At 75.2% G+C, this 57,099-nt stretch carries 53 protein-coding genes and 1 tRNA gene (1 of these 54 only partly in view); 22 read left to right on the top strand and 32 right to left on the bottom strand.

The genetic code is table 11. From position 1 onward, the window contains the following. On the top strand, positions 1-336 hold the 3' portion of the coding sequence (locus ACI79I_RS00270; protein WP_456989875.1) for a hypothetical protein. The gene continues 267 nt to the left of window position 1, outside the view; only the last 336 of its 603 coding nucleotides appear in the window; its start codon lies beyond the left edge, outside the window; its stop codon occupies positions 334-336. Here ACI79I_RS00270 and ACI79I_RS00265 read toward each other — a convergent pair. The 4 genes from ACI79I_RS00265 to ACI79I_RS00250 form a co-directional block, all read right to left on the bottom strand. After that, entirely contained in the window at positions 320-1,096 is a 777-nt protein-coding gene (locus ACI79I_RS00265) for a response regulator transcription factor (RefSeq protein ID WP_456989873.1), read from the bottom strand. The two genes, ACI79I_RS00270 and ACI79I_RS00265, sit on opposite strands and share 17 nt — an antisense overlap. Positions 1,097-1,233: 137 nt before the next feature. Beyond that, positions 1,234-1,773 (bottom strand): SAM-dependent methyltransferase, encoded by a 540-nt coding sequence (locus ACI79I_RS00260; RefSeq protein ID WP_456989871.1) that lies wholly within the window; start codon positions 1,771-1,773, stop codon positions 1,234-1,236. A gap of 5 nt (positions 1,774-1,778) precedes the next feature. Beyond that, positions 1,779-2,561 (bottom strand): isocitrate lyase/PEP mutase family protein, encoded by a 783-nt coding sequence (locus tag ACI79I_RS00255; protein ID WP_456989869.1) that lies wholly within the window; start codon positions 2,559-2,561, stop codon positions 1,779-1,781. A 142-nt stretch (positions 2,562-2,703) separates the two neighbouring features. Continuing rightward, positions 2,704-4,272 carry a DUF222 domain-containing protein gene (locus ACI79I_RS00250; RefSeq protein WP_456989867.1) on the bottom strand — a complete coding sequence of 523 codons (1,569 nt, stop codon included), beginning with the start codon at positions 4,270-4,272 and terminating at the stop codon, positions 2,704-2,706. Positions 4,273-4,894: 622 nt separating this feature from the next. Here ACI79I_RS00250 and ACI79I_RS00245 point away from each other — a divergent pair. Both ACI79I_RS00245 and ACI79I_RS00240 read left to right on the top strand, forming a co-directional pair. Continuing rightward, positions 4,895-5,188 carry a flagellar FlbD family protein gene (locus tag ACI79I_RS00245; RefSeq protein WP_456989865.1) on the top strand — a complete coding sequence of 98 codons (294 nt, stop codon included), beginning with the start codon at positions 4,895-4,897 and terminating at the stop codon, positions 5,186-5,188. 204 nt (positions 5,189-5,392) lie between these two features. Further along, positions 5,393-7,603 (top strand): SpoIIE family protein phosphatase, encoded by a 2,211-nt coding sequence (locus ACI79I_RS00240; RefSeq protein ID WP_456989863.1) that lies wholly within the window; start codon positions 5,393-5,395, stop codon positions 7,601-7,603. Positions 7,604-7,615: 12 nt separating this feature from the next. Here the strand turns inward: ACI79I_RS00240 and ACI79I_RS00235 are convergent, their stop codons facing one another. The 6 genes from ACI79I_RS00235 to ACI79I_RS00210 all read right to left on the bottom strand — a co-directional run bounded on the left by ACI79I_RS00235 (position 7,616) and on the right by ACI79I_RS00210 (position 11,004). Beyond that, complete coding sequence (locus ACI79I_RS00235) at positions 7,616-7,828, bottom strand: hypothetical protein (protein ID WP_456989861.1); 213 nt, start codon at positions 7,826-7,828, stop codon at positions 7,616-7,618. 384 nt (positions 7,829-8,212) lie between these two features. Further along, positions 8,213-8,950, bottom strand: coding sequence for a YcnI family copper-binding membrane protein (locus tag ACI79I_RS00230; protein WP_456989859.1), 738 nt, complete (start codon positions 8,948-8,950; stop codon positions 8,213-8,215). Positions 8,951-9,221: 271 nt separating this feature from the next. Further along, positions 9,222-9,294: transfer RNA gene (locus ACI79I_RS00225), tRNA-Ala, on the bottom strand. Between the two features lie 83 nt (positions 9,295-9,377). Beyond that, positions 9,378-9,791: a VOC family protein gene (locus ACI79I_RS00220; RefSeq protein WP_456989857.1), complete on the bottom strand. Its 414-nt coding sequence runs from the start codon at positions 9,789-9,791 to the stop codon at positions 9,378-9,380. 20 nt (positions 9,792-9,811) lie between these two features. After that, positions 9,812-10,219: a helix-turn-helix domain-containing protein gene (locus tag ACI79I_RS00215; protein WP_456989855.1), complete on the bottom strand. Its 408-nt coding sequence runs from the start codon at positions 10,217-10,219 to the stop codon at positions 9,812-9,814. A gap of 29 nt (positions 10,220-10,248) precedes the next feature. Then, positions 10,249-11,004, bottom strand: a complete 756-nt coding sequence (locus ACI79I_RS00210; RefSeq protein WP_456989853.1) for a M23 family metallopeptidase — start codon at positions 11,002-11,004, stop codon at positions 10,249-10,251. Positions 11,005-11,540: 536 nt separating this feature from the next. On the opposite strand from ACI79I_RS00210, the gene ACI79I_RS00205 reads away from it, so the two are divergent. The 4 genes from ACI79I_RS00205 to ACI79I_RS00190 are packed head-to-tail and all read left to right on the top strand — an operon-like array spanning position 11,541 to position 15,766. After that, complete coding sequence (locus ACI79I_RS00205; RefSeq protein ID WP_456989851.1) at positions 11,541-13,037, top strand: mannitol dehydrogenase family protein; 1,497 nt, start codon at positions 11,541-11,543, stop codon at positions 13,035-13,037. Between the two features lie 20 nt (positions 13,038-13,057). Then, positions 13,058-13,843 (top strand): HAD family hydrolase, encoded by a 786-nt coding sequence (locus ACI79I_RS00200; RefSeq protein ID WP_456989849.1) that lies wholly within the window; start codon positions 13,058-13,060, stop codon positions 13,841-13,843. Beyond that, positions 13,840-14,964 (top strand): CDP-glycerol glycerophosphotransferase family protein, encoded by a 1,125-nt coding sequence (locus ACI79I_RS00195; RefSeq protein ID WP_456989847.1) that lies wholly within the window; start codon positions 13,840-13,842, stop codon positions 14,962-14,964. Before ACI79I_RS00200 ends, ACI79I_RS00195 begins: the two co-directional genes overlap by 4 nt. Next, positions 14,954-15,766, top strand: a complete 813-nt coding sequence (locus tag ACI79I_RS00190; RefSeq protein ID WP_456989845.1) for a phosphocholine cytidylyltransferase family protein — start codon at positions 14,954-14,956, stop codon at positions 15,764-15,766. Before ACI79I_RS00195 ends, ACI79I_RS00190 begins: the two co-directional genes overlap by 11 nt. Positions 15,767-15,794: 28 nt before the next feature. Here the strand turns inward: ACI79I_RS00190 and ACI79I_RS00185 are convergent, their stop codons facing one another. The 5 genes from ACI79I_RS00185 to ACI79I_RS00165 are packed head-to-tail and all read right to left on the bottom strand — an operon-like array spanning position 15,795 to position 20,772. Further along, a complete protein-coding gene (locus tag ACI79I_RS00185) occupies positions 15,795-16,871 on the bottom strand; it encodes a hypothetical protein (protein ID WP_456989843.1) in 1,077 nt (358 codons plus the stop codon). Then, positions 16,868-17,524: an SCO family protein gene (locus tag ACI79I_RS00180; RefSeq protein ID WP_456989841.1), complete on the bottom strand. Its 657-nt coding sequence runs from the start codon at positions 17,522-17,524 to the stop codon at positions 16,868-16,870. Before ACI79I_RS00180 ends, ACI79I_RS00185 begins: the two co-directional genes overlap by 4 nt. Beyond that, positions 17,521-18,300: a YcnI family protein gene (locus tag ACI79I_RS00175; protein WP_456989839.1), complete on the bottom strand. Its 780-nt coding sequence runs from the start codon at positions 18,298-18,300 to the stop codon at positions 17,521-17,523. Before ACI79I_RS00175 ends, ACI79I_RS00180 begins: the two co-directional genes overlap by 4 nt. A 31-nt stretch (positions 18,301-18,331) precedes the next feature. Continuing rightward, positions 18,332-20,125: a copper resistance CopC/CopD family protein gene (locus ACI79I_RS00170; protein ID WP_456989837.1), complete on the bottom strand. Its 1,794-nt coding sequence runs from the start codon at positions 20,123-20,125 to the stop codon at positions 18,332-18,334. Further along, complete coding sequence (locus ACI79I_RS00165) at positions 20,122-20,772, bottom strand: zf-HC2 domain-containing protein (RefSeq protein WP_456989835.1); 651 nt, start codon at positions 20,770-20,772, stop codon at positions 20,122-20,124. The genes ACI79I_RS00170 and ACI79I_RS00165 overlap by 4 nt, the downstream gene beginning before the upstream one ends. 88 nt (positions 20,773-20,860) lie before the next feature. On the opposite strand from ACI79I_RS00165, the gene ACI79I_RS00160 reads away from it, so the two are divergent. The 5 genes from ACI79I_RS00160 to ACI79I_RS00140 all read left to right on the top strand — a co-directional run bounded on the left by ACI79I_RS00160 (position 20,861) and on the right by ACI79I_RS00140 (position 25,653). Next, the gene (locus tag ACI79I_RS00160; protein WP_456989833.1) at positions 20,861-21,409 is read left to right on the top strand and encodes a sigma-70 family RNA polymerase sigma factor; all 549 of its coding nucleotides are present in this window, start codon (positions 20,861-20,863) and stop codon (positions 21,407-21,409) included. Positions 21,410-21,514: 105 nt separating this feature from the next. Beyond that, positions 21,515-22,132 carry a DUF47 domain-containing protein gene (locus tag ACI79I_RS00155; protein ID WP_456946696.1) on the top strand — a complete coding sequence of 206 codons (618 nt, stop codon included), beginning with the start codon at positions 21,515-21,517 and terminating at the stop codon, positions 22,130-22,132. A 6-nt stretch (positions 22,133-22,138) separates the two neighbouring features. Then, complete coding sequence (locus tag ACI79I_RS00150) at positions 22,139-23,140, top strand: anion permease (protein ID WP_456989830.1); 1,002 nt, start codon at positions 22,139-22,141, stop codon at positions 23,138-23,140. 326 nt (positions 23,141-23,466) lie between these two features. After that, a complete protein-coding gene (locus tag ACI79I_RS00145; protein ID WP_456989828.1) occupies positions 23,467-24,468 on the top strand; it encodes a sulfite exporter TauE/SafE family protein in 1,002 nt (333 codons plus the stop codon). A 258-nt stretch (positions 24,469-24,726) separates the two neighbouring features. Then, positions 24,727-25,653, top strand: a complete 927-nt coding sequence (locus ACI79I_RS00140) for a sulfite exporter TauE/SafE family protein (RefSeq protein ID WP_456989826.1) — start codon at positions 24,727-24,729, stop codon at positions 25,651-25,653. A 21-nt stretch (positions 25,654-25,674) separates the two neighbouring features. Here the strand turns inward: ACI79I_RS00140 and ACI79I_RS00135 are convergent, their stop codons facing one another. From ACI79I_RS00135 to ACI79I_RS00105, 7 genes are all read right to left on the bottom strand, one after another. Beyond that, positions 25,675-26,667 carry an NAD-dependent epimerase/dehydratase family protein gene (locus tag ACI79I_RS00135; protein ID WP_456989824.1) on the bottom strand — a complete coding sequence of 331 codons (993 nt, stop codon included), beginning with the start codon at positions 26,665-26,667 and terminating at the stop codon, positions 25,675-25,677. 84 nt (positions 26,668-26,751) lie between these two features. Then, positions 26,752-27,249, bottom strand: coding sequence for a DUF5994 family protein (locus ACI79I_RS00130; protein WP_456989822.1), 498 nt, complete (start codon positions 27,247-27,249; stop codon positions 26,752-26,754). 202 nt (positions 27,250-27,451) lie between these two features. Further along, positions 27,452-28,600: an aldose epimerase family protein gene (locus ACI79I_RS00125; RefSeq protein ID WP_456989820.1), complete on the bottom strand. Its 1,149-nt coding sequence runs from the start codon at positions 28,598-28,600 to the stop codon at positions 27,452-27,454. Between the two features lie 411 nt (positions 28,601-29,011). Beyond that, a complete protein-coding gene (gene typA / locus ACI79I_RS00120; protein WP_456989818.1) occupies positions 29,012-30,901 on the bottom strand; it encodes a translational GTPase TypA in 1,890 nt (629 codons plus the stop codon). A 164-nt stretch (positions 30,902-31,065) separates the two neighbouring features. Beyond that, entirely contained in the window at positions 31,066-31,398 is a 333-nt protein-coding gene (locus ACI79I_RS00115) for a hypothetical protein (RefSeq protein WP_456989816.1), read from the bottom strand. A 390-nt stretch (positions 31,399-31,788) separates the two neighbouring features. Continuing rightward, the gene (locus ACI79I_RS00110) at positions 31,789-33,141 is read right to left on the bottom strand and encodes a DUF4232 domain-containing protein (RefSeq protein ID WP_456989814.1); all 1,353 of its coding nucleotides are present in this window, start codon (positions 33,139-33,141) and stop codon (positions 31,789-31,791) included. 122 nt (positions 33,142-33,263) lie between these two features. After that, a complete protein-coding gene (locus ACI79I_RS00105; RefSeq protein WP_456989812.1) occupies positions 33,264-33,824 on the bottom strand; it encodes a YceI family protein in 561 nt (186 codons plus the stop codon). Between the two features lie 91 nt (positions 33,825-33,915). Between ACI79I_RS00105 and ACI79I_RS00100 the strand changes: the two genes are divergently transcribed. The 3 genes from ACI79I_RS00100 (at position 33,916) to ACI79I_RS00090 (ending at position 36,429) form a co-directional block, all read left to right on the top strand. After that, the gene (locus ACI79I_RS00100) at positions 33,916-34,419 is read left to right on the top strand and encodes a MarR family winged helix-turn-helix transcriptional regulator (RefSeq protein ID WP_456989810.1); all 504 of its coding nucleotides are present in this window, start codon (positions 33,916-33,918) and stop codon (positions 34,417-34,419) included. Between the two features lie 79 nt (positions 34,420-34,498). Then, a complete protein-coding gene (locus tag ACI79I_RS00095; protein WP_456989808.1) occupies positions 34,499-35,686 on the top strand; it encodes a sensor histidine kinase in 1,188 nt (395 codons plus the stop codon). Next, the gene (locus ACI79I_RS00090) at positions 35,683-36,429 is read left to right on the top strand and encodes a response regulator (RefSeq protein WP_456989806.1); all 747 of its coding nucleotides are present in this window, start codon (positions 35,683-35,685) and stop codon (positions 36,427-36,429) included. The genes ACI79I_RS00095 and ACI79I_RS00090 overlap by 4 nt, the downstream gene beginning before the upstream one ends. Positions 36,430-36,433: 4 nt before the next feature. Here the strand turns inward: ACI79I_RS00090 and ACI79I_RS00085 are convergent, their stop codons facing one another. Continuing rightward, positions 36,434-37,228, bottom strand: a complete 795-nt coding sequence (locus tag ACI79I_RS00085; RefSeq protein WP_456989804.1) for an ArsR/SmtB family transcription factor — start codon at positions 37,226-37,228, stop codon at positions 36,434-36,436. A gap of 197 nt (positions 37,229-37,425) precedes the next feature. On the opposite strand from ACI79I_RS00085, the gene ACI79I_RS00080 reads away from it, so the two are divergent. Both ACI79I_RS00080 and ACI79I_RS00075 read left to right on the top strand, forming a co-directional pair. Continuing rightward, entirely contained in the window at positions 37,426-38,199 is a 774-nt protein-coding gene (locus ACI79I_RS00080) for an ABC transporter ATP-binding protein (RefSeq protein ID WP_456989802.1), read from the top strand. A 10-nt stretch (positions 38,200-38,209) separates the two neighbouring features. After that, the gene (locus ACI79I_RS00075) at positions 38,210-40,663 is read left to right on the top strand and encodes an FtsX-like permease family protein (protein WP_456989800.1); all 2,454 of its coding nucleotides are present in this window, start codon (positions 38,210-38,212) and stop codon (positions 40,661-40,663) included. A 47-nt stretch (positions 40,664-40,710) separates the two neighbouring features. Here ACI79I_RS00075 and ACI79I_RS00070 read toward each other — a convergent pair whose 3' ends face one another. The 3 genes from ACI79I_RS00070 to ACI79I_RS00060 are packed head-to-tail and all read right to left on the bottom strand — an operon-like array spanning position 40,711 to position 43,798. Beyond that, positions 40,711-41,595, bottom strand: coding sequence for an enoyl-CoA hydratase-related protein (locus tag ACI79I_RS00070; protein ID WP_456989798.1), 885 nt, complete (start codon positions 41,593-41,595; stop codon positions 40,711-40,713). Further along, positions 41,592-42,581 carry an acyl-CoA dehydrogenase family protein gene (locus ACI79I_RS00065; protein ID WP_456989796.1) on the bottom strand — a complete coding sequence of 330 codons (990 nt, stop codon included), beginning with the start codon at positions 42,579-42,581 and terminating at the stop codon, positions 41,592-41,594. The genes ACI79I_RS00070 and ACI79I_RS00065 overlap by 4 nt, the downstream gene beginning before the upstream one ends. After that, positions 42,578-43,798: an acyl-CoA dehydrogenase family protein gene (locus ACI79I_RS00060; protein ID WP_456989794.1), complete on the bottom strand. Its 1,221-nt coding sequence runs from the start codon at positions 43,796-43,798 to the stop codon at positions 42,578-42,580. The genes ACI79I_RS00065 and ACI79I_RS00060 overlap by 4 nt, the downstream gene beginning before the upstream one ends. A 112-nt stretch (positions 43,799-43,910) precedes the next feature. On the opposite strand from ACI79I_RS00060, the gene ACI79I_RS00055 reads away from it, so the two are divergent. Both ACI79I_RS00055 and ACI79I_RS00050 read left to right on the top strand, forming a co-directional pair. Then, entirely contained in the window at positions 43,911-44,540 is a 630-nt protein-coding gene (locus ACI79I_RS00055) for a TetR/AcrR family transcriptional regulator (RefSeq protein ID WP_456989792.1), read from the top strand. A gap of 81 nt (positions 44,541-44,621) precedes the next feature. After that, positions 44,622-46,193, top strand: coding sequence for a long-chain-fatty-acid--CoA ligase (locus ACI79I_RS00050; RefSeq protein ID WP_456989790.1), 1,572 nt, complete (start codon positions 44,622-44,624; stop codon positions 46,191-46,193). Between the two features lie 67 nt (positions 46,194-46,260). On the opposite strand, the gene ACI79I_RS00045 is transcribed toward ACI79I_RS00050, so the two are convergent. Beyond that, on the bottom strand, positions 46,261-47,112 hold the full coding sequence (locus ACI79I_RS00045) for a patatin-like phospholipase family protein (RefSeq protein WP_456989788.1): 852 nt from the start codon (positions 47,110-47,112) through the stop codon (positions 46,261-46,263). Between the two features lie 83 nt (positions 47,113-47,195). Here ACI79I_RS00045 and ACI79I_RS00040 point away from each other — a divergent pair, with 83 nt between their 5' ends. After that, the gene (locus ACI79I_RS00040) at positions 47,196-48,941 is read left to right on the top strand and encodes a class I adenylate-forming enzyme family protein (protein ID WP_456989786.1); all 1,746 of its coding nucleotides are present in this window, start codon (positions 47,196-47,198) and stop codon (positions 48,939-48,941) included. Positions 48,942-49,041: 100 nt separating this feature from the next. Beyond that, positions 49,042-50,109, top strand: a complete 1,068-nt coding sequence (locus tag ACI79I_RS00035; RefSeq protein ID WP_456990387.1) for a potassium channel family protein — start codon at positions 49,042-49,044, stop codon at positions 50,107-50,109. Positions 50,110-50,156: 47 nt separating this feature from the next. Here ACI79I_RS00035 and ACI79I_RS00030 read toward each other — a convergent pair whose 3' ends face one another. Both ACI79I_RS00030 and ACI79I_RS00025 read right to left on the bottom strand, forming a co-directional pair. Beyond that, positions 50,157-51,668, bottom strand: a complete 1,512-nt coding sequence (locus ACI79I_RS00030) for an adenylate/guanylate cyclase domain-containing protein (protein ID WP_456989784.1) — start codon at positions 51,666-51,668, stop codon at positions 50,157-50,159. 22 nt (positions 51,669-51,690) lie between these two features. Further along, positions 51,691-52,314, bottom strand: coding sequence for a PadR family transcriptional regulator (locus tag ACI79I_RS00025; RefSeq protein ID WP_456989781.1), 624 nt, complete (start codon positions 52,312-52,314; stop codon positions 51,691-51,693). Positions 52,315-52,387: 73 nt separating this feature from the next. Here ACI79I_RS00025 and ACI79I_RS00020 point away from each other — a divergent pair, with 73 nt between their 5' ends. Continuing rightward, positions 52,388-53,248: a class I SAM-dependent methyltransferase gene (locus tag ACI79I_RS00020; protein WP_456989779.1), complete on the top strand. Its 861-nt coding sequence runs from the start codon at positions 52,388-52,390 to the stop codon at positions 53,246-53,248. Positions 53,249-53,266: 18 nt separating this feature from the next. On the opposite strand, the gene ACI79I_RS00015 is transcribed toward ACI79I_RS00020, so the two are convergent. The 3 genes from ACI79I_RS00015 to ACI79I_RS00005 all read right to left on the bottom strand — a co-directional run bounded on the left by ACI79I_RS00015 (position 53,267) and on the right by ACI79I_RS00005 (position 56,964). Further along, on the bottom strand, positions 53,267-54,790 hold the full coding sequence (locus ACI79I_RS00015; protein ID WP_456989777.1) for a sugar ABC transporter ATP-binding protein: 1,524 nt from the start codon (positions 54,788-54,790) through the stop codon (positions 53,267-53,269). 2 nt (positions 54,791-54,792) lie between these two features. Continuing rightward, positions 54,793-55,911, bottom strand: a complete 1,119-nt coding sequence (locus ACI79I_RS00010) for a sugar ABC transporter substrate-binding protein (protein ID WP_456989775.1) — start codon at positions 55,909-55,911, stop codon at positions 54,793-54,795. 117 nt (positions 55,912-56,028) lie between these two features. Next, complete coding sequence (locus tag ACI79I_RS00005) at positions 56,029-56,964, bottom strand: ABC transporter permease (protein WP_456989773.1); 936 nt, start codon at positions 56,962-56,964, stop codon at positions 56,029-56,031. Positions 56,965-57,099 lie beyond the last annotated feature (135 nt).

Genomic DNA, 57,099 nt, shown 5'->3' with positions numbered 1-57,099 from the left:
GTCAAGTCGCCGGCCAACGGCACCTCCACGACGACGCTGGACGAGTACCGCCTCGGGGACGGGAGCACGGTCACCGTCACGCGGACCACCGTCCAGCGCACGACGATCGCGGGCAGTGCCACCTGGACCGCCGTCCCGACCCGGAACTTCAGCGGGTACACCCTGACCGTGCCGGGCCCGGACCCCATCAACGCCAACGTCGGCAGCGCCACCCGGTACGACTACGGCCCGGTGTGGATCGACAGGGACTACGACTCGCTGCCGGTCACGGTCGTGACCAGGACCTCCCACGGTTGGACGGCCTCCGCGGTGGTCTGGGTCAAGCCCTGCAAGTAGGGCCGCCAGGCACAGCGGGCCCGGACCTCGATCGAGGTCCGGGCCCCCCGCCCGTGTGGGGGTACGCCACCAGGCGGTAGCCGACGCCGCGCACCGTCTTGATCTCCGGGGAGCTCAGCCCGGCGGCCTGCAGCTTGCGGCGGAGGTTGGACATGTGCGCCTCGACGAGGCGGACGCTGCCCTCCCAGTCGGTCTGCCAGACCTCGCGCAGCAGCGTCTCGCGCTGCAGCACGCGGCCCGGCCGGGAGGCGAGGGCGGCCAGGAGGTCGAACTCGGTGCGGGTCAGGTCGACGACGACGCCGTCCACCCGGACCTCGCGGCTGTCCTCGTCGACCTCGAGGTCGGCGAGGCGGAGGACGGACTCCTCGACCGGTGCCGGGCGGGGGGCGGGCACGCGCGGACGGCGCAGCATCGCCTGCACGCGGGCGACGAGCTCGCGGGGCGAGAACGGCTTGGCCATGTACCCGTCCGCGCCGACGGCCAGCCCGATGAGCAGGTCGACCTCCTCGGCACGCGCGGTCAGCATGAGGACGTAGCACTCGCTCTCGGCGCGGATCTGCCGGCACACCTCGGTGCCGTCGGCGTCGGGGAGGCCGAGGTCGAGGACGACGACGTCGGGGACCGCGCGCCGGACCTCGGCCAGCGCCTCGGCTCCGGAGGGGACCGCACGGACGTCCATCCCCGCCTTGCGCAGGACCGTGCAGACCAGTTCCCGGATCTCCTCGGTGTCCTCCACGACGAGCACGGACTGCTCGGCCACGACCTCTCCTCCATCCGCTCCGGCGGGACTGGGGCGACGGTGTCCCGTCACCTGAGCGGGTGATCGGCGCCGCCTCCGGCCGCCTTGAGCAGTACGGCCGGGGCTCCCCCGAAGGGGTGAGGAGTGGTCGAGCCGCGTCAGCGCCCGGGGACCTCGTCGGGACGGGCGCGGTGCAGGGCGACCGCGGCCGATCCGATCGGCGTGCCCGGGCGCCGGGACAGTCCCCCGAGCCCGAGGCCGTGGCGCGCGGCGTGCGCGGCGACCGAATCGACGACGGCGGCCTCGGTGTCCGGTCGCATGACCGAGAAGGCCACGACGACCCGCCCGCCGGGAGCCAGCACGCGATCGACGACGGTCCAGGTCGCCGCGGCGCCGGAGTCCCAGAAGGCCCGGACGTCGAACGCGACCACGACGTCGAAGGACGCTGCGTCGAGGTCGGCGTCGCGCAGGGCCACCGCCTGCAGGTGCACCCGGCCGGCCTCGACGGCGGTGCGGTTGCGGCGGGTGGCCGCGTCGACCTGGGCCGACGAGCGGTCGACCCCAACCACCTCCGCCCCGCGCTCGGCGAGCAGCGCGACGAGGGCACCGGGACCGCAGCCCACCTCGAGCACCCGCTCCCCCGGGGCGGGTGCGACCACCTCCGCGGCCCAGGCCATCCGCTCCGACGCTGCGGCCACGGTGCTCAGCTCAACCGGCGGGTGCCCGGGGGCAGGACGCCTCCGCCGACCAGGTGGGTGACGGCGTCCTGCAGGGCGGTGAGCGCCACCCGCTGCGGGAAGGGTCCGGTGGACACCCGGGCGACGCCGAGGTCCTGCAGGTCGCGGACCGACGGTGAGGCCCCGGGCACGGCGAGGACCGAGAGCCGGTTCGGACCCAACCCCTCGACCAGCACGGCGATCTCCTCGCGGTCGACCACACCCGGCACGAAGACGACCGGCGCCCCGGCCTCGAGGTAGGCGCGGCCGCGTCGGACCGCCTCCGCCAGCAACCGTCCGCGGTCGGCGCCGGGCTCGGCGTGCAGCACGACGTCGGTGCGGGCGTTGAGGACGAAGTCGATGCCGGCGGCGCGGCCCGCGGCGAGCACGGCCGCGACCGCGGCGACGGACTCCTCCAGCGGCCGGCCCTGGTCCTCCAGGTTGCCGCCGACCACCCCGCGCTCGATCGCCCGGCGGGTGGTCTCGCCGGGGTCGCCGTACCCGGCCTCCATGTCCATCGTCACCGGCAGGTCCACCGCCCCGGTGATGCGCTCCACCATGTCCAGGTGCAGGTCGAGCGGGATGTGCTCGCCGTCCTCGTACCCGAAGGTGGCCGCGATCGAGTGGCTGGCGGTGGCCAGCGCGGTGACCCCGGGGGTCGCGGCCACGACCCGCGCCGAGACGACGTCCCACACGTTGGCCAGCACCAGGATCTCCGGAGCGGTGTGCAGGTCCAGCAGCGTGCGGGCGCGGGAGGCCAGATCGGTCATGCCGCCGAACCTAGGGCAGCAGGTGCGGCCGGTCCCCGGGCTTCCCTGTGGGCCGTCGGGGTGGGCGGAACGCGTCGGGGCCGAGCCCCCAGCAGGGACGGGCCACCACGTTCCCGCGGGAACGCCGCAGCGGCTCGGCCCGTCATGCCGCCTCGGCTGCGAGCCGGCGCACGAAGTCCCGGTGGCCCATGAGGACGCTGACGACGTAGGCGAGGTCGATGCGTTCACCGTTGACGTCCATGGCGTCGGGCAGACCGGGCGCCCCTCCGGGGAAGAGCAGGTCGGTGACGGTCGCAGCCCCTCCGGCCGTCGGCGCGACCGACCGCTCCGCGCTCACCGGGCCCGGCTCCACGCCGGCCGACCGCCCGGTCGGCACTCCCCGCACCGGGCCGGGCCCGTCCGGGCCGTCGAAGGGAGGTGCGGCACCCGGCCGGCGACCGACCTGCTGGTCGATGGGATGGACCCCGACGAACCGGTCGGTGAGGCCCTCGGGGTGCGAGGGTGCCGCTGCGGCCACGCTCGACACGCCGCCGGTGAACGCGTCGTCGGCGGCCCCCCACACCCGACGGCCGTCGGGTGCGGTGACGACCAGCCGGCCGTCGCGACGGCTCATCACCAGGTCCAGGTCGTGCACCAGCCCGTGGTCGCTGTCGCAGAGCAGCACCATGTTGGCGACGTCGGTCGCCCCACCGAACAGCCAGTGCCGCATGTGGTGGGCGTGCAGCCGTTCGATGCGGGTCTCGGGACACCCGGGGCGGGCGCAGCCGCCGTCGCGGCGGTGCAGCGCGCGACGCTGGGTGCGGGTGGCCAGCCGTCGGGCGCGGCCCAGGGCCAGCGGCTCCCTGCCGGCCGCGAGCATCGAGACGACCGTGGCCTCGCACAGCATGCGACGGACGTCCGCGGGGTGCAGTGCAGGGCCACCGTCGAGGTAGGCGCGACCCGCGGCGGAGTCGTCGGCGAGGACGGCGACATCGGCGTGCACGACCACCTCCCGCCGAGGCGGGTCCCCGGCCCGGCGGTCGGCCTCGGCGGCAGCGTCGGCCAGGTGGGCGAGCGCGGCGCAGCGACGGGCGGTGGTCCGTTCACGCGCCAGGGCGACCTCGTCGGCCGTGTCTCCACGGCCCGGCGAACAGGTGTCGATCCTCGTGCCGATGCCCTCGGCGGCGCCCGACAGCTCCGCCGGACCCCGTGCACCGCCGGCCGACCCTCCAGTGGACGCGGCCCGCTCGACCCGGGCGCGATCGCGCCGGGCGGCGCGCTCGGCCAGCGAGTCGACCCCGGCCAGGAAGCGAGCTCCCTCCTCGGCGTCGAGACGGAGGTGGACGGTCAGCATGCCGTCGTCGTCCCACCAGTACTCGAACTGCCGCCGGGCGGTGACCCGTTCCCGATGTGCGGCGTCGGCCCGCCGCCACTGACGCACCACCCGCTCAGTCTGGGACGCGGTGGCCTCCAGCGCGAAGGTCAGCAACTCGGCCTCGGTGGCCGGCTCGGCAACGCGGGTCAGGGCGCGGACCTCGGAGTACGACAGCCGCCCGGCCGCGAACGCCGCGCTGACCTGCGGGAGGTTGACCAGCGCCCGCGCGACCCGGACGTGCTCACGCGCCGTGCCCGGGGACATGCCGCACTGCCAGGCGAGCCAGTGGGCACACGAGCGGATGCCGTACGCGCCCCATCCCCCCGCCGGTCGAACTCCGCGACCAGCGTCAGCCACGCCGCGGTGGCCGCGGCCAGCCGGACCGCACCAGAGGTGATCCGCCGGGCCAGCTCCGCCACGTCCACCGCCTCCGTGCCGGCCGGCCCGTCCACCACGGCCACTCCACCAGCCACCCGATCATCCGAACCCACGTTCGAACGGTAGGGCTCGGTGGTGACAGTTCCCGCAGGTCCGACCGCTGAGGCGTTCCCGCGGGAACGCCTGCGGCGGAGGTCGTCCCGGCGGGGACCCGGCAGCCGGCCGGTGCCGACGCCGCGCCCTGCTCGGCCGGTCGCGGCGGCCGGGCTCGGTCCGATCCGGGCGCGCGGGCCCACCCCGGCTCAGGCTCCGGCGTTCCCGCGGGAACGCCCGCCCGCCGGGACAGCCGGTCGCCTGGGTCTGCGTGACGCGACGCAGCCACCGGCTGAGGGTCCGGCCGCGGCTCCGGCGCCCGGGCCGCTCCGGGGCTTCATTGTGCGCGGACCGCGACCGCTGAGGTGTTCCCGCGGGGAACGCTCACCCGATGGGGGCGGACACCGTCGCCGGGCTCAAGGGCGACCGCGCGGCCGCCGAAGGAGTGGCTGCCCGAACCGAGGGGCCGCCGCCGGGGCCCGATGCCCCGCCGAGCAGGAGGACCGCCATGATCGGTCTCATTCGCCGCAGCGGCGACTACTGCTGCCTTGATCCCGACACGATCGAGCGCGTCGAGACCGTGCCGGACACCGTGGTCTTCCTGACCGACGGCGCGAAGTACTGCGTCGTCGAGACGATCGACGAGATCATCGAGAAGATCCGCGACGACCGCGCCGGCGTCATCGCCGCCTGCTACGTCCTCGACCGCGGCGAGGACCCCGACCCGATGGGGCTGGGTCACTCCCCCACGGCACCCGAGGCCCACGCACCGGGCCCGGTGGTCCCGGTCCGGGTCCCGTAGCGCCCGTCCGGGCCGGTGTCACCGGCAAGCACCGACCCGGCCGGCACGGACCCGGCACGGGAGCGTGCCGGTCCGTCGAGCGCCCCTGAGCGACCGGCGGCGGCGCCGCGCGGCAGGGGTGACGGCGATCGCGGGGCGGGCCATGATGTGCCGGTCACGAGACCCCGTGACGACGTTGCGAGGCCTCGATGCGCGGAGCGCCGGATGACCGGTCCCCACCGCTCGCCTCCCGTGCCGGCATGGCGGCTCGTCCTCACCGTGGGGACTGCCTACGCCGCCGGCGCGGCCGTCTCGTTCGCGCTGTTCGAGGCCTCGGCCATCGGCGCGGTCCTCTTCCCGCCCGCAGGGGTCACGTTCGCCGCGCTGGTCCTCACCGGGCCCCGCCGGTGGCCGTGGGTCCTCGGCACCGTGGCCGTCGTCGAGGTCGCCGTCGACCTGTGGTTCGGACTGCCCCTCTCGTCGGTGGTCGGCTTCGCGCTGGCCAACACCGTCGAGCCGCTGGTGGGTGCCCTCCTGCTGCGCCGCTTCGTGCCGCGGATCGACCTCCGGCGCCGTCGCGACCTCGGTGCGTTCATCGGTTGCGGCGTGCTGGCCGGCCCCTTCGTCGGCGCGCTGATCGGCGCGACCACCAACGACCTGGCGATGGCCCGCGTCTGGCTGGACGCCTTCTTCCCGTTCTGGGCGGGCGACGGCCTCGGCGTCCTCACCGTGGCGGGCACGGTGCTCACCTGGCGGGACGGCGGCACCTGGCCCTCCCTCGGGACGACGCTCCGGCGGGCGCTGCTGGTCGCCGTGGCGGCCGCGGTCACCGTGCTGGCGTTCTGGCCCACGACGGTGCCGCTGTCCTACACCGCCCTCGCGCTGCTCGTGGTGTACGCCTTCCGCTCCGGCGTCCCGCTGGTCACCGCCGCCGGGCTGGCCGTCGCCCTCACCGCCAACGTCATGACGGCGGCCGGCCGGGGGCCGTGGGCGGCCCTGGCCGGCGTCCCGAACCTGGAGATCGCCAGCCTGCAGCTGTTCCTCGCCGTCGCCGTCCTCACCGCCTGGCTGCTGGCGGTCGAGATCGGCGAGCGGCAGGAGGCCCGGAGCGTCTCGGCGCGGGAGACGGCGCTGCGCCGGCGGGTCGAGGCGCTGCAGGAGGTGACGGCAGGGCTGGCCACCGCGGCCACGTCCGAGGCGATCGCGCAGGTGATCGTGCGCCGTGGCATCGGCCTGGTCGCCGACCAGGGCGCGGTGGGCGTCCTCACCCCCGACGGCGCCCGGTTGCGTACCTGGGCCACGGTTCCGGAGGACTCCCCACCGGTGGAACGCGAGCTCCCGCTCGACGCCGCCGCCCTCCTCTCCGTCGCCGTCCGCGGCGGTGGGGAGGTCCGCGCGCAGCCGCCGGCGCCGCTGCGCGAGACCTTCCCCGCGGGCCTGGCCGGCGAGCCCGACACCGACACCCGCAGCGCCCTGGCGGTGCCGGCCCGGATCGGCGAGGTCACCGTCGGCGCCCTCGGCTTCGGCTTCGGCTCGGACGCCGCGGTCGACGACCTGGCCCCCGTCGCCACCACCCTCTCCGAGCTCATGGCCCAGGCGCTGCTGCGCGCCCGGCTCTACGAGCGTGAGCACGAGGCCGCCCACCAGCTGCAGCAGGCGTTCCTGCCGGCGCTGCCCGACCGCCTTCCGGGGGTCGACGTCGCCGGCTGCTATCGGCCGGCCGACGAGGAGCACGACATCGGGGGCGACTGGTACGACGTCTTCCCCCTGGCCGACGGCCGGACGGGTCTGGTCGTCGGCGACATCGTGGGGCACGACCTCCCCGCGGCGGCCGCGATGGGCCGGGTGCACGCCGCCCTGCGGGTCATCGCCGGTGGGCGGCACGCCGGGCCACGGCAGGTCCTCGAGGCACTCGACGCGGCGTGCCCGGACATCCCCGGGGCGGCGTTCGCCACGCTCGGCTACGGCGAGTACGACCCGCGGACGGGTCTGCTCTGCTACGCCTGCGCCGGTCACCCGCCCCCGCTGCTCGTCACCGACCACCGCGCCCGGTACCTGCAGGGCGGCCGCTCCACCCCGCTCGCGGTGGCCGCCGGCGCGCGCACCGAGGCGGAGGCCACGATCCCGCCCGGCTCGGTGCTCGTCTGGTACTCCGACGGTCTGGTCGAACGCCGCGGCAGCGACCTCGACGCCGGGATGGAGCTGCTCGCGGCCGTCGCCGCGGAGATCGACGACGACGACCCGGCGGTCTGGCGGGACGTCGTCACCACCCGGCTGATCGGCGACCGCCGCCTGCAGGACGACGTCGTGCTGCTGTGCCTGCGCCTGGGCCGGACCCGCTCGGCGGACGGCGAGGACCCCACGGCGCGGGAGCCGCTGCGCCGTCCACCGGTCCGGACCGGGCTGCCCCTGGTGACCCCGGACCCGGCCGGCTGACCGGCGGTCCGCTCACGAGCCGGTGTCGCCCAGCCAGTGCGCCAGCCGGCCGCTGCGGTGCACGGCGAGGATGCGCCTCTCGGTGGCGTGCCGATCGGCTGGGTCGGCGAACACCAGGAGCACGTCGTCGGTCTGCAGGCGGGTGTGCGGCGCGACGGCGAAGGTGGCGCCGTCCCGGGCCAGCAGCCCCGGGGTCGCGCCCCGGGGCAGCCGGAGCTCGTTCACGTAGCCCCCCGAAGGCACCGTGCACCGGACCGCTCGTCGCCGTGTCCCCGTCAGCACCCTGTCTCCCGCCTGCTCGTCGGCCGCCGCCCTCAGTGAGGACCAACCTGTTGCCCATGACCTGCAGCGAGCGCCCGGGGGTCTCGGCCGTCGGTGCGGACGGTCCCGCCCACGTCGCCCAGCAGGCCGCCGAGCGGGGAGCTCTGGCGGTCCGGACGACTGTCCCCGCGAGGCCGCGTCCTCGGGGAGCCGGTCGAGGATGGCCACGGAGGTGGTGGCGCACCTCGGCCGGCCGTCGTCGGCCCGGCCCGGAGCCCCGGCGCCCCCGCTCTCGCGGCGAGGGGGCCGGGGCCGTCCCCGGGGGCCCGGGGCTCGTGTCCGCGCCGGTCAGACCGTCGTCCTCTGGCGCCGGGCAGCGAGGCCGAGGGCGAGCCCGGCCAGCCCGGCGACCAGACCTGCCGCGCCCAGCACGACGGCGGTGATCGTCCAGCCCGAGCTCCCCGCATCGGCGGAGGTCTCGCTGGCGGTCGCCACCTCGGTGGCCTCCGGGGTCTCGGTGGCGGCGCCGTGGGCGTCGGTGCTCCCGCTCTCGGCCAGCGTCAGCACGGGAGCCGGGCTCTCCGGCTCCTCCTGCCCCTCGACGGTGGGCTCGATCCACGCCTGCTCGGTGCCGTCGTCGTAGACCTGGACGGCCGGGAAGGAGATCGACTCGGCCTCGGGGAACGGGCCGCCGCTGATGGAGAACGTCTGGTACTCGCCCGGGGCGATGCCCGCGCCCGGGTCGGCGGTCCATGTGATCTCGGTGACCGCCTCGCTGACCGGGGTGCCGTGCACGTCGACCGGCGGGTCGATGGGGCCGGTCGTCGTGGTCGCCGTCCAGCCCGGCACCGGCTTGGTCGCCACCGAGGCCAGCGGGGTCTCGCTCGGGATCTGCACCCGGAGCACGGTGGTGCTGGCGGTGTCGCTCTCGTTCGGCACCCGGAACGTCAGCTCACCGAACCCGCCGGGCGCAGCATCGGACGAGCTGACCCGGACGTGTGCGGAGGCCGTGCCCACGCCGGCCGCGAGCACGGTGACGACGGTGGCGGCCAGGACTGTCGCCACGCGGGCGGGACGAGATCTCACGCGCACTTCTCCTCATCGGTGTCGGTCCGATCCGATGCCGGACCAGGCAGTGGGGTTGTCGCTCCGCGACGCCGTCCAGTTCCCACCGGGGTCCCGTGTGACGAGGTCCCACACCCAGGTGCGCACGACGATGGACGACGCCGGCCACGTCGCGCCTGCCCTCGCCTTGGCGGCCGCGCGGGCGCCGTCCCGCTCCTGACGCCCACGTCGACTGCCACCACAGACGACTCAGGCCGCCCTCCCTGTGGGAGGACGGCCTGGTCGATCGGGGTGGAGCTGAGGGGACTCGAACCCCTGACCCCCACACTGCCAGTGTGGTGCGCTACCAGCTGCGCCACAGCCCCGTACCTCGCCCGGTCGGTGTCCCCGAGCCGTCGACAACTGTACAGGGCCGCGTCGGCGCTCCGACGCAGGGGGTCCGGGAGGGTCAGCCCTGCTTCATCTGGGCGATGCGGATGTGGTTGCCGAAGGGGTCCCGCAGCCCGAAGTCGATCCCGTAGGGCTGGTCGACCGGCTCCTCGGTGATCTCCACGCCCTTGGCCTTCAGCTCGGCGTGGGTCTTGTGGGCGTCGTCGCAGGCGAAGAAGAGGTGCCCGCCGGCGACGCCCTTGCTGATGGCGTCGCGCACCTGCGCGGCGGTCTCCTCGCTCATCGACGGCGGCCCGGGCCGCTCCAGGAGGACGGCACGGTCGGGCTGGCCGGGCAGGTTCACGGTGAGCCAGCGCATGGGCCCGAAGTCCATGTCGGACTGGACCTCGAAGCCGAGCTTGCCGACGTAGAAGTCGAGGGCGGCGTCCTGGTCGGGGACGTAGATCTGGGTGATGGTGATCGCGGTCAGCATGGGAGCGACGCTAGAGACGATCACTCCCCGCGCGCTTCTCCGAAACTGCTCGGCCGCGACCACGCCATCGCGAAGCAGGAGGGCACCGGCGGCAGCGGTCCCCGCCGCCGGTACTGCGACGGCGGCTCACCGACGACGTCCCGGAACACCCGGCTGAAGGTGCCCAGGCTCGAGAAGCCGACGTCCATGCAGATGTCGGTGACGCTCCGGTCGGTGGAGCGCAGGAGGAACATCGCCCGCTCCACGCGGCGCCGCTGCAGGTAGCGGTTGGGCGTCTCGCCGAACGTGGCCCGGAAGGTGCGGATGAAGTGTGCCTCGGACACGTGCGCGATCCGCGCCAGGGTCGGGATGTCGAGGGGCTGGGCGTAGGCACCGTCCATCGCGTCCCGGGCCCGCAGCAGTCGGCGGATGGCGTCCTCGGCACCCACGCCGCGCATCCCACCACGGACGCCGGCGGTCACACCTCGACGCCGCGCGCCTCCAGCCACGGGATGGGGTCGATCCGCTTGCCGTCGATGCCGCCCTGGTGCACCTCGAAGTGCAGGTGCGGGCCGGTGGACTGACCGCGGTTGCCGAGCAGGGCGATGGTCTCCCCCGCCTCCACGTACTGACCGGGCTCGACGAGGATCTCGTCCATGTGGCCGTAGACGGTCACGTCGCCGTTGTCGTGGAGGACGTAGACGGCCAGGCCGAACCCGCTGGCCGCCCCGGCCCGCAGCACGACGCCGTCCACGGCGGCGTACTCCGGGGTGTGCATCGGCGCGGCCAGGTCGATGCCGTAGTGGAAGGTGCCCCAGCGGGCGGCGAAGGTGCTGGTCAGGCGGGCGCCGTCGACGGGCAGGACGGCCTTGGGCCGGGCCGCCTCGCGTGCCGCCTCGGCCGCAGCCGCCTCGGCCGCCGCGCGCGCCGCCCGGGACGCGGCCACCTCCGCCAGCCGGGCCTCGGCCTCGGCGACGGAGATCGACGCCTGCGGGAGCAGCTCGAGGTCGTCGTCGACGGTGAGCAGCTGCTGCTGCGCCTCGAGGACCGACGTCGGCTCGGCCGCGGCGTCGGGCGCGCCCGTGACCCCGGTGACACCGGCGATCAGCCCGCCCGCGACCAGCGCGGCCAGCAGCAGCGGCCCCCGCCGGGGTCCGGCTGCGGAGCCGACGACTCCGGAGCTGCGGGCGACCGAGCGGTCGCCGGGAGTCGTCGCGCGACGTCGACCGGCCATGCACCTACCCGTCTCGAGGGGGGAGATCGCCCGTTCCCGGGCCGGAGGGGTTGCCTCGATACAAACACGCCGTGACCGATCCGTGACCCTCTGCTGGGCGCGTCGTCTGCGACACGCCGAGTGCCGTGCCTCACAGATCCCTCGCGTCATGCGTCCGTGTGACGCGCGTCCGGTTTGGACCCCCCGGCAACGGGCATGTCACTCCACCCGGCGTGAAAACACCGCGCCTCGGCGTCAGGTCGACTGCTGCGGTGCCCGCCGCACGGGGATGCCCCCGATTGGCCACGGACGGCTCCGCCCGTGTACTGATGGTCGATGCTGCAGCCCCCGTTGCCCTTGCCTGCCCTGCATTGGCGGGCGACGGACCAGGAACCGGCGCGAGGGGGCGACCGCACCACACGCACGAGAGAGGCCGATGCCGCATGACGAGGCCAGAGCGCTCCCCCGGAGCCGCACTGCCCCAGTCGGCACCCTGCACGACCTCCACCGCACTGCCCTCCACCGCACTGCCCACGGCGCCGCCCGACGTGCGTCCGGTGATCCGCCAGCTGAGCCAGGACACCCTGCACAGCCACGGCGCGCGGCTGACCGTGCCCACCTACGACCGGTCCGCCCTCACCCCGTCCGTGGTGCACCTGAGCGTCGGCGGCTTCTCCCGCGCCCACCAGCTCATCTACTTCGACGAGCTGGCCGAGCGGCGGATCTCCGACGAGTGGGGCGTCGTGGGCGTGGGCCTGCGCCACCGGCACATGCAGGAGGCCCTCGCCCCGCAGGACCACCTGTACACCGTCGTCGAGCGCAGCCCCGACGGTGAGCGCGCCCGCGTCGTCGGGGTGATGGTCGACTACCTGTTCGCCCCCGACGCGCCTGCCGCCGTCCTCGACCGGCTGACCGACCCGCGGACCCGGATGGTGACCCTCACCATCACCGGCGCGGGCTACCCGCTCGACCCGCACACCGGCGAGTTCGCGACCGAGGACGCCGACGTCCGGCGCGACGCGGCCCGGCCGCACGAGCCCACCACCGTCTTCGGCTACCTCGTCGAGGCCCTGGACCGCCGCCGGCGGGCGGGGCTGACCCCCTTCACCGTCGTGTCCTGCGACAACATCCACCGCAACGGCGACGCCACGCGCACCGCGGTCGTCGGCCTGGCCCGGCTCCGCGACGAGGTGCTCGCCCGCTGGATCACCGACCGGGTCGCCTTCCCCAGCAGCATGGTCGACCGGATCACCCCGCAGACCGCGCCCGAGGAGCGCGCGGCGGTCGCCGAGCGCTACGGGGTGGACGACCGCTGGCCGGTCATCACCGAGCCGTTCTCGCAGTGGTTCATCGAGGACGCGTTCAGCAACGGCCGCCCGCCGCTGGACCAGGTCGGCGTCCGGTTCGTCCCCGACGTCGGCGACTACGAGCTGATGAAGACCCGGCTGCTCAACGCCGGCCACTCCGCGCTGGGCTACCTGGGGTCCCTGGCCGGCCACCGCCGCATGGACGAGCTGATGGCCGACCCGGTCTTCGCCGAGTACGTCGCCCGTCTGATGGACGACGAGGTCACCCCCCTGCTCCCCCGCCCCGACGGCGTGGACCTCGACGAGTACAAGCGCACCCTGCTCCAGCGCTTCGCCAACCCGGCGATCGCCGACGGCCTGCCCCGGCTGTGCCGGCGCGGCTCGACCAAGGTGCCCCACCACCTGCTGCCCTCCCTGCGGCAGGCACTGGACGAGGACCGGCCGGCGACCCTGCTCACGCTCGCCGTCGCCGGCTGGTGCCGCTACCTGCGGGGCACCGATGCCGCCGGCCGCCCGGTGCCCCTCGACGACCCGCACGCCGAGGAGCTGCAGGCGCTGGCCCTCGCGGGGGGCACCGACCCGCGCCCGCTGCTCTCGCTGCGCTCGGTGTTCGGCGACCTCGGCGAGCGCCCCGGCCTCGTCGCCGCGCTGGGGCGGGCCATGGAGCGCATCGACCGGCTCGGCGCCCGCGTGACGGTCGCCGCCGCCCTCGCCGACGTCGGCCCGACCCTCTCCCTGCCCCGATGACCCCCGGGAGGACCTCCCCCATGCCCGCCCTCCCCGAGACGCTCACCGCGCGCCTCGAGGCCCTGCTCTGCGACGCCGACGGCAACCTGTTCCCCTCCGAGGAACCGGCCTTCGTCGCCTCCGCGGACGTCACCAACCGCTTCCTCGGCGCCCTCGGGGTGGACCTGCGCTTCACCGCCGAGGAGCTGCGGCGGGCCACCACCGGCATGAACTTCCGGACGACGTCGCGCCGGCTGGCCGACGAGGCCGGGCACCCGGCCGTCGACGTCGAGCCGTGGGTCGCCGAGGAGAAGCGGGCGGTCACCGCGCACCTGGGCGCCACGCTGACCCCCCACCGGGAGACGACCGACGCGCTGACCGCCCTGGCGGCCCACCTCCGGCTCGCCGCGGTCAGCTCGAGCGCACTGACCCGGCTGGCGGCCTGCTTCACCGCGACCGGCCTCGACGAGCTGATCCCGCCGGCGGTCCGGTTCAGCGCCGAGGACTCGCTGCCGGTGCCCACCAGCAAGCCCGACCCCGCGGTGTACCTGTACGCCTGCGAGCAGCTGGGCATCGCGCCGGAGGCCGGCCTGGCCGTCGAGGACTCCGTGCCCGGGGTGCTGTCGGCCGTCCGCGCCGGCTGCCCCACCGTGGGCAACCTGCTCTTCGTGCCCGAGGCCGAGCGGGCCGACCGCGCGGCCGCCCTGACCGACGCCGGCGCGGCGACCATCGTCGACTCCTGGCAGCAGCTGGCCGACCTGCTGCTGCCCGTCCTCAGCCGCCGGTCCGCGCCCGGCGACCTGCTCACCACGGGAGGTGACCGGTGAACATCGTCTACGTGGCCTTCCGGGGCCACTTCTCCGACAGTCCACGAGCGCTCTACGAGGCGCTGCAGACCCGCGGGCTCGACGCGACCCACACCTGGCTGTCCGCGCCGCACACCCAGGCCACCTTCCCCGACGACGTCGCGACGGTGACCTTCGGCAGCCCGGAGTCGATCGCCGCGCTGGAGGGCGCGGACCTGGTCATCTCCAACGACCACATCCCGCTGGACTGGGAGAAGCGCGAGGGCACCACCTACCTGCAGACCTGGCACGGCACGCCGCTCAAGCGGATCCACAACGACGTCCGCTGGGCGCCGGAGGGCCGGCTGGCCTACCTCGAGCACGACATCGCCCGGTGGGACCTGCTGCTGTCCCCCAACTCCGCCAGCACCGAGCGGCTGCGGCGCGCGTTCGGCTACCGCGGGCCGATCCACGAGACCGGCTACCCGCGCAACGACCTGCTCAGCAGCCCCGAGCGGGACCAGGTGCGGGCCGCCGTCCGGGCCGACCTCGGCATCTCCGACGAGCAGACCGTCGTCCTCTACACCCCGACCTGGCGCGACGACCTGGTCTTCCAGAAGACCGGCCCGCAGGACTTCGAGTTCCCCCTGGACATCGACGACTTCACCGCGCGGCTCGGGCGGGACCACGTGCTCCTGCTGCGTCTGCACAACATGGTCATGGACCGGCTGGAGATCGTCGACGGCTCACCGATCCGCGACGTCTGCAGCCACCCTGACATCCGTGACCTCTACCTGACCGCCGACGCCATGGTCACCGACTACTCGTCGACCATGTTCGACTTCGCCATCACCGGCAAGCCGATGCTCTTCTACACCTACGACCTCGAGTACTTCCGCGACGAGCTGCGCGGCTTCTACTTCGACCTGGAGGACGTCGCGCCGGGGCCGCTGCTGTCGACCAGCAAGGACGTGGTCGAGGCGATCGCGGACCTGGACGCGGTGGCCGCCCGGCACGCGGAGCGCTACGCCTCCTTCCGGGAGACCTTCTGCCACCTGGAGGACGGGCACGCCGCCGAGCGCGTCCTCGACCTGCTCTTCCCGCCGGACCCGCCCGCCGGGACCACCACCACGACCCGAGGAGGGGACGACAGTGCTCGCTGACCGCGCCACGACCGCACACCTGGGCCTGACCGGCACACTGCCCACGGCCCCGGCCCCCGGGCCCCTGCCCGCACCGGTCCAGGTCGTGATCCTCGCCGCCGGCATGGGGACCCGGCTCGGCCGGCCCTGGCCCAAGCCGCTCACCCCGCTGCACGACGGGCGCAGCATCATGCAGCGCCAGCTCGACGGCCTGCGCACCGTCCTCGGCCCGTCGGTGGACGTGACCGTCGTCGTCGGGTTCAAGGCCAAGCGGGTCATGCAGGCGGTACCGGACGTGCGGTTCGCCTACAACCCCGACTTCGCCGTCACCAACACCTCGCAGAGCCTGCTGCGCGCGCTGCGTGCCACCCGCGACGGCGGCGTCCTGTGGCTCAACGGGGACGTCGTCTTCGACCCCGCGGTCCTCGACGCGGCGCTGCCGGCGCTGCGGGCCGACGAGAGCTTCGTCTGCGTCGACACCTCCAGCGTGGCCGACGAGGAGGTCAAGTACACCCTCGACGCCGACGGGTGCATCGCCGAGCTGTCCAAGACCGTCGTCGGGGGCCTCGGCGAGGCTGTGGGCATCAACTACGTGTCGTCGGCGGACAAGCCCGTGCTCGTCGAGCACCTGTCCGCCTGCGCCCCGCAGGACTACTTCGAGCGCGGCATCGAGACGGCGATCCTCGACGAGGGGCTGCGCTTCCGGCCGCTGGACATCTCCCGGTTCTCCGCCGTCGAGGTCGACTTCGAGGCAGACCTCGAGCGGGCCAACGAGATGTTCGCCGCCCGGGGACACCTGCACCCGGTGGGCGACAGCCTGTAGGCGGGGACCCCGAGGCCCGAGGAGCCGCTCAGCCGACCGGCAGCGGCTCCTCGGCCGGCGGGCGGGCAGGCCGGCCACCGGGCTCCCGGAACCGGCGGGTCGCGGCGATGCCACCGACGACGCAGCCCGCGCCGAGGGCCACGAGCACCGCCACTGCCAGCCGGGCGGGGAGCGCCGGGCCGGCGGAGAGCACGTGCGCGGTCCACAGGACGTCGACGTCGGGCAGCCCCTGCACCAGCAGCAGCCAGCCGAGGACGACGGCGAGCAGGCCGGTCATCGCGCCGCGCCCGCGCCGGGCGGCGACGAACCCGAGCAGCGCGACCGCGGCGGCGGTGAGTGCGGGCAGCAGCGCCGAGACGACCGCCCCCGCGTGGGAGGAGACACTCACCGCGGGCTCCGGGGTGGTCGCGGCGTGCCACAGCGCTGCTGCCCCGCCGACCAGCAGCAGCCCCCCGAGCGGCCGGGGCCCGCGAGCCAGCACCCCGGCGGCCGCGGCGGCCAGGGCCAGCGCGGCGTAGAGGGGCCACACCACCCACGGCGAGGGCGGCGGGCTCCAGGTGAGCTCGCCGCGCACCTGGACGCCGGTACCGCCGTGGGACAGCGGCACGACCCACTCGGCGACCACGTGCTCGCGGGTCGGGTCGGCCGCCACCGCCGGCGGCAGCAGCCCCTCGCTCATCCAGTGCGTGCGGTGGTCGTGCCAGACGTACTGCGGCTGGGTGGACACCTGCACCCAGTCCGGCGGGGCGGCCGGGTCGGCGTGCGCGGGCAGCGTCGTCCGGCCGTACCGGTCGAGGTTGATGTAGGTGGCCGGGCTGTTGGCGTTGCGCCAGACGCCGTCCGGGCCGATCCGCAGGTAGGGCTCGTCGGAGTAGCCGGGGACCTCGACGTCGGTGGCGGTCGTGTTGACGACCTCGAACTCGTCGCCGAAGGACAGCACCCGCACCGAGACCCCGGGCACCGGCGGCTCGACGGCCAGCACGCGCCCGTCGAAGTCGCTGCCGGCGGCACCGCCGCCGACGTGCGCCTGCGCCGGACCGGCCACCAGCAGCGCGGCCAGCACGCCGAGGACGACGACCAGCAGGCGGGTTGCCGCGCGCGTCACGTCCCCGCCACGAGCGCCAGGTCACCGGCGATGTCGCGGGACGTGTTGCCCGTGTCGAAGGCCACGTGCGCCAGGTCGTCCTCGCCGTAGAGCAGCAGCAGCGAGGAGTGCAGCCGTCCCTGCTCCTCGGCCAGCGGCACGCCCGTGGCCAGCTGCGCCCGGTCGACGGCGGCCTGGTCGCCGGTCAGGCCGACGAAGCGGTTGGGCAGGTCGGCGTCGAACCGGCCCAGGTACTCGGCCAGCACCTCGGGGGTGTCGAACGCCGGGTCGGTGGTGACGAAGACCACCTGCACCCCCTCGGTCAGGGCCGGGTCCACGCCCCGCAGGGCGACGGCGACGTCGGCCATCGTCGTCGGGCAGACGTCGGGGCAGTTGGTGTAGCCGAAGAACAGCAGCGTCGGCGTGCCCGCGGTGGCGGCGGCGAAGTCGTAGGGCTGACCGGCGGTGTCGGTGAGCGTGAACGACGGCCGCTGGTAGGGATCGGGCAGGTCGAGGCCGGCGTAGCGGTCCTCCGGCCCCTCGACCACGGCGACGCCGCCGGAGTGGTCGTGCCCCTCGCCCTCCTCGGCGGCGGCGCCTCCGCCGCAGCCGGCCAGCACGAGCCCGGCCGTGAGGGCCAGGGCGGCCAGGCGGCTGCGGTGGTACGAGGTCACGAGGACACGGTACGACGACCCGCCCGCCAGCCCAGGACGACGCCGCCGAGTCCGGTCAGCAGCGCGAGGATCGCCACGAACAGCGCCAGCCCGCCGGGCCCGGAGTCCCCGTGGGTCGCGGCGGCCTCGGTCGAGGCCGCGGTGCCGGTGGCCGTGTCGCCGGAGGCGGGCTCGGCCGTGCCGTCGCCGGCCGGCTCCTCGGCGGGGGAACCCGTGGAGCCCCCGGCCAGGGACAGCACCGGAGCCGGCTTCTCCGGCTCGGCCTGCCCGTCGACCGTGGGCTCGATCCAGGCGGCCTCGGTGCCGTCGCTGTAGGTCTGCACCGCCGGGAAGACCAGCTGGTCGCTGTCGGGGAGCGGCCCGCCCGACAGCGAGAACTCCTGGAACTCGCCGGGCCGGATCCCGCCGCCGTCCGCGGCGCGGAACTCCACGACCGACACGTAGCTGGTCACCTGCTCGCCGTGGCTCTCCAGCGGCGTCTGCAGGTCCGAGGTGGTCAGCGTGACCGTCCAGCCGGGCACCGGCTGGGTGCGCAGCGAGGCCATCGCCGACTCCTCCGGGATGGAGATGCGCAGTGCCACGGTGCTGGCGGTGTCGCTCTCGTTCGGCACCCGGAAGGTGAGCTTGCCGAACCCGCCGGGCGCGGCGTCGGCCGACGACACGGTCACGTGCGCCGACGCGACGCCGGCTCCGGCGACGGCGGCGGCGAGCGCGGCGAGCAGGGCGAGGACGACGACGCCCAGCCGAGCCAGCGGCCGAGGGGGCGATGAGGACATGGTTCTCCAGTCGACGGGGGTGCAGCGGGGGTCAGCGCACCGAGAGGGTGGTGCTGGCCGTGCTGGCGGTGAACTCGTCGAGCCGGACGGTGACCGCGAGGGTCCAGGTGCCCGCGCCGGGGATGGCCATCCCATCACCGACGTAGTGGCCCGGCCCGGCCGGCTCCAGGGCCACCTCGAGCGGGCCGATCTCCTGCGCCGGCTCGGTGAGGGTCACCCGGATGTCGACCGGCTGGGCCAGCTGCCCGGCCTGGTCGAAGAGGTAGACGTGCAGGGTGTTGGGGCCACTGGTGGCCGGGTCGACGGAGACCTGGACGCTGCCGTCGGTCCCGGCGGCGGTCTGCAGCGGCAGGGTCACGTCGACCGGCTGGGTGGCCTCCGCACGCGCCGGCGGGGTGCCGACCAGCACCGACGACAGCGCCAGGACGGCGACGGCGATCCCCAGCTCGGCCAGCACCGACCGGCGCAGGACGGGGCGCTCGACGGCGGCGGCCTGCGCCTGGACCTCGGCCCGCGCGTCGGCGGCCGACGCGACCGCGGGGTGGGCGTCGGGGTCGGCGCTCGCGGCGAAGGCGTGCGCGGTCACCCGGCGGCGTCCGGCCGGCCGGTGGCGGGTGACCCCCAGGTGCTGCTGCACCCACACCCGCGAGATGCCGGCCGCGGCGAGCAGCAGGAGCACCAGGCCGAGCTTGGCCAGCAGCAGCCAGCCGTAGGTCGTCGTCACGAGGGCCGCCGGTGAGCCGACCTCGCGGACCGACTGGACGACGCCGGTGACGACCAACGCGGTCACCGAGCCGGCGGCCAGCCGGGAGAACGGCGGGAGCGCGCGGGCCAGGTCGACCGCGGGGGCGTCCTCGCGCAGGACCCCGGCGAGCAGGCCGACCAGACCGCCCAGCCAGACGGCCATCGCGGCCACGTGCACGGTCGCGGCGGCCACGGCCAGCACCGGCCAGCTGCCGGCGACCGGGTGCCCGACGGCGGCGGTGGCGAGCACCACGCCTGCCGCGAGCACGCCCGAGACGGCCAGCGGGCCGCGGGCGGGGGCCCGCCCGGCACGCAGGGCCGGCCACAGCACGAGCAGCAGCGCGACGGCCAGCGCCGCCCGGACCAGCAGGGTGATGCCGTTCCCCGACGACGCGGTCGCGCCCAGGAGCGCCGGGTCGGCCACCGACGCCGGCCCGCTGCCCGCGGCGTAGGGCCCCTGGAGCAGGAAGGCGAGGACGGCTCCTCCCGCCACCGCGGCCAGCCCGCCGGTCACCAGGCGGCGCAGCCGCGGCGACGCCCAGCCGGCGGGCCAGCCGGCCAGCAGCAGCACCAGCACGCCGATCCCGAGCGCCAGGCCGGCGTAGCCCAGCCACCGGGACACCGGCAGCAGGGCGGCGACGACCGGGTCGCTGCCGGCCGCACCGGCCGAGGTGCCCGCCGGCACGAGCTCGCCGTCGCCGACCACGAACGAGAACGCCCCCGAGATCGGGTGCGAGTCGGCCGACACGACGCGGTAGGTGACCAGGTAACCGTCGTCGGGCAGGCCGCTGCGCAGCGGCACGGTGAGCGTCCCGCCGTCCACCCCCGGGCTGCCGGTGTCGGCGCGCTCGCCGCCGGAGGTCAGCACGCGGGCGTAGCCCGCGCCCAGCGAGACCCCCTCACTGAACCGGAGGGTCACCTCCGCCGGCACCTCGGCGAGCCGGGCGCCCTCCCCCGGGTCGGTGGAGACCAGCTCGGCGTGGGCGGCGGCGGGCGGCGCCGCCGCCACGCCCGCGCCGAGCCAGACCCCGACGAGGGCCAGCAGGAGGAGCAGCGCCGCGGCCGGGGAGCGCCGGGTCACGCGGGCACCCGCTCGCGGCCGACCGCGGGGACCGGCTGCCGCCTCCGGCGGCGGCCGCGCCAGGCGACGGTGCCGACCAGGGCGACGCCGGCCAGCACCAGCAGGTGGGCGACGGCGCGGTCGGCGTGCACGTGACCGGCCTGCAGGTCGGCGACGGTGAGGACGACGAGCAGCACCGTGGAGGTGGCGAGGAACGGCAGCGCCCCGGCGGCCAGGCGGGGGACGGCGGCCACGGCGACGAAGGCCGCCGCGATGCCGAGGTTCCAGGCGCCCGACTCGTGGGCCATGTGCACCGGCGCGCTCATCGCGGCCGCGCCCGAGGCGAGGGACGGCCAGGCGAACCCCGCCTGCGCCACCCCGACGGCCAGCAGGGCCAGCCGCAGCGCCGCGGTGGCCAGCCGCGCGCGAGCGGCCGCGCCGGTACCCGGGAGCTCCCGCGGGAGCGCGGCGAGGACGGCGACGGTGAGATCGGGCACAGCGGGCGCCGGGGCCAGCCGGGCCCGCCGGGTGACCAGCTCGGCCCGCCGCGCCCAGGCCGTGCAGTCGGCGCACGCGGCCAGGTGCTCGTCGAGCTCCGCGGCCGGCAGACCGGGGGACTCGCCGTCGAGCCGCGCCGAGAGCGCCTCGCGGTAGGGGGTGCACTGCATGATGGGATGGTCGTCTGGCGAGGCCGGTTGGTTCCCCCTCGTTTTCGGGAGCAGCCCGGACGGCGCTGCCTCGGGGAGGATGCAGGGCGTGGACGAACTGGAGCGGCTGGCCTCCGCCGCCGTCGACGGCGACCCCCTCGCCGCGGCGGCGCTGGTGCGGGCCACCCAGTCCGACGTCTGGCGGCTGTGCTCCGCGCTCGGCGACCGGCAGTCCGCCGACGACCTGACCCAGGAGACCTACCTGCGGGCCTTCGGCGCCCTGCACCGGTTCGAGGGCCGGTCCTCGCTGCGCACCTGGCTGCTCGCCATCGCCCGCCGGGTCTGCGCCGACGCGGTCCGCTCCCGCCGGCGGCGCCGACTCACCCTGGTCCGGGACGACGCCGACCTCGAGGCCCTCGACGTCGCCGACGGCGCCGACCACGTGGGTGAGGGCGCCGTCGTCACCGACCTGCTGGCCCGCCTGGCACCCGATCGGCGGGAGGCCTTCGTGCTGACCCAGCTGCTGGGCCTGCCCTACGCCGAGGCCGCCGAGGTCGCCGGCTGCCCGATCGGCACCATCCGGTCGCGGGTCGCCCGGGCCCGGGCCGACCTGGTCGACGCACTGGGCGGGGAGGACGCCGACGTGGCGCAGGCATGACGCCTGCGTGAACGGCCGGTGGACGGGCACCTATGCTGCCCGACGGCCGTGCGACCGCCAGGCAGGCGGGTGGACGGTCCCCTAGCCGATCGGGAGCCCCACGCCGTGCCCTTCAGCCTGACCCCCAAGGACTCGAGCTTCTACCCGCTGTTCACCGCCTCCGCGGAGAACCTGGTCGCGGCCACCGCCGTCCTCAGCGAGTTCATCAACGACCACGCCCGGCGCGGCGAACTGGCCGACAAGCTGCGCGAGCTCGAGCACGTCGGCGACCAGTCCACCCACGCGATCTTCCGGCAGCTGAACTCCAGCTTCGTCACGCCGTTCGACCGCGAGGACATCTACAACCTGGCCAGCGACCTCGACGACGTCATGGACTTCGTCGAGGCCGCCGCCGACCTGGTGATCCTCACCGGCCTGGGCACCCTCCCCGCGGAGATGAACCAGCAGGCTGCCCTGCTGCAGCGGGCCGCCCAGACGACCGCCGAGGCGATGCCGCGGCTGCGCACGCTCAAGGACCTCTCCGACTACTGGATCGAGGTCAACCGCATCGAGAACGAGGCGGACAAGCTGTACCGGCGGCTGCTCTCCCGCCTCTACAGCGGCGAGTTCGACGCGCTGGAGATCCTCAAGCTCAAGGAGGTGGCCGACCAGCTCGAGGAGGCCGCGGACGCCTTCGAGCACGTGGCGAACGTCGTCGAGACGATCACCGTCAAGGAGTCCTGACCCGGTATGGACGCGGCCTTCGTCGCGCTGGTCCTCATCATCCTGGTGGCCCTGGCCTTCGACTACACCAACGGCTTCCACGACGCGGCCAACGCCATCGCCGTGGCGGTCTCCACGAAGGCGCTCACCCCCCGGGTCGCGCTGGCACTGGCCGCGGTCATGAACCTGGTCGGCGCCCTGCTGTCCACGGAGGTCGCCAAGACCGTCGGCGAGGGCATCATCGGCCCACCCCAGGGCAGCGACGGGCTGAAGATCGTCTTCGCGGCCCTGATCGGCGCGATCGCCTGGAACCTCATCACCTGGTGGTTCGGGCTGCCCTCGTCGTCCTCGCACGCCCTCATCGGCGGCCTGGTCGGCGCCGCGGTCGCCGCGGCCCACACCGTGCAGTGGATGGGCGTGTTCGAGAAGGTCATCGTGCCGATGGTGGTCTCGCCCCTGGTCGGGTTCGGCCTGGGCTACCTGTTCATGCTGGCGATCCTGTGGGCCTTCCGCAGCGCCAACGTCAGCCGGGCCAACCGCGGCTTCCGGTACGCACAGATCGTCAGCTCCGCCACCATGGCGCTGGGCCACGGGCTGCAGGACGCGCAGAAGACCATGGGCGTCATCACCCTGGCCCTGTTCACCGCCGGCGAGATCGACGACTTCACCGTTCCGCTCTGGGTCGTCCTCGCCGCCGCCCTCGCCCTGAGCGCCGGCACCTACGCCGGCGGCTTCCGCATCATGCGCACCCTGGGCCGGCGGATCATCCAGCTCACCCCGGCCGGCGGCTTCTCCTCGCAGACCGTGGCGTCGAGCGTCATGGTGACCACCGCGACCGTGTTCGCGGTCCCCGTGTCGACGACCCACATCACGACGACGTCGATCATGGGCGTCGGTGCCACCCGGCGGCTGTCGGCGGTCCGCTGGGGCGTGGCCGGCAACATCGTCGTCGCCTGGGTCGTGACGCTGCCGGCCGCCGGCGCGGTGGCCGCGGTCGCCTACTTCCTCACCCACAACATCATCGGCTGACGGCCGCGACGACCTCCCGTGCACGGGGCCGGCGGGCCTTCCCGCCGGGCCCCGTCGCGTTCCCCCGGGGGGAGGACGGCGTCCCGCACGGTGGAACGCCTCTTGGCACATATCCCGATCGATCTGGTAGACATATCGCCGTGGCGGCGACGACGGTGCTCCTGGTGGGGCGGATCCACGTCGACCTGCTGCGCGTCTGCACCGCCCGCTGTCCGGGCTGCTGACGTCCGCGCGCTGCTGCGCGCCCCCTCCCCCGTTCGTCCCGCGGTGAGCCGCGCCCTGACGCGCGCCCGCGACCCCCCTCCCCGGATCCGGAGTCCAGCCTCGTGAAGACCCTCACCCTGCTCGCCCTGGTCGGCCTGGGCGCGCAGCTCGTGGACGGCAGCCTCGGCATGGCCTATGGCGTCACGTCCACCACCCTGCTGCTCGCCATCGGCACCAACCCCGCCGCCGCCTCGGCGACCATCCACCTGTCCGAGATCGGCACGACGCTGGCCTCGGGGCTGTCGCACTGGAAGTTCGGCAACGTCGACTGGCGGGTGGTGGCCAAGGTCGGCGTCCCGGGCGCGGTGGGCGCGTTCCTCGGCGCGAGCGTGCTGTCGAACCTCTCGACCGAGGTCGCCGCCCCGGCCATGTCGCTGATCCTGCTGGGGCTCGGTGTCTACCTGCTGGTCCGCTTCACCCTCCGCGGCGTGGACCGCAGGCACCTGGGCAAGCCGGTCCGCAAGCGCTTCCTCGGCCCGCTCGGCCTGGTGGCCGGCTTCGTCGACGCCACCGGTGGCGGCGGGTGGGGGCCGGTCGGGACCCCCGCGCTGCTGGCCAGCGGCCGCATGGAGCCGCGCAAGGTGATCGGCTCGATCGACACCTCCGAGTTCCTCGTGGCGCTGGCCGCCAGCCTCGGGTTCCTCGTGGCGCTCGGCTCGCAGGGCATCGACTTCGCCTGGGTGCTGGCGCTGCTGATCGGTGGACTGGTCGCCGCCCCGATCGCCGCCTGGCTGGTCCGGCACGTCCCGCCGCGCATGCTGGGCTCGCTCGTCGGCGGGATCATCGTGATCACCAACACGCGGACCCTGCTGCGCAGCGACTGGATCGACGCCTCCGACCCGGTCCGCTACGCCGTCTACGCCGTCCTGTACCTCCTCTGGGCCGCGGCCGTCGTCCACTCCTTCCGCGAGTACCGCAAGGACCGCGCCCTGGAGTCGGCCGACGCTCTCGCCGCCGAGGCGGCACGCGTGCACGACGAGATCGACCTGCCGGCCGATGGCGCCGACGCGGCCGACCTCGGCCGCAACCTGACCGCGGGCCGGCCCAGCGCGCCGCAGGACTGACGGAGGACCCTGCCCCCCCACTGCTCGCAGGCTCGCGGTGAGCCCCTGCAGGGGGCCGGATGAGCGACATCGAGGCCCCGCCCGGCACCCGCCGGGCGGGGCCTCTCGTCGTCGTCGAGGTGGCGCACCCCCAGGTTGCGGCGTCCGCATCCCCCCGGTTGAGGCGTTCACCCGGACCGCACGGGTCCGTACACATGATCACGTGGCACAGGTGACGGCGTCCCCGCGGGGACGCGGCGCGCGTCGGGGCACGCGCCGGTGAGGACCCTGACCCTGCTCGCGCTCGTCGGCCTGGGCGCGCAGCTCGTGGACGGCAGCCTCGGCATGGCCTACGGCGTCACGTCCACCACGCTGCTCCTGGCGATCGGCACCAACCCCGCCGCCGCCTCGGCGACCATCCACCTGTCCGAGATCGGCACGACGCTGGCCTCGGGCCTGTCGCACTGGAAGTTCGGCAACGTCGACTGGCGGGTCGTGGCCAAGGTCGGCGTCCCGGGCGCGGTGGGCGCGTTCCTCGGCGCGAGCGTGCTGTCGAACCTCTCGACCGAGGTCGCCGCCCCGGTGATGTCGCTGGTCCTGCTGGCACTGGGCATCTACCTTCTGGTCCGCTTCACGCTCCGCGGCGTGGACCGCCGCCACCTGGGCAAGCCCATGCGCACGCGTTTCCTGGGCCCCCTGGGCCTGGTCGCCGGCTTCGTCGACGCCACCGGCGGCGGCGGGTGGGGACCCGTGGGCACGCCGGCGATCCTCGCCAGCGGCCGCATGGAGCCGCGCACGGTGATCGGCTCGATCGACACCTCCGAGTTCCTCGTGGCGCTGGCCGCCAGCCTCGGGTTCCTGCTCTCCCTCGGCTCGCAGGGCGTCGACGCCGGCTGGGTGCTGGCGCTGCTGGTCGGTGGGCTGGTCGCCGCCCCCATCGCGGCGTGGCTGGTCCGGCACGTCCCGCCGCGCATGCTCGGCTCGCTCGTCGGCGGCGTGATAGTCCTGACCAACACCCGGACCCTGCTCAGGAGCGACTGGCTCGACGCCTCCGACCCGGTCCGCTACGCCGCCTACGCCGTCCTGTACCTCCTCTGGGCCGCGGCCGTCGTCCACTCCTCCCGCGAGTACCGCAGGGACCGCGCCCTGGAGTCCGCCAGCACCCCGGCGACCGAGCGGCCGCGCCCGTCCGTCGCCGCAGGCTGAGCCCGGCAGCACCGCCGGCGCTCAGCGGGCCGCGAGGAGAGCCGCCTCGAGGTCGGCCGGCAGGCCGGGCACGGGCAACCCGTGGGGCGGGGGCGGGAGCCGGTCGACCGTCTGCAGCCAGGCCCAGGTGTCGGTGACGGTCTCCTCCAGGGGCCGGCCGGGCAGTCCCAGCTCACGGGCCCGCGTGGTGTCGACCTCCCAGGCGGTGCGGGCCATCTCGGCGGGCAGCCACAGCGGCAGGTGCAGCCACGGCTCGACGCCCGCGGCGAGCAGGTCCGCCTCCGGGACCACCGCCCACTCCGCGTCGCTCCCGGTCACCTGGCGGCACAGGTCGAGCAACCCGCCGAGGGTGGTCATGCCGGCCGGGCCGGTGGTGTTCACCGGACCGGAGACACCCTGCTCGGCCATGGTCACCAGCCAGCCGGCGAGGTCGCGGACGTCCACCAGGGCGATCGGTTGGTTGAGGGCGTCGGGGACGACGACCCGTCCGCCGCGCGCGATCCGCTGCAGCCACCACCCCAGCCGGTGCACGCGGTCGTCGGGGCCGACGATCAGCCCGGCGCGCGCGGTGAGGAAGCGGTCACCGAACGCCGCGCCGAGGACCCGCTCGGCCTCGGCCTTGATCGCCCCGTACTCGTCCTCGTCGCTCTCCCAGACCGGCTCGTCCTCGCTCCGGATGGGTCCCGGCGGCCAGTTCCGGTAGGCGTTGAGGCTGCTCACGAAGGCGTAGCCCCGGATCGCCGGGCCCCGGACGCCACCCAGCACCTCCGCGGCGCTGCGGGCGGCCGCGCGGGTCTGGCACGAGGTGTCGACGACGAGCTCCGGGGTCCAGCCGTCGAGGGCGGCCGCCAGCGCGGTGGGGTCGTCCCGGTCGCCGCGCAACGCCCGGACGCCCTCGGGCGGGTCCCCGGACACGCCGCGGGTGAACGCCGCCACCTCGTGACCGCGGTCGAGTGCCGCCGTGGCCACGTGCCGGCCGAGGAAGTGGGTGCCGCCGAGGACGAGCAGTCGCATGGCCCCAGCCCAGCCGAGCGGTTCCCCCGCCGTCCAGCCGGTTCGCTGTGGGCGCAGCCCGCCCGGCCGGTCAGGGGTCCCGTCTCAGACCGCGTGCGTGACGGGCACCCCGGGGACCTGCGGCAGCGGCATCGACCGGGCGGCGGCCATCACCATCTGCGGCGAGCGCGGCAGCCCCCTGCGGGTGCACAGCCGCAGCGCCCGGGCCCCGGTGATCACGTCGGTCTCCGGCGGCACGACGAGCAGGTCCGCCCGCCGGGTGCCGCCGTCCCAGGTCAGGCAGACCACCCCCGGGTCCATGCTGCGGAAGCCGCCGGTGCGCACCACCCGGCCACCGACGACGACCTTGCGCGGAGCCGGGCTCCAGGCGTCGAGGGGGTAGGTGAAGCGCTCGACGCGCAGGCCACGCTTGTCCAGGGCGGCGACCAGCTCGGGCAGCTCCACCGCCAGGTCGCGGCTGCGCGGGAACCAGGCGCCGTCGAAGGCGTGCTCGCCCGACCCTGCGTCGCTGCGCACGCTCACCCGGACGTCGATGCCGCCCCGGTGCCCCTCGGCCGCCAGCGTCTGCAGGGTCGTCCTCATCAGCGTCACGCCGCCTTCCGTCGTCGAGTGCGCCCTCGGGTACACGGGCCCGAGGAGAACCTATGCAGTACGGGTCGCACCGCCCGGCCGGCCGCGGGGCGGCGGGTCGCCGTCCCGCGGCTCGTCATCACGGTTCGTCACCAGGTGGTCACGACGGTTCGCCGGGGGGGCGCCCGGCGACCGCCTGCCCCGGCGCCCCCGGTCAGGACGACAGGGAGAAGACGGTGGTGCTGTCGTAGACCTCGCCCGGCCGCAGCTCCGTCGACGGGAACTCCGGCTCGTTGGGCGAGTTCGGGAAGTGCTGGGTCTCCAGCGCCAGCCCGTCACCCTGCCGGTAGATCGTCCCGCCGGTGCCGACCAGCGTGCCGTCGAGGAAGTTGCCCGAGTAGAACTGGATGCCGGGCTCGGTGGTGTCGATGGTCAGCGTCCGGCCGCTGGCGGGGTCGTGCAGCACGGCCGCCTGCTCGAGGGCGTCCTCGCTGTCGGACCCCTCCCGCGCCCCGTCGTCCTCGCGGTCCAGCGCCCAGTTGTGGTCGTAGCCCTGCCCGTACAGCAGCTGCTGGTCGTCCTCGCGGATGCGCGCGCCGATGGCGGTGGGCTCGCGGAAGTCGAACGGGGTGCCCTCCACCGTGGCGATCTCGCCGGTCGGGATGAGCGCCTCGTTCACCGGGGTGTACCCGCTGGCGTCCAGCTGCAGCTCGTGGTCGTAGATGCTGCCGGAGCCCTCGCCGCCCAGGTTCCAGTAGGTGTGCTGGGTCAGGTTGACGACGGTCGGGGCGTCGGTCGTGGCCTCGTAGTGCACGGTCAGCCGCGACTCGGCGTCCAGGCTGTAGGTGACCGTCGTGGTGAGGGTCCCGGGGAAGCCCTGGTCGCCGTCGGGGCTGACCAGCTGCAGCTCCAGGGCGGCGACGTCGTCGTCACCGACGGGCGTGGCCGTCCAGACCTGGTCGTCGAAGCCGTCGGTCCCGCCGTGCAGGGTGTTCGGGTCGTCGTTGAGCGGCAGCTGGTAGGCGGTGCCGTCGAGGGTGAAGGTGCCGCCGGCGATGCGGTTGCCGTACCGGCCGATCAGGGAGCCGAAGTAGGGGTCGGTGTCGGCGACGTAGCCGGCCAGGTCCGGGAAGCCGAGGACGACGTTCTCCACCTGACCCTCGGCGTCGGGGACCTCCAGCGACTGGATGACGCCACCCCAGGTGAGCACGCGGACGACCATGTCCCCGTTCGCCAGCGTCCAGCGCTCGACCGGGGTGCCGTCGGGAGCGGTCCCGAAGGGCTCGACGGTCGTCGTCGCCGCCTGGGCCGCGGTCGGGAACACCAGACCGCTGGCGACCAGGCCGACGCTGAGCGCGGTCACGACGGGCCAGCGGCGGCGACCCCGCGGGGCCGGGGTGGGCGGGAGAGCCGGGCGTCCGGTCATGGGGACTCCGATGTCCGTGCGGTCCACCGGCGTCGTCGCGCGGTGGCGGGGGGCACCGCCGGACCGGGCGGATCAAGCACCCGGCGAGCGGTCCTGGGACGAGTCGGAACCGTAGGGAGTCGGTCGGAGGGGTGTCAACGGCCGCCCCGGAGACGCGAACGGCCGAGTGGGCAGCTCCCGCCGTCGGGGACGGCGTGTCGCGCACGCGTCGCGACGACGACTGCTCACTCGGCCGTGGAGCACGCGCGGAGGACCCCCGTTTTGGGGAGGGCAGGACCGCGCTCGTCGGCCCCGTCCCGGGCACCGCCGCCAGCGTGCGAGCGGCGGTGCCCGGGACGGGGTCCTTGCTCAGGCCTTGGGCTTGCGGTTCTTCGCCTTGCCCCGCTCGTTCTGGTCGAGGATCACCTTGCGCACCCGGATGGTGGCCGGGGTGACCTCGACGCACTCGTCCTCGGCACAGAACTCCAGCGCCTGCTCCAGGTTCAGGATCCGCGGCGGGATGAGCCGCTCGAGCTCCTCAGCGGTCGAGGACCGCATGTTGGTGAGCTTCTTCTCCTTGGTGATGTTGACGTCCATGTCGTCGGGGCGGGAGTTCTCGCCGACGATCATGCCCTCGTACACCTCGGTGCCCGGCGCGACCATCATCGAGCCGCGCTCCTGCAGCGAGAACATCGCGTACGACGTCGCCACGCCCTGCCGGTCGGCGACCAGGGACCCGGTCGGGCGGGCGCGCATGTCACCCATCCACGGCTCGTAGCCCTCGAGGTTGTGGTTGAGGACGCCGGTGCCGCGGGTCTCGGTGAGGAACTCGGTGCGGAACCCGATGAGGCCGCGGGAGGGGACGATGTACTCCATCCGCGCCCAACCGGTGTCGTGGTGCACCAGGTTCTCCATGCGGCCCCGGCGGGAGGCCAGCGCCTGCGTGAGGGTGCCGACGTACTCGCCCGGGGTGTCGATGGTGACCCGCTCGACCGGCTCGTGGAGCTTGCCGTCGATCTCCTTGGTGACCACCTGCGGCCGGCCGACGGTGAGCTCGAACTCCTCCCGGCGCAGCTGCTCGACGAGGATCGCCAGGGCCAGCTCACCGCGGCCCTGCATCTCCCAGGTGTCGGGTCGCTCGGTGGGCAGCATGCGCACCGAGACGTTGCCGACCAGCTCCTGGTCGAGCCGGTTCTTGATCAGCCGGGCGGTGAGCTTCTTGCCCGAGCGGCCCGAGATGGGCGAGGTGTTGATCCCGATGGTGATCGAGATCGACGGCTCGTCCACGGTCAGGGGCGGCAGCGGCCGCGGGTCGTTCGGGTCGGCGAGGGTGTCGCCGATCATGATGTCCTCGATGCCGGCGATGGCGACGAGGTCACCGGGGCCGGCGCTCTCGGCCGGGGTGCGGGTCAGGCCCTCGGTCACGAGCAGCTCGGTGATCTTGACCCGCTGGATCGTGCCGTCGGTCTTGCACCAGGCGACCTGCTGGCCGCTCTTCATCGTGCCGGAGTGGATGCGCAGCAGCGCCAGCCGGCCGAGGTACGGGGAGGCGTCGAGGTTGGTGACCTGCGCGCGCAGCGGTTCCTCGGCGTCGTAGGACGGTGCCGGGATGGTGTCGAGCAGGGTCTTCACCAGCGGGCCGAGGTCGGGGCTGTCGGGGCTGGTGCCGTCGGCGGGCCGGGTGAGCGAGGCCTGCCCGGTCTTGCCGTTGCTGTAGACGATCGGGAACTCGAGCGCGTCGGTGTCCAGGCCGTTGTCCTCGAGCAGCTCCATGAACAGCTCGTAGGTCTCGTCCACGACCTCGGCGATCCGGGCGTCGGCGCGGTCGGTCTTGTTGACCACGAGGATCACCGGCATCCGCTTGGCCAGCGCCTTGCGCAGCACGAAGCGGGTCTGCGGCAGCGGACCCTCGGAGGAGTCCACGAGCAGGACGACGCCGTCCACCATCGACAGGCCGCGCTCGACCTCGCCACCGAAGTCGGCGTGACCGGGGGTGTCGACGATGTTGACCGTCACCGGGTTGCCGTTCTCGTCGGCCAGCCGGATGGCGGTGTTCTTGGCGAGGATGGTGATGCCGCGCTCACGCTCGAGGTCCATCGAGTCCATGACGCGGTCCTGCGTGGAGTCGTTGTCCGTCCCCTCGCCCTTGGCGCGGCCGAGCGCTCCGGCCTGGCGGAGGAGGGCGTCGACCAGGGTCGTCTTGCCGTGGTCGACGTGGGCGATGATCGCCACGTTGCGCAGGTCGTCGCGGGTGGGCATGCGGGAGGGCACCTCAGGGGGTTCGGGGATCCGCGGCGTCGACGCACGCGGCATCACGAGTAACGGCCGCCGGCCCGGCGACCTTCCCACTCTAGAAGGACCTCGGTCCCCCTCGTCCCTCGCAGGCTCGGCGCGGGCCCCTGGAGGGTGGCCGTTCCAGCACGTCAGGGGCGGTCGGCCACGGCGAACGTCATCCCAGCGGCGGCGATCGTGACGAGACTCACCGCCAGCCACGCCGCCATGCCCACGCCCAGCGCCAGCACGTGGGCGAGCACGAAGGCACCGACGTACAGGGCGCCCAGTCCGAGGGCCACCGCCCAGCCGCGCCGCTGCACCCACAGCCAGGCCGCCGCCAGCCCGCCGAGGGCGAAGAGGGCGCCTCCGAGCGCGCGGACGCCGGTGCTCTGGGCGACGCCGAAGCCCGCGGCCAGGCCGATCGCGACGAGGACGGCGGACGGGAAGCGGGTGCGGGCACGGGTCAGCGTGGACGACGACATGCCGACCAGTCTCCCCCTCCCCGCGGCTGGTTCCCGGGCCCGCCCGCGACCGGTTCCCGGGCCCGCCCCCGCGACCGGTTCCCGGGCCCCCGCGACGATCATGACGCCGCGGAGGCGACACCCCGGGCGGCGCACGTCGTGGACGCCCCGGCGGGGTGCGGTCACGCCGATGCGGTCGAGTCCTCGCTGCACGATTTGCGACGACCGGCGTGTCACCTCCCGAGGACCATGATCGTCGGAGTGGAGGGGTTCGTCGGAGTGGAGGGGCTCGTCGGAGCGGAGGGGCTGGCCGGAGCGGACGGGGTGGCCGGGTGCCGGTCAGTTCCAGGGCGGCGCTCACGGCGCGATGCCCCACGCGCCCCCATCCGCGCAAGCGTGTCGGCCAGGTGGTCAACCTGCGTCGGCGATGTCGAACGGCGCCTGCGGCGAGCCGCCGACGATGCCGGCCTCGACCGGCGGGGACGACGGGTCGAGGGCCACGGTGACCATCTGCGGGGTCTCGGCGTCGGCCCAGCCGGCGTGGGTGCGCCAGGTGAGCAGCGCCAGCGCCGTCCCGCCGGGGGCGATGCCGACGCGCTCGGCGACGGCCGGCCCGCCGGTCGGGCTCTGCCCGGGCTCGACGGTGAGCGTCAGCGGCCGGCCGCCCTGGAGCAGCGTCACGACCGGGACGCCCTCGACCCAGCACGGGGCGTCGCCGGTGTTGCGCGCCTGCACGCTCGCCGCCCGGGCGCCCAGCGCGGCGTCGAAGCCGACCACGGCGAGGTCGAGGTCGCCGACCGAGCAGGGCGCACCGGCCGCGACCCGCGGCGGAGGGGCCGATCCGACCGGGGGAGGGAGCGACACCGGGGACGGCGGGGGCGCGGTCGTCGGTGCGGGGACCGTCACCCCCGGCTCCTCCGGCAGCGGCGGGTCGGAGGCGACCAGGACCGACACCCCGGCCACCACCAGGGCCTGCACCCCACCGAGCAGCACGAAGGCCGTCAGCCCGAACACCCCGAGGAGGACGGCGGCGGAGCCCCCGCGCCGCGGGGACGTGCCGGCCCGCGCCTGGCCGGCCATCCGGGCGACGGCCACCCCGGCACCCAGCAGCAGGCCGGTGGCCAGCGGCAGGGACCACCAGCCGTCCGGCCCCACCCACCCCGCACCGACGGCGGCGCCGGCGAGGCCGGTCGCGGCGGCGCTGACCCCCAGGCCGGTGAGCCACGCGCGGCGCAGGGAGGTGCCCGGCCCCCCGAGCCGGACGTCGAGCCCGGTGAGGACCTCGGCCTGGACCAGCCAGACGACGGCCAGCGCGACCGGCACGGCGTGCGGCCCGGCGAACAGCGCCACGAACACCGGGACCTCGAGCAGCAGGGCGACCCCGCTGCCGACCGCGGCCGCGATCCCCGCGTGGACCGACGGCGCCGACCCGCGCGCCGGCGGCCCGGTGCGGCCCCCCGTCCGCCGCAGCGCCACCAGCGCCACGCCGAGCAGGACCAGGACCGCCCCCGCGCCGACGACCCACCACAGCCGGGTCAGCCCCGCCGCCGCCTCGGCCGGGGTGCACTCCCCCGACGTCAGGCAGGCCGGCTCGGGCTCCAGCCAGGCCGGCCGGTGGCGGGCCGACCGCAGCCCCGCCCAGGCCATCAGCGACAGGCCGGCGAGCAGGGTCGGCCAGGCCATCAGCGACAGGCCGGCGAGCAGGGGCGGCCGGGCCGCAGCGCGCAGTCCTCCGGCCGGCCGGCCCGCCCCCGCTGCACGCATCGGCTCGGGATCCTGCCCCAGCGCCGCCGTGGACCGTGGGACGCGGACGACAGAGGGCCCCGGGCGTGCGCCCGGGGCCCTCTGGAGCGGCCGTCGAGTGGTTGCTCTCAGGCGGGGGTCGTTCAGGCGGTGCGGAGCACGGCCTCGATCTCGAGCTCGACGCTGATCTTGTCGCCGACGACCACGCCGCCGCCGTCCATCGGCATGTCGATGTCGACGCCGTACTCCTTGCGGGAGATCTCGGTCTTGGCACTGAAGCCGGCGCGGGTGCCGCCGTAGGCGTCGGGGCCGAAGCCGTTGAGCTCGAGCTCCAGCTCGACCGGCTTGGTGATGCCCTTGACCGTCAGGTCACCGACGACGGTCCAGTCGGCACCGTCGGTGCGGACCGCGGTCGAGCGGAAGGTCATCTCGGTGTGGTTGCCGACGTCGAAGAAGTCCGCGGAGCGGATGTGCGCGTCGCGCTGCTCCTGGCGGGTGTCGATGGAGTCCATGTTGATCCGCGCGGTGACGCTGGACTGCGTCGGGTCCTCGGCGGTGACGATCTCACCGGAGAACTCGCGGAAGTAGCCGCGGACCTTGCTCACCATCATGTGGCGGACGGAGAAGCCGACGGTCGAGTGCGTGGGGTCGATGTCCCACGTGCCGACGACGTAACCGGGGATCTGGGTGGCGGTGCTGGTCATGGTGTTCTCTCCAAGACGGTTGAGCGTTTGACCTTCTGCTGGGCCTGAGCGTAGTTGAAGGCTCATCTATTCCGCCAGTACCCTGAGGGACATGACCGCGCACGTGTCCGCCTCCCAGGACGGCCCCGGACGTCCGGCCGGGGAGCCCCGCTGGCTGGACGCCGACGAGCAGCGGGCCTGGCGTGCGTGGCTGTACAGCTCGCAGCTGCTGCAGGACCGCCTGGACCGCGAGCTCACCCACCGGACCGGGATCTCGCACGCCTACTACGAGATCCTCGTCGCCCTGTCCGAGACCGAGGGGCGCATGCTGCGGATGAGCGAGCTCGCCGACCGCTGCCTGTCCTCGCGCAGCCGGCTCTCGCACGCGGTCTCCCGCCTCGAGGAGCGCGGCTGGGTGCGCCGGCAGGTCTGCGCCGAGGACGGGCGCGGTCAGCTCGCCGTCCTCACCGACGAGGGGTTCGCCGCGCTGGAGGCCGCGGCCCCGGTGCACGTCGAGGGCGTGCGCACCCACCTGTTCGACCAGCTGACCCCCGAGCAGGTCGAGCACATGCGCGACCTGGGCGAGACGCTGCTGCGCCACCTCGACGCGCGCTGACCCTCGTCCCGGGGTCGGACGCGCGGGTCATCCCGCGGGTGGACGACGCCGGACCGGCCGCTGCCTAGGGTCGTCGCCGATGGACGGCCACCCACTCCTCGCGCGCCTGGAGACCTGGCTGCGCGCCCACCCCTCCGGCGTGGACGTCGGGATCGCGGGGCTGGTCTGGTGCCTGACCGTCCTCCTGCCCCACGAGTCGTACAGCCCGAGCGAGGCCACCGCCTTCGTCGTCGGGACCCTGCTCACCGTCCCGCTCGCCTGGCGACGGCGGAGACCGGTGCGCGCGGCCGCGGTCGTGGTGGCCGCCGGCCTGCTCGAGCTGGTCGTCTCCGACGACTTCCTCGTCGCCAACGTCTCCGCTCTGCTGATGGTCCACGCGCTGGCTGCCTACGCGCCGCGCTGGGCCGGCCGCGCCGGCCTGGGGGTGGGCCTGGCCGGTGCGCTGCTCGCCGGCCTGCGGTACTTCTCCCTCGGCGCCAGCGACGCGCTGGTCCCCAGCGCCGGCTCCATCGGGGTGGCCGTCGTCGCCGCCTGGGCGCTGGGCGACCTGCGCCGGGCGCGCCTCCGCCAGCTCGACGACCTGCACGAGCGGGCCCGGCTGCTCGAGCTCGAGCGCGACCAGGAGATGCGGCTGGCCGCGACCGCCGAGCGGGCCCGCATCGCCCGCGAGATGCACGACGTCGTCGCCCACTCCCTCTCGGTCGTCATCGCCCAGGCCGACGGCGGCCGCTACGCCGGGAGGACCGACCCGGCGGCCGCCACCGGTGCGCTGGAGGCGATCGCGGCGACCGGGCGGCAGGCGCTGTCGGACATGCGGGGGTTGCTCGGCGTGCTCCGCGAGGACGGCGGCGAGGACTACGCCCCCCAGCCGGACGTCGCCGCCATCGCCGGCCTGGTCGAGGAGGTCCGGGCCAGCGGCCTGGACGTCGACCTGCTGGCCGAGGGCACGCCGCGGGAGCTCCCGGCCGGTCCGCAGCTGGCCGCCTACCGGATCGTGCAGGAGTCGCTGACCAACGTGCTCAAGCACGCCGGCCCGGCCAGCCGAGCCTGGGTGCGGCTGCACTGGCGGCCCGACGCGCTGGAGCTGTCGGTCCTCGACGACGGCCGGGGCGCCTCGGCGGCGATGGTGGAGCCCGACGGGGCCGGCCAGGGACTGCGGGGCATGGCGGAGCGGGCGCGGCTGCACGGCGGGCGGGTGGACGCCGGCCCGCGCCCGGGTGGCGGCTTCGGCGTGCACGCCGTCCTCCCCTACCCTGCCCCGCGATGACGGCGGCGGGTGGGCATCGCGGCGAGGGACGGGTGGGCGCAGGGACGGCGGGGACGACCGAGCGGGTCCGGGTCGTCCTCGTCGACGACCAGCAGATGGTTCGGGCCGGGTTCCGGATGGTCATCGACTCCCAGCCGGACCTGACCGTGGTCGGCGAGGCGGGCACCGGCGCGGAGGCGGTCGCCCTGCTCGCGCGGACCCCGGCCGACGTCGTCCTCATGGACGTCCGGATGCCGGGCGTGGACGGCATCGAGGCCACCCGGCAGGTCACCGCGCTCCCCCAGCCGCCGCGGGTCGTCGTCCTGACCACGTTCGACCTCGACGAGTACGTGGTCGCCGCGATCGGCGCGGGGGCCAGCGGCTTCCTGCTCAAGGACGCACCGCCCGAGGAGATGCTCTCCGCCGTCCGGACGGTGCACGCCGGGGACTCGGTGATCGCCGCCAGCTCGACCCGCCGGCTGCTCCAGCACGTGGCGCCCATGCTCCGCGGGAGCGCACCCCGGTCGGTGGCCACCGACGAGCTGGCCGAGCTGACCCCGCGGGAGCGGGAGGTGCTCGAGCAGATGGCCTACGGGGCGACCAACGCGGAGATCGCCGCGCACCTCGTGGTCAGCGAGGCGACGGTGAAGACCCACGTCGGCCGGGTGCTGGCCAAGACCGGCTCGCGCGACCGGGTGCAGGCCGTCGTCCTCGCCTTCCGGACCGGGCTGGTGCAGCCGGCCGACCTGCTGCGCGACGCCTGAGGGTTCACGCCGGCGCCGGCAGGGTCGCGCCGGTCTCCAGCAGCGTCTTGAGGTCCGACAGCAGGTGCGGCCAGCCCTGGCTGACCATGGTCACCACGGTGCTGCCGGGGTCGGGACCGCCGTGGACGACGGTCAGGCGCACGAGGTCGTCGGCGAGCGGGTCGATGGTGAAGGTGACCGTCGAGCGCCGCTCGCCACGCAACCGGCCCAGCAGGTCGTCGTCGACCCCGTTCGCCGCCGCCCACTCCGGCGTGAAGGTGTGCCAGGTGTAGGCCAGCCGGCGGCCGGGCTCGGCCTCGAGCACCACCTGCTCGGGGTCGGCGATCGTCACGCCGCCCTCCTGCCAGGTCACCGGTGAGCCGACCGCCCAGTCCGACGTGAGGGCCACCCCCCAGTACCGGCGGGTGAACGCGGGGTCGGTGAGTGCCTGCCACAGCTGCTCCGGCGAGGTGCGGATGTAGGTCGTGTAGACGAACTCGGGGCTGCTCATCGGTTGCCTCTCCAGTGCTGTCGCGAGGTCCGCGAGCGCGCGCACCCGCTCGCGGTCGAACTGGCTGATCCACCGGTCGGACACCGCCTGGATCGGCGCGGGGTTGAGGAAGTGCAACTTCTCCCGGCCCCGCCACACGGTGGTGACCAGGCCGGCGTCCTCGAGGACCGCCAGGTGCTTGCTGACCGACTGGCGCGCCATGTCCAGCCCCGCACACAGCTCGCGCAGGGTCTGGCCCCGGCGCGCGTTCAGGCTGTCGAGCAGCCGGCGCCGGCTGGGGTCGGCGAGTGCGCGGAAGGTCAGGTCCATCGGGCTCCTCTCGTGCAGCCGCCCGGCTGCACGTCACGTTAGGCAGCCAGAAGGCTGCACGTCAAGGCGTCCGTCCGCGGGAGGACGCCGGGTCGGACCGGGGGCGGACCCAGAGATCACCCCCCGCTCCGACGCGCGCGACGGGTCCCTCCCGGCAGGTTGGTCCCCGTTCCGATCCCCGTCCCGGAGGTGCCCTCGTGTCCGCTCCCGTCCCCGTCATGACCGTGCCCGGCGAGCCGCCGCCCTCGGCCGCCGCCGTCCGCGCCCGCGGCCTGGCGAAGACCCACGGCAGCGGTGAGACCGCCGTCCGCGCGCTCGCCGGGGTGGACGTCGACTTCGACCGCGGGGCCTTCACCGCGATCATGGGGCCGTCGGGGTCGGGCAAGTCGACGCTCATGCACTGCCTGGCCGGGCTGGACACCCCCACGGGCGGGCAGGTCTGGCTGGGCGACACCGACGTGACCGGGCTGCCCGACGACCAGCTCACCCGGCTGCGCCGGGAGCGCATCGGCTTCGTCTTCCAGTCGTTCAACCTGCTGCCGGTGCTCGACGCGCGGGAGAACATCGTGCTGCCGATGCAGCTGGCCGGCCGTCGTCCCGACCCCGCGTGGTTCGACGCGGTGGTCGCCCGCCTCGGTCTGCGGGAGCGGTTGCGGCACCGGCCCGCGGAGCTCTCCGGCGGCCAGCAGCAGCGGGTCGCCGTCGCCCGCGCGCTGCTCCCCCGCCCCGACGTCGTGTTCGCCGACGAGCCCACCGGCAACCTCGACTCCCGGGCCGGCGCGGAGGTCCTCGACCTGCTGCGCAGCAGCGTCCGGGAGACCGGCCAGACCGTCGTGATGGTCACCCACGACCCGATCGCGGCGGCCTACGCCGACCGGGTGGTGCTGCTCGCCGACGGCCGGCTCGCCGGCGAGGTCCGGCGGCCGACCCCGGACTCGGTCGTGTCCGCCCTCCGCGGCCTGGGGGCCTGACGTGCGCTCCGTGACCCTCGCGTCGGTCCGCGCCCACGCGGCCCGGCTGGTCGCCTCCTGCGTGGCGATCGTGCTGGCGGTCGCCTTCGTCGTGGCGACGCTGGTGCTCAACGAGACGACCCGCACCACGGTGCTCACCGCCGCCGGCGCCCAGTACGTCGGCACCGACGTCGTCGTCACCTCCGACGACGGCACGTCGCTGGCCGGCGACGTGGCCGCGCTCACCGCGCTGCCCGGTGTGCAGGCCGTGGCGCCGGAGTGGCAGACGTCGGTCCAGGCCGGGGTGCCCGGCCGGGCGGGATCCCAGTTCCTCGTGGTCGGCGCCGTCGCCGACGACCCGGCGCTGCGCTGGCAGCGGCTGTCGGCCGGCTCCCTGCCCGACCGGGACGGCGAGCTCGCGGTGAGCGAGCGGGTCGGCGCCGAGGTCGGCGACGTGCTGCAGGTGGTCGGCGTGACCGCCGACGGCACCGAGACCACCGCGCCGGCCAGGGTGACCGGCGTGGTCGACCTCGGCGGCGACCCCGAGGCCGGCCTCTACGGCCGCGCCTGGACCACCCCCGCGCAGGCGCGGGCGTGGGGCGCGGTCGACCCGACCGAGCTGCGCGTCGCCGGCTGGCCGCGGACCGACGAGGCCGCCCTGGCCGCGGACGTCCGCGCCGCGCTCGACGGCCAGGTGGTGACCGTCCGCACCGGCACCGAGCAGGCCGAGCAGCGGGCGGCGAGCATGCTGGGCAACGCCACGGCGCTGGCCGCGGTGCTCCTGGTCTTCGGCACGGTCGCGGTCGTCGTCGCCGGGCTGGTCATCGCCAACACCTTCGCGGTGCTGCTCGCCCAGCGGACCCGGGACCTCGCGCTGCTGCGCTGCGTCGGCGCGACCGCCCGCCAGGTGCGCCGCAGCGTGCTGGGCGAGGCGGTGCTGACCGGGCTGGCGGCCTCCGCGCTCGGCGTCGGCGTGGGCATCGGGCTGGCCGCCGCCGTCTCCGCGCTGGCCGAGGGCGTCGAGTCCCCGGTGCCGCTGTCGGGGGTGTCCGTGCCCTGGCTCGCCGTCGTCGCGGGGCTCGCGGTCGGCACCCTCACCACGCTGCTGGCCGCGCTCGCCCCCGCCCGGGCGGCCACCCGCGTGGCGCCGCTGGCCGCGCTGCGGCCGGCCGACCCGGCGCCGCTGCGCTCCCGGCCCGGGGTGCTGCGGCTGGCCCTCGGGCTGCTGCTGCTCCTGCCGGGCGCGGCGCTGCTGGCCATCGGTGTGCTCATGGCCAGCGTGTTCGTCGCGCTCCCCGGCGGCGTGCTGAGCTTCCTGGGGGTCGTGCTGCTGGCCCAGCGGGCGGTGCCGCCGGTGGTCCGGGCGGCCGGCGGGCTGGTGGCCCGCACCGGCGTGCCCGCGCGGCTGGCCGCCGGCAACGCCACCCGCAACCCGCGCCGGACGGCGGCGACGGCCACCGCGCTGCTCATCGGGGTCACGCTGACCACGGCGATGGTCGTGGGTACCGCCTCGACGCGGGCCACGGCCACCGTCGGCCTGGCCGCGGCCTACCCGGCCGACATCGTCGTGGACGGGCTCCCCGGGCAGCTGCCCGGGTCGCTGCTGGGACAGACCGAGGCCGTCGACGGGGTCGCCCGGGGCACGGCGCTGACGGCCGCCGACCTGACCGGCCCCGACGGGCAGCCGTGGACCTTCTACGGGGTGGACGTCTCCACCGCGGTCCCGGTGCTCCGGTCCACCGCCGACACCCCGCTGCCCGAGGCCGGCGAGGCCCTCCTCCCCGCGTGGCTGGCCGACTCGTGGGCGGTGACCGAGGGCTCCTCGGTCCCCCTCTCCGGAGCGGGTGGGTCACTGGACCTCCGGGTCCGCGTGGTCGACGGCGACGCCCCGCCGCTCGTCCTCGCCACGGACCTGGCCCGACTGGCCCCGGACGCCGCGGTGAGCCAGCTGTGGCTGCGGCTGGCCGACGGCGGGGACCAGGCCGCGGTCGTGGACGCCGTCACCGACACGGTCGGGACGGCGACGACCGACGCGCAGGTGACCGGCGTGGTGAGCCTCCGGCAGCAGATGGACGAGGTGCTCGACGTGCTGCTGCTCGTGGTCACCGGGCTGCTCGGGGTGGCCGTGGTGATCGCGCTGATCGGGGTCGGCAACACCCTGGCGCTGTCGGTGGTGGAGCGCCGGCAGGAGAACGGCCTGCTGCGGGCGCTCGGGCTGACCCGCCGCCAGCTGCGCGCGCTGCTGGCGTGGGAGGCGGTGCTCGTCTCCGGTGTGGCCGCGGTGCTGGGCGTCGTCCTGGGCGGGGTCTACGGGGTCACCGGCACGGCGTCGGTGCTGGGCATGGCCGGGGAGGTCGTGGTCGACGTCCCGTGGCTGCAGGTGGCCGCGATCGTCGCCGTCGCCACGGTCGCCGGGCTGCTGGCCTCGGTGCTCCCGGCCCGCCGCGCCGTCCGCACCTCCCCCGTCGCGGCCATCGCGGGCTGATGCGGAGTGGAGTGGGAGGGCGCGGACAACGCGTCCCTCCCACTCCACTACGGCGCGGCGTCGGCGGGCGGGTCCGGCCAGCGCGGGATGCCGGCGACCGCGCCGTCCCCCAGGGGCGCGCCGAACCGCGGTGGCCGCTTCTCCAGGAACGAGGCCACTCCCTCGGCGGCGTCGGGGCCGGCCCCGAGCTCGACCAGCGCCCGCGACTCGGCCCGGTGGGCGTCCCACGGCGAGGCCGCGCCGAGCATCGACCACAGCAGCTGCCGCGCCGCCCCGACCGCCACCGCGGAGGTGTTGTCGGCGATCTCCCGGGCCAGCGCCCGCGCGGTGGGCAGCAGGTCGGCGTCGGGGACGACGCGGGAGACCAGCCGGCCGCGCAGCGCCTCGGCGGCGTCGAAGACCCGGCCGGTGGCGACCCACTCCATCGCCTGGCTGATGCCGACCACCCGCGGCAGGAACCACGACGACGCGGCCTCGGGCACGATCCCGCGCCGGGGGAAGACGAACCCGAACCGCGCCGACTCCGCCGCGATCCGGACGTCCATCGGCAGGGTCAGCGTGGCGCCGATGCCGACGGCGGGGCCGTTGACCGCGGCGATCACCGGCTTGCGCAGCGCGGCGAAGGGCAGCGACGCGATCCCGCCCCAGTCCCGCGGGACGCCGCCCACCGTGCCGCGGGGCACCGGGTCGGGGCGCGCCGCGCGGTCCCGGAACGTGCTCTCCCCGCCGGCGAGGTCGGCGCCCGCGCAGAACGCCCGCCCGGCGCCGGTCACCACCACCACCCGGACGGCGTCGTCGGCGTCGGCGGCGTCGGCCGCGGCGGCCAACTCGGTGGCCATGACCGCGGTGAAGGCGTTCCTCCGGTCGGGCCGGTCGAGGGTGATCGTCGCGACCCCCTCGGCGACGTCGTACCGCAGTTGGGTCGGGGTCATCCCAGCGCACCGGCGACCGCGAGGCGGGCGACGGTGTCCAGGTGCTCGGCGGCGTCGCCCAGCAGCAGCCGGTCGACCTTCGCCCGCCGCCAGTACAGGTGGGCGTCGTGCTCCCAGGTGAAGCCGATGCCCCCGTGCACCTGGATGCAGGTCTCGGCGGCCCGCTCGAAGGCCTCGGCGGCCTGCGCCTTGGCGGCCGAGGCGGCCAGCGGGAGCTCGTCCGGGGCGGCGTCGGCGGCCCACGCCGCCCACCACACCAGCGAGCGCAGCTGGTCGGCCCCGACCCAGGCGTCGACCAGCATGTGCTTGACCGCCTGGTAGGAGCCGATCCGGCGGCCGAACGCCTCCCGCTGCTGCGCGTACTCCACGGCCATCCGCACGGCCGCGTCGGCGGCGCCGAGGTCCTCGGCGGCGAGCACCACGGTGGCCACCTGCCGGGCGCGGGCCCACAGCGCGGTGGCGTCGTCGGCCAGCACCCGCCGGGAGGTCAGCCGGACCGAGGCCAGGCCGCGGGTGGCGTCCATGGGCCGGCCCGGGGTGGCCTCGCCCTCGCCGACGACCAGCGCGCCGTCGTCCAGGCCGAGGAACAGCGTCGCCCCGGCCGCGTCGATCGACGGCGCCGAGCCGGTTCCCGGCCCGTCGAGGACGGCGAACCGCGCCGACCCGTCGGCCAGCTGCGCGGCGAGGTCGGGGTGCTCCCCCAGCAGCACGGCCGCCCGGGCGGCGGTGACCAGCGACGGCCCGGCCAGCACCGCCCCGCCCTGCTCGGCGACCACGGCGAGGTCGAGCACCGACCCGCCGGCGCCGCCCGCGGACTCCGGCACGGTGATGCCGAGGAACCCGATGCCGGCCAGCGCGTCGTGGCCGGGCGCGACCGCCCCGCCCTCGAGCGCCGCGCGGGCGGCGGCGGCCGACGCCGTGCCGCGGAAGAAGTCGCGGGCGCCGGCGGCGGCGTCGCGCTGGTCGGGGCCGAGGTCGAAGTTCACCGCCTGCCTCCCGCGAAGGGCGCGTCCTTGTCGCTGCGCGGTTCGGGTGGGAGCCCCAGCACCCGCTCGCCGAGGATGTTGCGCAGCACCTGGTCGGTGCCGCCGGCGATGGCCAGCCCCGGCAGGTACCCCTGGGTGCGCTGCCAGGTGTCGTCGCCGTCGGCGGTGGCGGCGTACACCGCGTCGTCGCCGAGCAGCCGGACGCCGGCGTCGGCCACCAGCTTCGCCGCGGCGGTGCCGGCGAGCTTGCCCGCGCTCGCCTCCGGCCCGGGCACACCGCCCTGGCTCAGCACCGTGAACCGCCGGTACCCCGTGTAGCGGGTGGCCAGGGACGCGACGACCGCCCGGCCCACCGCCTGCCGGGCGAGGACCTGCCGGTCGGGGTCGAGCCCGGGCAGCCGGTCGCGGGCGGTGGCGACGAGGGCCTCCACCGGCAGGCCGAGGTCGCTGCCGGCGCCGCCGATCGCCACCCGCTCGTTCATCAGCGTGGTGAGCGCGACCCGCCAGCCCTCCCCCGGCTCGCCGAGCCGCTCGCTGTCGGGGATGCGGACGTCGTCGAAGAAGACCTCGTTGAAGCCCGCCGAGCCCACCATCTGCCGCAGCGGCCGCACCGTCACCCCGGGGGCGTGCATGTCGACGACGAACATCGTCAGCCCGGCGTGCTTGGGCCGGTCGGGGTCGGTGCGGGCGAGCAGGAGGCCCAGGTCGGCGACGTGCGCCAGCGTCGTCCAGACCTTCTGGCCGTTGACCACCCACTCCTCGCCGTCGCGCACGGCGGTGGTGCGCAGGGCGGCGAGGTCGGAGCCGGACGCCGGCTCGCTGAACAGCTGGCACCACACGTCGTCGGCGCGCAGCAGCCGGGCGAGGTGGCGCCGCTTCTGGTCCTCGCTGCCGTGCCCGATGACGGTGGGACCGCACATGCCCAGGCCGATGTGGTTGATCAGCGTCGGCACGCCGGCGCGGGCCAGTTCCTGCTGCACGATGGCCTGCTGCACCAGCGTGCCGCCCCGGCCGCCGTACTCCCGCGGCCAGGTGATCCCGACCAGGCCGGCCTCGGCCAGCACCCGCTGGGAGCGGCGCAGCGCGGCCTCGTGCGTGCGTGCGTCGACCGCCTCCTCGCCGGGGCCGACGTGCAGCAGCTCGGCCGCGTGCTCGGCGAGGGTGGTCCGGACGCCGGCGCGGAAGGCCGCCTCGTCGGGGGTGTCGTCGAAGTCCACGGGCGGCGCCTCTCCTCGGCCGGGCGGGGGTCCGGCCGCAGCGTGACAGCGGTCACACGGAACGGTCAACGGTGACTGTTCGGGAGCGCCGCCTCCCCCTACGCTCGCGCGGGTGACCGCCGACCCCGCCGCGCCGCCCGGCCCCCGCTCGCGGTCGGCGCGGACCGCCGGCAGCCGCGCGCTGATCCTCGACGCGGCGGTCGCCTGCCTGGTGGAGGACGGCTACGCCGGCGCCTCCACGCTCGCCGTCCAGGCACGGGCGGGGGTGTCCCGCGGGCGGCTGCTGCACCACTTCCCCAGCCGGGCCGAGCTGCTGGTGGCCGCCGCCGAGCACCTGTCGACCACCGTGCTGGCCGCCGTCCGGGAGCGGGCCGCGGCGCTGATGGCCGACCAGCCGGCCGGCCCCGAGCGGGTCGACCGCGCCATCGACCTGATGTGGGCGACGTTCCAGGAGCCACCGTTCTGGGCCGCCGTGGAGCTGTGGACGGCGGCGCGCACCGACCCCGAGCTGCGTGCGGCGCTGCGGGCCGAGGAGCGACGGCTGCGGGCGGCCATCCGCGCGGTCGCCGACGAGATCTGGGGGCCGGAGATCGCCGCGGCCCCGCTCTACGCCGAGACCTGCGAGCTGCTGTTCACCAGCATGCGCGGCGTCGCCATCGTGTACGCGTTCGAGGACCGCCCGGCCGCGACCGACCCGCACCTGGTGCTGTGGAAGCGGCTCGCCGAGCGGGTGCTCGCCTGACGACGGCTCCCGACGGGCAGGGTTGACCGCGGCCGACGTCGTCGTGAGCATGACGCGGGTCCCACTCTGCGAGGAGGGCCCGTGGGCATCGAGATCCCCCGGCTGCAGGGCCGCGGCATGACCGCGAGCGACCAGCTGGCCCGCTGGGCACGGCGCACGCCGGACGCCGTCGCCCTCCTGTTCGAGGGCACGAGACGCAGCTACGCCGAGCTCGACGCGCGGGTGAGCCGGCTGGCCCGCGCCCTGACCGACCGGGGCGTGGGCACCGGCGACCGCCTCGCCGTCCTCGGGCTCAACTCCCTCGAGGTCTGGGAGGCCTACCTCGCCGGGGTGCGGCTGGGTGCCGTCGTCGTGCCGGTCAACTTCCGGCTGGTCGCCGACGAGGTCGCCCACGTGCTCGCCGACAGCGGCGCCGCGGCGATGGTCGTCGACGCGGCGACGGCCGAGGTGGCGGCCAAGGCCCGCGAGCAGGCGCCCGGCGTCCGCACCGTGCTGCCCATCGGCGAGGAGTACGAGGCGGCACTGGCCGCCGCGGACGCGCCGCCGCCCGACGTCGAGGTGGACGAGACCGCGCCGGCGTTCATCATGTACACCTCCGGCACGACCGGCCGCCCCAAGGGCGCCGTGCTCACCCACCGCAACCTGCTGGTGCACGCGTTCAGCCAGGTCACCCACCTCGGCGTCGACCCCGGCGACCGGGTCGCCGTGCCGGGAGCGCCGCTGTTCCACATCGCCGGGCTGGCCGGCGGGCTGCCAGCTCTGCTGCTCGGCGGCACGCACGTCATCCTGCGGTCGGGCGGGTTCGACCCGGTGGCGACGCTGGACCTCATCGAGCGGGAGCGGGTCACCAACATCTTCCTGGTGCCGGCGACGTGGGCGGCGGTGGTCGCCGTCCCGGACATCGCACAGCGCGACCTCTCCTCGCTCCGGCGCATCTCCTGGGGCGCCGCCCCGGCGTCGACGACGCTGCTGCGCACGATGATCGACACGTTCCCGCAGGCCGAGGTGGTCACCGCGTTCGGGCAGACCGAGTGCAGCCCGGTCACCTGCTTCCTCCGCGGCGAGGACGCCGTGCGCAAGATCGGCTCGATCGGCACCCCGATGCTCAACGTCGAGGTCCGCATCGTGGACGACGCCATGGAGGACGTCCCCCAGGGCGAGGTCGGCGAGATCGTCTACCGCAGCCCGATGGTGATGAAGGAGTACTGGGGCAAGCCGGAGGCGACCGCGGAGGCCTTCGCGGGCGGCTGGTTCCACTCCGGCGACCTCGTGCGGGAGGACGAGGACGGCTACCTCTACGTCGTCGACCGCAAGAAGGACATGATCATCACCGGCGGGGAGAACGTGTACTGCGCCGAGGTCGAGGACGTCCTCGCCGCCCACCCGAAGGTCGGCGAGGTGGCGCTGATCGGCGTCCCCGACCCCCGCTACGGCGAGGCGCCGCACGCCGTCGTCGCCCCGCGGGACCCGGCCGACCCGCCGACACCGGCCGAGCTCTCCGCCTGGTGCCGCGAGCGGCTGGCCCGCTACAAGAACCCGCGGGAGTACTCGCTGGTCCCGGCGCTGCCGCGCAACCCCAGCGGCAAGGTGCTCAAGACCCGCCTGCGCGAGGAGCACTCCGCCGGCTCGCTGGTCGCCGACCCCGCCGTCTGAGTGGGAGGAGGACCCCGTCCTCCCCCGGCCCTCGCACGCTCGGGGCGGTGCCCTGGACGGGCCGTGCTCAGCCCTGCCAGGCCTCGGCGACCTGCTCGGCCACGCTCGCCGCCTGGGCCCGGCCGGCCCGGGCCGACCCGGCCCGCGCGGCGGGGTCGAGGACGTTGCGCCCGATCGCCGTCCGCGAGGCCTCGTCCGGCGAGACGACGGCGACGCGGGCGACCATCCCGGTCACCTGCGCGTCGACGCTCGCCATCGGCCCCACGCCCCGCGGGATGGGCGCGAGGACGACGACCCGGTCGTAGCCCTCGGCGAGGTCGGCGTTGGCCGCCGAACGCATCCCGCCGTCGACGTAGCGGCGGCCGTCGATGGTCACCGGCGGGTAGACCCCCGGCACCGCACAGCTCGCGGCGACGGCCAGCAGGAGCGGCACGCCGGAGTCCCGGGTGAAGGTCCGGAACTCGCCGGTCTGCGCGTCGACGGCGGTGGTGGTGAGCGCCCGGTCCGGCCACTCGGTGCTCACCAGCCGGGAGCCGATGACGTCGAGCCGCTCCTGCTCGGAGGGAGTCAGCCCGGCCTGCTCGGCGGCGACCGCGAGCGCGCCGACCCGGCGGCGGAACTCGACGTCCCTGCCCCGGCTGCGCAGCATCGCCCAGCCGTAGCGGGCCAGCGCCGCGCGGGTCATCCGCGCCGCCCTCTCGCCGGTCGGGGGCTCGAGCTGGCGGGCGTGGAGCGTCTCCAGGTCCGCGCCGGCGGTGACCTGCGCGCCGACCACCGACCCGGCGGAGGTGCCGACGACGAGGTCGGCACCGGTGAGGTCGATCCCCGCCTCGGCGAGACCCGCGAGGACGCCGATCTCCCACGCGATGCCGGTGATGCCGCCGCCCCCGAGGACGAGGGCCGTGCGCTGGTCGCTCATCGGCCCATCCTCACCCACGGTGGGGCCTCGACACGCGTTGTGACGTGCGCCACGCTGAGGACCCCCGCAGAGAGAGGACCCGCATGACCGCCGCCGAGGCCCCGCCGAGCCCCTCCGCGCACAGCTGGCCACCTGGCCTGCCGCGCGCGCTGGACTACCCGGCGGTGCCGGTCGGCTCCATCCTGCGGGCGGCGGCGCGCCGCTGGGGCGACCGGGTGGCGTTCGTCGACTCCGGCGCCGAGCTGACCTTCACCGAGCTGGCCGACCGGGCGCACGCGGTGGCCAACTGGCTGGCCGACGCAGGCGTCGGGCGTGGTGACGTCGTCGCGGTGCACGTGCCCAACTGCCGGCAGTACCCGGCCGTCTACTACGGCGTCCTGCTGGCCGGGGCCACCTTCTCCCCCACCAACCCGCTGCTGCCCGCCGCCGACCTCGCCGCGCAGCTGGCCGACGCCGGCGCCCGCGTGCTCGTCACCTGGGACCAGGTCCTGCCCCTCGTCCGGACGGCGCTGGCGGGCACCGCGGTCGAGACCGTCGTGGTCACCGGCGCCGCGCACACCACCGACCTCGCCGCCCGCCTCGACGGCCTGGGCCCCGGCGAGGTCGACCTCGCCGACCTGCTTGCCGCCGACCCCTCCGACCGCCACCTCGACGCGGACCTCGACGTCGCCACCGACCTGGCGCACCTGGCCTACACCGGCGGCACCACGGGGGTCAGCAAGGGCGTCGAGCTGCCGCACCGGAACGTGGTCACCAACGTGCTACAGTCGGGCTGCTGGACGTCGGGGTCGCTGCCGGAGCTCGACACCGCCGGGGACGTGACGCTGCGCCAGGTCCTCGGCCCCGACGAGGTCCCCACCCGGCTCGGCGAGGGCCGGATCATCAACCTGACCCCGTGGTTCCACGCCATGGGCGCCATCGGCTACCTCAACGGCCTGGTCATGGCGGGGACGACGACCGTCATCCACATGCGCTTCGACCCGGTGCGCTACGTCGAGGACGCCGTCCGGTACCGGGTGACCTCGATCGGCGGCGCTCCCCCGGTGTTCGTCGCGCTCCTGCAGGTCCCCGGGATCGCCGAGGCCGACCTGTCGTCGGTGCGCGGGGTCTCCAGCGGTGCCGCGCCGCTGCCGGTGCCCCTCATCGAGGCGCTGCGGGCGCTGCTGCCGGAGGCGGTGATCGGCGAGGGGTACGGGCTGACCGAGGTGACCATGCAGGCCACCGGCAACCCGACGTTCCGCTCCGGCACCCGCAAGGCGGGCACCGTCGGCGTGCCGGTCTTCGACACCGAGATCAGCATCCGGCCGCTGGGCGGGGGCGACCCGCTGCCGCCCGGCGAGCGCGGCGAGGTGTGCATCCGCGGCCCCCAGGTGATGCGCGGGTACGCGCACCGGCCCGAGGCCACCGCCGAGGCGATCGACGCCGACGGCTGGTTCCACTCCGGCGACGTGGGGGTGCTCGACGAGGACGGTTACCTGTCGATCGTCGACCGGACCAAGGACATGCTGCTCTACAAGGGCTACAACGTCTTCCCGCGCGAGCTGGAGGAGGTCCTCTTCGGCGTGCCCGGGGTGGCCGGCGCCGCGGTGGTCGGCCGCCCCGACGAGCAGGCCGGGGAGCTGCCGGTGGCCTACGTCGTCCGCAGGGGCGACGCGGCCGGTGCGGCGCTGACCGCGGAGTCGGTGATGGCCGCGGTCAACGAGCGGGTCACCCCCTACAAGCGGCTGCGCGACGTCGTCTTCATCGACGCGATCCCGGTGTCGGCGGCCGGCAAGGTGCTCAAGCGGGAGCTGGCCGCCCGGGAACGCGCCGCGGCCACCGGCGGCTGACCCGGCCCCGTCGCCGGCCGCCGCACCCCTCCGACTCACCCGGAGGGGTGCGGCGCTCACGCGGGAGCGCCGCGGGCTCACTATCGTCCGCGGGGTGACCATGCCGACCGGTGACGGGACCCCCGAGCACGCCGGCGTCCAACTGGCGCACATCGAGGAGTCCCCGACCCGCCAGGTGTGGCGCCGGGTCGTCATCGCGGCCATCGTCCTCGCCTTCACCGTGTTCATCGTGTGGCTGGACCGGGACAGCTATCGCGACGGCGACCAGGTCGGCATCGGCCTGCTGGACGCGATCTACTACTCGACGGTCACCCTGTCCACGACCGGGTACGGCGACATCACGCCGATCACCGACGGCGCCCGGCTGGTCAACATCCTGGTGATCACGCCGCTGCGCATCATGTTCCTGATCGTCCTCATCGGAACGACCCTCGAGGCGCTGACCGCGCGCTCGCGGGAGGAGTTCCGCATCCGTCGCTGGAGGTCCCGCGTGCGCCAGCACGTCATCGTGTGCGGCTACGGCACCAAGGGGCGCAGCGCGATCCGCTCCCTGCAGGCCAACGGCACCCCGCTCGAGCAGATCGTCGTCGTCGACCCCGAGCCCCGCGCCATCGACGAGGCCAACTCCGTCGGGCTGACCGGGATCGTCGGCGACGCCGGCCGCACCGAGGTGCTGCGCCGGGCCTCGGTCGAGCGGGCGCGGGCGGTGATCGTCGCGGCCAACCGGGACGACGCCTCGGTGCTCATCACCCTCACCGTGCGGCAGCTCAACCCCAGCGTGCCGATCACCACCTCGGTGCGCGAGGAGGAGAACGCCAACCTGCTGCGCCAGTCCGGCGCGGACACGGTCATCACCACGTCGGCGACGTCCGGCCGGCTGCTGGGGTTGTCCACCGACGCCCCGCGGGTGGTCGCCGTCGTCGAGGACCTCGTCACCGGCGGCCACGGCCTGGACCTCAAGCAGCGGCGGGTCACGGCCGACGAGGTCGGCCTCGGGCCGCGGCAGCTGCGCGACATCGTGCTGTCGGTGACCCGCGGCGGGCGGACGCTGCGCTTCGACGACCCGCTCATCGGCACGCTGCAGCCCGACGACGTCCTCGTGGTCGTGAAGTCCCACCCGACCGCGGGGCGGATGCCGACCGGGGGCGGGCAGGCCGCGGCGGTCTGAGGGCGGCCTGCCCGCCCCACCCCTGGCCGGCTCGGGACGGGGCCCGCTCAGCCGATCGTCAGCACCCAGGTCTGCGTCGGCTCGTCCCGGCCCCGCAGCTCGACCACCGTGCCGGGCGCCCAGTACTGCGCCTCGTGGCCACGGGCGGCCCGGATCACGCTGTTGGACACCACGGCGCGGCCGGGGTGGTCCTTGGCCAGGTCGGTGAGCCGGGCCGCCTCGTTCACCGGGTCGCCGATCACCGTGTACTCCAGCCGGCTCGCCGCACCCACCTGACCGGCCCACACCGGGCCACAGGCGACCCCCACGCCGACGTCGACCTCGCCCGCGGCGGCGACGGCGGTGCAGATGCGCCGGGCCGCCCGCAGCGCCGCCCCGGCGGGGTCGGGGTGGTCGGTGGGCGCACCGAAGACGCACAGCGCCGCGTCGCCCTCGAACTTGTTCACCAGGCCGCCCTCGTCCTCCACGGTCGCCACGACGACGGCGAAGAAGCGGTTGAGCAGGCCGACCATCTCCTCCGGCCCGGTGCGCCGCACGAGCGTCGTCGAGCCGGCGATGTCGACGAACAGGGCAGCGACCGTGCGGACCTCACCGCCCAGGGAGACGCCGGTGGCCAGGGCCTGCTGGGCGACCGTCGTCCCGACGTGCCGGCCGAACAGGTCGCGCAGCCGCTCCCGCTCGGCCAGCCCTGCCGCCATGGTGTTGACGCCCTCCTGCAACAGGCCGATCTCGCCGGCGTCGTCCACCGTGACCCGCACGTCGTGGTCGCCCTCGCCGATCCGCTGCACCGCCCGGCGCAGGTCGCGCAGCGGCGCGCCCACCGCCCGGGCCGCCAGGTGCGTGGCCACGAAGCCGATCAGCAGCGACGCCAGGGCGAGGAACACGACCGCGTCCCTCGGCGGACCCTCGGGGTTGCTCGGGTCGAGGAAGAGGAGGGTGAGCCCCACGAGCGGGACGCCGCTGGTCAGCGCCCAGGTGAGCAGCAGCCGCGGCCGCACGCCCAGGACCAGCGCGCCGGCCGGCGGGTACGCGGCGAGGGCCCGGGCGGTCAGTCCCCGGGTCAGGCGCAACGTGAGCAGGTAGCAGTGGCCGGAGGTCGCCACTCCACCGAGCAGCGCGGCCAGCCCCAACCGCAGTCCGACCAGGGACAGCTGCGAGGCGACCGCGCCCACGACCCCCACGACCACCGCGCCCCCGAGCCAGCCGAGGGCGACGACGAGGGCGACGTCGACCGGCAGCCGGAGCACCTGGGCGGCCTCCTCCGGCCGGGGCGGCCGGCTCTCCCGCAACCAGGCGGCGGTGAGCCGCTGCCGGCGAAGCACCGCCAGGATGCCCAGCGGCAGGGCCAGGGCGAGGAAGCCGACAGCGGACAGGACGATGGCCGTCCGTCCGGCGGGGTCGCGGGCCCCGGCGGACAGGGCGAACAGCAGCAGGGCGACGACGGCGACGGCGACGAGGTTGGCGGTCAGGACGTGCAGCACGATGTACGGCACCGCCCGGCGTCCCCGCGGCGCGAACTCCAGTGCGGCGTCGACCCGGCGCAGCGTGCTGCCGGTCACCGGTCCTCCGGCCGTCGCGGCGTCACCAGTCGGCCCGGCGGGCGATCTCGGCGACCTCGGCCTCGTCGGCACGGGCGGCCGCCGGGTCGGCGGGCCAGTCCGCCACCTGGGCGCTCGCCCAGTCCGCCCAGTCGGCGACCAGCCGGTAGAAGTCGGTGAGGAAGCGACCGGCCAGCATCGCCTCGGGCAGCCGCTCCGGGAACGGGCCCCGCCCCGAGGCGTAGGCCTCCGCGGCCGACCGGTTCTCCTGGTTGCGCTCCTCGGCCCACGCCCGCGCGGCCGCCAGCGTGGCCAGCGCGTCCTCCCTGGTGCCGTGCTCGGCGAAGCTGATCTTGAGCAGCTGCTCGAACTCCAGCACCGGGCCGCTCCCGGGGTCGCGGTGCCAGGCGGCCAGCGCCTCCCGGCCGGCGTCGGTGATCGAGTAGACGGTGCGCGACCGCTTCCCCACCGGCTCGGTGCGCGCCGTCGCCAGGCCGTGTGCGACCAGCTTCTTGGGCTCCTCGTAGAGCTTGCTCTGCGCGCGCGGCCACATCCGGCCCAGGCTGCGGTCCATCTGCCGGGTGAGCTCGTAGGTGCTCCACGGCCGGACGGCGAGCAGGCTGAGGATGGCGTACGAGGTCGTGGTGAGCGCGCCGGGGGTTGACATGGTCCTCCCAAGGGGAGTAAGCCGAACGCATAGTCCCTTCGGGAGCAGACTAGCCGCCGAGAAGGTGACCACGGTGACCGACACCACGACGCTCCGTGTCGCTCCGGGCAACGCCGAGCAGGCCCGCGCGTGGGACGGCGGTGAGGGCGCCCAGTGGGCCGCCTCCGCCGACCGCTTCGACGACGCGGTCCGCGCGTACCACCCGCACTTCCTGGCCGCGGCCGCCATCGGCCCGGCCGACCGCGTGCTCGACATCGGGTGCGGCAACGGGCGGACCACCGTCGACGCCGCCCGGCTCGCCCCGGACGGGCACGCCCTCGGGGTGGACCTCTCCGCCCGGATGCTCGAGGTCGCCCGGGCGAGGGCCCGCGCGGCGGGGCTGGGCAACATCACGTTCCTGCAGGCCGACGCCCAGGTCCACCGGTTCGAGCCGGGGGCCTACGACGTGGCGATCAGCCGCAGCGGCGCGATGTTCTTCGCCGATCCCGTCGCGGCGCTCGGCAACATCGGCGACGCCTTGCGGCCGGGGGGCCGGCTGGTGCTGCTCACGTGGCAGTCGCTGGAGCGCAACGAGTGGATCACCGCGTGCCGGAACGCCCTCGCCGCGGGCCGGGAGCTCCCCCTGCCCCCGCCCGGCCGGCCGGGCCCCTTCGCGCTCAGCGACCCCGAGCGGATCTCCGACCTCCTGCCCGCGGCCGGCTTCCGCGACGTGCACCTGGAGTCGCTGGAGCTCCCGATGTACTTCGGGAGGGACGCGGCGGACGCCGCGGAGTTCCTGCTCCGTCAGCTCGGCTGGATGCTCGACGGGCTGGACCCGGGGCGCCGGGAGGAGGCCGTCGGGGCCCTGCGCGAGTCGCTCGCGGCGCACGAGAGCCCCGACGGCGTCACCTACGGGTCCGCGGCGTGGCTGGTCACCGGGCGCCGGCCCGGCTGACCGCCGACCCGCGGCCGGTCAGCCCGGGGTGCCGGCTCCCTCGGGCGCGACGCCGGTGTTCATGACCTCCAGGATGGTGTGCGCGTCCAGGTGCCGGCCGGTCAGGCGGGCGCAGACCCGGCCGTCGTAGAACACGACGACCTCGTCGCAGACCGCGGCCAGTTCCCGCGGGTCGGACGACGCCACGATCTGCACCGCACCCCGGTCGGCGAGCCCGCGCAGCAGGTTGTAGATCTCCGCCTTGGCGCCGACGTCGATGCCCCGTGTCGGGTCGTCGAGCAGCAGGACCGAGGGCGCGGCCTCCAGCCACTTGGCGAAGACCACCTTCTGCTGGTTCCCGCCGGAGAGCATGCCGACCTCCTGGTCGACCGACGGCGTCTTGATGCCCAGCCGCTCGACGTGCTCGCGGGCACGCTCCTTGAGCCGGCCGGACCGGACGAAGGCCCCGTCGCGGCGCAGCGCCACCGAGCCGACCTGGCCGACGTTGTCCCAGATCGGCTTGTCGAGCATGACCCCGAAGCGCTTGCGGTCCCCGGAGACGATGGCGACCCCCTGGCTGATCGCCCCGCGGATGGACGGCTTGAGCGCCGCGCCGTCCGGGAGGACCACCCGGCCCTCGTCGGGCCGGACGACCCCGGCCGCGACGCCGAGCACGGCCCGGTGACCGGCGCCGGCCACGCCCGCGAGGCCGACGACCCGGCCGCACGGGACGGCGAGGTCCACCTCGCGCAGCTGCCCGTCCACGGTGACCCGCTCCAGCCGCAGCGCCGGTCCCCCGTCGTCGATCGCCTGCCCCTGGTGGGACCGCTCCTCGACGATGGCCGCGACCTTGTCGCCGAGCATGTGGGCGACGATCCGGTCGACGGTCAGCGTGCTCGCCGGCGCGGAGGGCACCGCGACCCGGCCGTCCCGCATGATCGTGACCTCGTCGCTCACGGCGAGCACGTCCTCCAGGTGGTGGGAGACGTACACGACCGCGACGTCGCGCGCCCGGAGCCGGCGCACGACGTCGTGCAGCCGGTCGGCCTCCTCGGCGTGCAGCGCCGAGGTGGGCTCGTCGAGGATGAGCACCCGCGGGTCGGTCACCAGCGCGCGGGCGATCTCCAGCAGCTGGCGCTGGTCCAGCGGGAGGTGCTCGACCGGGTCCTCCAGCCCGACGTCGAGCCCGAGCTCGTCGAGCACCGGCCGCGCCCGCTCGGCCATCCGCCGCCGGTCCACCAGGGGACCGCGGCGCATCTCCCGCATCGGGAACAGGTTGGACAGCACGTCGAGGTCCGGGAACAGGCTCAGCTCCTGGGACACCACCGCGATGCCCTGGTCGACGGCGTCGGCGGTGTTGCCGATGCGCAGCTCCCGGCCGTCGAGGCGCAGGACACCCGCGTCCGGCCGGACGGCGCCGACGAGGACCTTGACCAGCGTCGACTTGCCCGCGCCGTTCTCCCCCAGCAGCGCGTGCACGCTCCCCGGCCGGACGGTGAGGTCGACGCCGGCCAGGGCGACGACCCCGCCGTAGGCCTTGCGGATGTCCTGCGCCTCCAGCACGGCTAGTTCGCCTCTTCCAGGTCCTTGATGGGCGGGTTGGCGAGCTGCTCGTCGATGATGGGGCCGTAGTACTCGCGCTTGTTCTCGTCCGACTCCTGGCGGGCCTGGATGTCGGCGACGTTCTCCTGCGTGACCAGCTCGGCCGTGCTCACCCACCAGCCCTCGAACAGCTCCCGCTCGCCGAGGGCGTTCTCGATGAGCAGCCGGGTGGCCAGGTAGCCCTTGAGGAAGTGCTGCGGGTCGGCGGCGGCGAAGTTCGTGCCGTCGGCCACCGCCTGGACGCCCGCCTCGTTGAGGTCGAAGGCACCGGTCAGGAACCGGCCCCCGTTGTCCCGGTTGATCCGGGCCAGGGAGGCGAGGGCGGCGTCGCCGGCGTCGAGGAACACCGAGGCGTCGCTGTTGGCCGAGACCAGGTTGTTCCAGGTGTTGAAGTTCGACGTCGGGTCGGGCGCGCTGGCCACCGGACCCACGACCTCGAAGCCGGGCATGCCCTGCTCGAAGGCCTGCTTCATGCCCAGCGCCCGGTTGTCCAGTGCCGGGACGCCGGGGATCGGGCTGGCGACGACGGCCGAGCCGGCCGTGGTCCCGGCCTCCTGCAGGCGGCGGATCGCCTCCTCGGCCAGCATCGCCCCCGCCGCGACGTTGTCGTTGCCCAGGTAGCTGGTGACGTTGGAGCCGGGCAGCGGGGCGGTGTCGACGGCCAGCACGGGGATGCCCTGCTGCACCGCGCGCGCCTCGGGCCGCACCAGCAGGTCCGGGGTGAGGGTCATGATGGCGATGCCGTCGGTGGCCGTGCGCATCGCGTCCTCGAACATCTTGACCTGCGCGGGCCCGTCGAGCTTGGTGGGCGCGATGGCCTGGACGTCGACGCCGAGCTCCTCACCGGCGGCCTCGGCACCGGCCAGCATCTCCTGCGAGAAGTTCTGGCTGCCGTCCGCGGCGATGAAGGCGATGTTGAGATCCTCGGCCGCGGCGGCGTCACCACCTCCCCCACCGCCACCGCCACCGCCACCGTTGCTGCCACAGGCGGCGACCAGCACCACCATGGCCGTGGCGATCAGCGGGCGGGAGGCCCGCAGCGCGGGACCGGTGCGACCGGTCCCCGCCGAACGTGTGCGCACGATGTTCCTCCTGGGGGATGTGCCCGGGTGCCCGGGCGGGGTGGGGGTGCCCAGGCGACGCGGAGCGAGGACTCGCCTGGGTGTTCGGGGGGCGACGCCGGCGGGCCGGCGCCGGTCCTACAGCTGCGGGCCGCTGTTCCGGCCGGCCGTTCGCCGACGGCGGACCACGCTGTCGAGTGAGACCGCGGCCAGGATGACCGCGCCCGTGGCGAACTGGTTCCAGTTGATGGGGACGCTGAAGTAGGCCAGGCCGCTGCCCACGACGCCGAGCAGGACCGCGCCCAGCGCCGCGCCGACGATGGTGGCCTTGCCGCCGGCCAGCGAGGTGCCACCGATGACCGCGGCGGCGATGGCGAGCAGCTCGTAGCCGCTGCCGGTGTTGGGGTCCGAGGCGCCCAGGTAGCCGATGGTCAGCACCCCGGCGAGCCCGCCGAGCGCGCCGCTGAGCACGAAGGCCTGCATGCGGACGCGGTTGACCGGGATGCCGCTGAACGCGGCGGCCTCGGGGTTGGACCCGATCGACCGGATCCGGTAGCCGAACGGCGTCGCCCGCAGCACGACGGTGAGGACCACCGCGACCAGGACGAGGACGATCCCGGGGACGGGGACGCCGGCGATGTTGCCGCCGACGACCTGCGAGAAGGAGTCGTCGACCGGCGGCCCGAGCACCTGCGTGCCGTCGCTGAGCGCCAGGGTGAGCCCGCGGAACATGGCCAGCGTGGCGAGGGTGGCCACGATCGAGGGCAGCTTGAAGTACTGGATCAGCAGGGCGTTGAACAGCCCCAGCACACCGCCGACCACGATCGCCAGCAGGGCGCTCAGCCACGAGTTGAGCCCGCTCTGCACCAGCATCGCGCAGGCCAGGGCGGTCAGGGCGTAGACCGAGCCGACGGAGAGGTCCAGCTCGCGCATCGCGAGCAGGAACGCCATCCCGCAGGCCAGGATCCCGATGTAGGTGGCCTGGTTGAGGATGGCCATCAGCTGGTCGAACTCGAGGAACCGCGGGTAGAACGCGCCGATCCCGAGGATGAGCACGACCGTCGCGATCAGCACCCCGAGGTACTCCTGCGAGAGCACCGCGCGGGGGGGGGGGGGGGGGGGGGGGGGGGGGGGGGGGGGGGGGGGGGGGGGGGGGGGGGGGGGGGGGGGGGGGGGGGGGGGGGGGGGGGGGGGGGGGGGGCGGGCGGG

The organism is Geodermatophilus sp. SYSU D01105, from assembly GCF_054050095.1.
Note: the sequence above shows the minus strand (reverse complement) of the source record. Positions and strands in the feature narration are given on the sequence as shown.

Coding starts and splice junctions, on each gene's coding strand:
- ACI79I_RS00045 (WP_456989788.1), bottom strand. CDS start 47,112: ATGAGCGACCAGCGCACGGCCCTCGTCCTCGGGGGCGGCGGCATCACC.
- ACI79I_RS00240 (WP_456989863.1), top strand. CDS start 5,393: ATGACCGGTCCCCACCGCTCGCCTCCCGTGCCGGCATGGCGGCTCGTC.
- ACI79I_RS00105 (WP_456989812.1), bottom strand. CDS start 33,824: ATGACCAGCACCGCCACCCAGATCCCCGGTTACGTCGTCGGCACGTGG.
- ACI79I_RS00025 (WP_456989781.1), bottom strand. CDS start 52,314: ATGTCAACCCCCGGCGCGCTCACCACGACCTCGTACGCCATCCTCAGC.
- typA (WP_456989818.1), bottom strand. CDS start 30,901: ATGCCCACCCGCGACGACCTGCGCAACGTGGCGATCATCGCCCACGTC.
- ACI79I_RS00110 (WP_456989814.1), bottom strand. CDS start 33,141: ATGCGTGCAGCGGGGGCGGGCCGGCCGGCCGGAGGACTGCGCGCTGCG.
- ACI79I_RS00095 (WP_456989808.1), top strand. CDS start 34,499: ATGGACGGCCACCCACTCCTCGCGCGCCTGGAGACCTGGCTGCGCGCC.
- ACI79I_RS00255 (WP_456989869.1), bottom strand. CDS start 2,561: ATGACCGATCTGGCCTCCCGCGCCCGCACGCTGCTGGACCTGCACACC.
- ACI79I_RS00175 (WP_456989839.1), bottom strand. CDS start 18,300: ATGTCCTCATCGCCCCCTCGGCCGCTGGCTCGGCTGGGCGTCGTCGTC.
- ACI79I_RS00070 (WP_456989798.1), bottom strand. CDS start 41,595: ATGACCCCGACCCAACTGCGGTACGACGTCGCCGAGGGGGTCGCGACG.
- ACI79I_RS00220 (WP_456989857.1), bottom strand. CDS start 9,791: ATGCTGACCGCGATCACCATCACCCAGATCTACGTCCCCGACCAGGAC.
- ACI79I_RS00245 (WP_456989865.1), top strand. CDS start 4,895: ATGATCGGTCTCATTCGCCGCAGCGGCGACTACTGCTGCCTTGATCCC.
- ACI79I_RS00200 (WP_456989849.1), top strand. CDS start 13,058: ATGCCCGCCCTCCCCGAGACGCTCACCGCGCGCCTCGAGGCCCTGCTC.
- ACI79I_RS00130 (WP_456989822.1), bottom strand. CDS start 27,249: ATGAGGACGACCCTGCAGACGCTGGCGGCCGAGGGGCACCGGGGCGGC.
- ACI79I_RS00150 (WP_456989830.1), top strand. CDS start 22,139: ATGGACGCGGCCTTCGTCGCGCTGGTCCTCATCATCCTGGTGGCCCTG.
- ACI79I_RS00035 (WP_456990387.1), top strand. CDS start 49,042: ATGCCGACCGGTGACGGGACCCCCGAGCACGCCGGCGTCCAACTGGCG.
- ACI79I_RS00040 (WP_456989786.1), top strand. CDS start 47,196: ATGACCGCCGCCGAGGCCCCGCCGAGCCCCTCCGCGCACAGCTGGCCA.
- ACI79I_RS00165 (WP_456989835.1), bottom strand. CDS start 20,772: ATGCAGTGCACCCCCTACCGCGAGGCGCTCTCGGCGCGGCTCGACGGC.
- ACI79I_RS00210 (WP_456989853.1), bottom strand. CDS start 11,004: ATGGCCGGTCGACGTCGCGCGACGACTCCCGGCGACCGCTCGGTCGCC.
- ACI79I_RS00135 (WP_456989824.1), bottom strand. CDS start 26,667: ATGCGACTGCTCGTCCTCGGCGGCACCCACTTCCTCGGCCGGCACGTG.
- ACI79I_RS00100 (WP_456989810.1), top strand. CDS start 33,916: ATGACCGCGCACGTGTCCGCCTCCCAGGACGGCCCCGGACGTCCGGCC.
- ACI79I_RS00090 (WP_456989806.1), top strand. CDS start 35,683: ATGACGGCGGCGGGTGGGCATCGCGGCGAGGGACGGGTGGGCGCAGGG.
- ACI79I_RS00085 (WP_456989804.1), bottom strand. CDS start 37,228: ATGGACCTGACCTTCCGCGCACTCGCCGACCCCAGCCGGCGCCGGCTG.
- ACI79I_RS00115 (WP_456989816.1), bottom strand. CDS start 31,398: ATGTCGTCGTCCACGCTGACCCGTGCCCGCACCCGCTTCCCGTCCGCC.